This is a genomic window from Streptomyces sp. PA03-6a (assembly GCF_033792765.1).
In the GTDB taxonomy this organism is placed as follows: Bacteria; Actinomycetota; Actinomycetes; order Streptomycetales; family Streptomycetaceae; genus Actinacidiphila.
The window spans coordinates 1-45,173 of record NZ_JARAVK010000051.1 but is presented as its reverse complement, the minus strand read 5'-3'; the positions used below and the strand labels follow the sequence as shown (position 1 = coordinate 45,173).

Genomic DNA, 45,173 nt, shown 5'->3' with positions numbered 1-45,173 from the left:
GTACAGCAGCAGGTAGGCGTCGACGACGTCGAGGATGCGGGGCAGCGCCTCGGGGTCGGTGCAGTGCGCGGCCACGAGCGCGGCGCCGACCTCCGCGGCCGGGCGGGGGTCGAAGGGCTGCGCGCGCAGCGTGGCGTCGAGACGCGCGGCGAGCGGGAGCAGGTACTCCTCGAACTCGCCGCGTGTCATGGAGGTGGCGGTGGCCGGGTAGATCGCCCGGCTCCAGATGATCGCGAAGCGCCGCAGGCTGTCGGCGGGCTCCGGCTCCGGGCCGGACTCCCTGCTCACGGTCACGCCTTGCGGCCGACGCCCGCGAACCCGCTGAAGACGACCGGGTCGAGCTCGTCGTCGTCCGTGCCGTCGGGGCGCCACAACGGCGCGGAGACCAGGCCGGGTTCGACGAGGTCGAAGCCGTCGAAGAAGCGCTCGACCTCGGCCCGCGACCGCATGATCAGCGGCGAGCTCGCGCTGCGGTAGACGTTCTCGACCCGCTCCCCCTCCTCGGGTCTGCGCGGGCCTCCCTCGACCGAGGCGTGGGTGACGACCAGCAGGCTGCCGGGGGCGATGGCGTCGCGCAGTTCGGCCACGGCCTTGGCCGGTTCGTCGGCGTCCTCGAGGAAGTGCAGGACGGCGACGAGCAGCAGCGCGACCGGGCGCTCCAGGTCGATGAGCCCGCGCACCTGCGCGCTGTCCAGGATGTCGCGGGGCGAGCGCAGGTCGGCGGCGACGATGGCGGCGTTCTCGTGGCCCTCCAGCACGGCACGGCTGTGGGCGACGGCGACCGGGTCGTGGTCGACGTAGACGACGTGCGCGCCGGGACTGGCGGCCTGGGCGACCTCGTGGACGTTGCCGAAGGTGGGGATGCCGGAGCCGATGTCGAGGAACTGGGTGATGCCCTGGTCGACGGAGTAACGCACGGCCCTGCGCATGAACGCCCGGTTGGCCTGCATGATCTTCGGCAGCCCCGGGAAGGCCTCGATGGCCCGCCGTCCCGCCTCCCGGTCGACCTCGAAGTTGTGCGAGCCGCCCAGGTAGTAGTCGTAGATGCGGGACACGCTCGGCACGGAAAGATCGATCCCCTGGGGGGCCCAGGCAGGGCGTTCCATCAACGGCTCCAGCTCTTCGGCGATCAGGATGAGTGGTCGTGGACACGACCACGTGCGAGAGAGGCTACTGACCGACCGTTCGAGAGGACACAAGAAATGGAAATATTCGATCCGTTTTCGGTCACAGACCAAAGGCATGTGCCCTGTTCCCTACAAACGGGGAACAGGGCACAGCCTACCGCCGGATGACGGTGGATCAGTTCGATCAGACGTTGACGCCGTGGGCGCGCAGGTACGCCAGCGGGTCCATGTCGGAGCCGAAGTCGGGGGTGGTGCGCACCTCGAAGTGCAGGTGCGGACCGGTCACGTTGCCGGTGGCGCCCGACAGGCCCAGCTGCTGACCGGCGGAGACCGACTGGCCGGCCGAGACCGACAGCGAGGACAGGTGGGCGTACTGCGAGTACCGGCCGTCGGCGTGCTTGACGACGACCTGGTTGCCGTACGAGCCGCCCCAGCCCGCGGAGACCACGGTGCCGCCGGCGATCGACTTCACCTTGGTGCCGGTCGAGGCGATGAAGTCGACACCGGTGTGGTAGCCCTTGGACCACATGGCACCGGCCTGGTGGTAGGCGGTGCCCAGGGTGACGTGGTCGAGCGGGGCGGTGTAGCCGGAGGTGCTGGCGGCCTTGGCGGCGGCCGGCTTGGCGGCCGGAGCGGCCTTCGCGGCCTTGGGCGCGCTCTTGGCGGCGGCCTTCTCGCCCAGGGACAGGACCTGGCCCGGGTAGATCAGGTTCGGGTCGCCGCCGATGACCGACTCGTTGTTCGCGTACAGCTTCTGCCAGCCGCCCTCGACCGACTGGGCGTCGGCGATCTTGGAGAGGGTGTCGCCGCCGGCGACCTTGTAGGCGCCGCCGGTGCTCTTCGGCTTGGCGGTGGCGGCCTTCTTGGCGGGGGCGGCGGGCTTGGCGGCCGGCTTCGCGGCGGTGCCGGAGACGCTCCCCGGGGTGGCCGACGGGTTGGCCATGGCCTTCGTCAGACCGGCCTTGGGACCGCACACGGGCCAGGCCTGCGGACCCTGGGTCGCGAGGACCTTCTCCGCGACGGCGATCTGCTCCGCCTTGGTCGCGAGGTCGGCGCGCGGGGCGTACTTCGTGCCGCCGAAGCCGGCCCAGGTGCTCTGGGTGAACTGCAGCCCGCCGTAGAAGCCGTTACCGGTGTTGATGGACCAGTTGTTGGTGCTCTCGCAGGCCGCGACCTTGTCCCAGACGCTCACGGGAGCGGCGTGGGCACCGGTGGCGCCGACGATCGGGAGCGCCACGGCGGCGCCGGTGGTGCCGGCCAGCGCGCTGATGCGGGTGATGCGGGTGTTCCGCGGACGACGGTGCTTTCCCTTACCGGGCATGCCGAATTCCTCTCCGACGCCTGCGAGGTAAGCTGTCGGGTTCGGGCTGGAGATGCCCGGCCGCAATGGGGCATGCCAAATAAAGGCATGTCGCTGCGACTTCACCCCTAGCCGTCCCGAGACCAACGGGAACGGCAAACTACCTGGGTCCCCCGCTCCTGCCGTGCGGTCTTGTCATCCGGCGTCCGGGCAGCGGCAGGACTAGGCGTTCTACCCGGAAGAATCTCGCAGGAATTTGTCCTGCGAGATCTGGAAGCTAAACGACGGAATCGTCCCGGAGCAAGGACCGGAATCACGCCCCCCGGCGGACCGCAAGTCGATCATCCGGTTCTGTGACTTTACGTGAGAAGTGTCCGCTCTGCGTAGGCGGAAAACTGGCCCACGGTAATTGCGCGATATCGCCCGGTGAAATTCGACGGGAAAATTCGACGTTGCGTCGCCCGCGGCCTCCGCTGCGTGTTCGGCACGTGACACCCATCACGCATCGATTCCCTACGCATGCACTGTGGACGCATATGTCCGGTTAGGCGACTTAATGCCGGATAAGACAGGACGTGTTCCGGTCCAACCCGCCCCGGACCGCGTCGTCCTGAGGTCCCCCCGGAGGAACGCCCCCCGGATCCAACCGCCGAGGAGGGTCCGCGATTCCCGGACGGGCCGCTCCGGTGCGTTCCGCGGTGTGGCGTGCGCCACAACCACCCCTCCGGCGGGGCGAGAACGGGAGGTGCACGACGGCCGCCGTCCGGAGAACGGACGTGACAGCGCCGATTGGGCGACGGTAGCCTCCCAATCCCGCACATTTTCTTACATCGCCCGGGAGCCCTCGCGTGCCCTACCTCGCCGCCGACGACCGCTACGCCTCGATGGAATACCGCAGGACCGGGCGCAGCGGGGTCCTGCTGCCCGTCGTGTCCCTGGGCCTGTGGCACAACTTCGGCGACACCTCGCCGCTGGAGAACCAGCGCGCGGTGCTGCGCCGCGCCGTCGACCGCGGCGTGGTCCACATCGACCTGGCCAACAACTACGGCCCGCCCGCCGGCTCGGCCGAGGCCAACTTCGGCACCCTCTTCGCCCAGGACTTCCGCCCGTACCGCGACGAGCTCTTCATCGCCACCAAGGCCGGGTACGACATGTGGCCGGGACCGTACGGCGAGTGGGGCAGCCGCAAGTACCTGCTCTCGTCGCTGGACCAGTCGCTGGGCCGCATGGGCCTGGACCACGTGGACGTCTTCTACTCGCACCGCTTCGACCCGGACACGCCCCTGGAGGAGACCATGGGCGCCCTGGACTCCGCGGTCCGCCAGGGCAAGGCCCTGTACGCCGGCATCTCCAACTACCCCGCCGAGGCGCACCGCCGGGCGACGGAGATCCTGCGCGAGCTGGGCACCCCGCTGCTGATCCACCAGGCCGCCTACAGCATCCTCCAGCGCGACCCGGAGGCCGGCGTCCTCGACGCCGTCGGCGACACCGGCACCGCGCTCATCGCGTACTCGCCGCTCGCCCAGGGCCAGCTCACCGACCGCTACCTCCAGGGCGTGCCGGCCGACTCGCGGATGGCGCTGGGCCACTTCCTCAAGCGCGACGCCCTGACCGAGCGGAAGCTCACCTTCCTGCACGCCCTCGACAAGCTCGCCGGCGAGCGCGGCCAGACCCTGGCGCAGCTGGCGCTGAGCTGGGTGCTGCGCGACCCGCGGGTCGTGTCCGTCCTCATCGGCGCGAGCAGCGTCGCCCAGCTCGACCAGAACCTCGCCGCCCTCGACGCGGGCCCGCTCACCGCGGAAGAGCTCGCCGAGATCGACCGCCTCTCGGCCGAGGCGGGCGTCCGCATCCCGTAACGACCGCCGCGCGCACAGGACCGTGCCGGCCCCCGCGGGGGCCGGCCCGGTCGCGTCGGTGCCGGGCTCAGGCGAGACGGGTCTCCAGCGCGCCGCGGACGCCGGGCCACTCGCCGGCGAGGATGGAGTAGTACGCGCTGTCGCGGACGGTGCCGTCCACGGCGAGGGTGTGGGCGCGGCGGATGCCCTCGAAGCGGCCGCCGATGCGCTCGATCGCCACGCGGGAGCGCGCGTTGCGCGCGTCCGTCTTCAAAGTGACGCGCAACACGTCCCACACGTCGAACGCGTGGGTGAGCAGCAGCAGCTTCGCCTCGGTGTTGCAGGGGGTGCGCTGGGCGGAGGCGGCGAGCCAGGTGCTGCCGATCTCGGCGACGGTGGGCACCGCGCCGCTGCGCGGCACCGAGCGGCCGGCGGGCCAGGCGGGGGTGGCCGTCCAGTGGTCGAGGTCGAGGAACCGGGTGGAGCCGATCAGGGCGTCACGCTGGACGTCCCGTACGGCGAAGGGGAGCGCGGCCCCGGTCGCCTGGTCCTGGAGAGCCTCCTCGACGTAGCGCGCCATCGCCTCGCGGTCGGCCGGCACCTTTGTGTAGGCGTACGTGTCGCGGGATTCGGCGGCGGCGCGCAGCAGCCCGTCCACGTGGGCGGCGCTCAGCGGCTCCAGGCGGACGTGCTTGCCTTCCAGGGTCACGGGTTCGGGCATGCCCCGGATGCTGGTGTCCGGCCGGGTCACCCGTCAAGCGCGTTTCCGCGGGGCGCGTCGGAGGCCGGGCGTCACGGATGCGAAAATGGGGGCATGAACAGCAACGACGTGTTCTTCGACATCACGATCGACGGCGAGCCCGCCGGACGGATCGTGTTCACCCTGTTCGACGACGTGGTCCCCAAGACCGCGCGGAACTTCCGTGAGCTCGCCACCGGCGAGCACGGCTTCGGTTTCGAGGGTTCGCACTTCCACCGCGTGATCCCCGACTTCATGCTCCAGGGAGGCGACTTCACCGCCGGCAACGGCACCGGTGGCAAGAGCATCTACGGCGAGAAGTTCGCCGACGAGAACTTCCAGCTCAAGCACACCAAGCCCGGCCAGCTCTCCATGGCCAACGCGGGCCCGAACACCAACGGCTCGCAGTTCTTCATCACCACGATCGTCACCGACTGGCTCGACGGCAAGCACGTGGTCTTCGGCGAGGTCGTCGACGGCATGGACGTCGTCAAGAAGATCGAGTCGCTCGGCTCGCGCACCGGCGCGACCAGCGCCCGCGTCGAGATCGCCAAGTCCGGTACGGTCGCCTGACCCGGCTCCGCGAAGCGGCCCGGCACCGGAAAGACCGGTGCCGGGCCGCTCGGCGTACGGGCTCAGCCGAAGGCCTTGACCGCCTGGTAGTAGGTCCAGGCGGTGCTGTTGCAGGCCGTCGCGGTGGCGCCGCTGTAGCCGGCGCAGATGCGCTTGAGGTCCTCGTAGAAGGCGCTGTCGAGGCGGCTCTTGTTGGCGGAGAAGGAGCCCATCGCCTTGTAGTTGCGGTAGCCGAAGTCGTGCCGGGCGCAGGAGTTCTGGAACGGGAAGCCGAAGGGGTTGTCCGGGGAGCTGCTGCAGTAGTCGGTGGACCAGTCGAAGCCGTAGGCGGCCCAGGCGCCCTGGTTGCCGCGGGCGGACCACCAGGCGTTGTAGCTCGAGGCGCTGGTCTGGGTCCAACCGGCGAGCACCTGGGCCTTGTCGGCGGGGGCGGCCTGGGCGGGGACGGTGAAGACGACGGTGGCGACGGCGGCGACCGCGGTGGCGGCGAAACCGGTCGTGATTCGGCGCATGGGGACTCCAGTCACTGACGGGCGCGGTGTGGCGCGCGGGCATGGCGGTGCAACCGGATGCGGAACCGAACAGGTGGTACTGGTGTGCGAAGCCAGAATGGGGCCCCAGGGGTCTATGCGAGTAGATGCCGGACGGCAAAACTTGCATGAACATGACGACGTGCCGCCGACGGCGAACGTCGACGGCACGTCAAGAGGCCGACACCGTTGTCTGGTTCACTGACCCGCTGGGCCCGCGGGCCGCACGTCAGCCCCTACGGGGCGTCAGGCGACGGGGGTGTGCGGCCGGTCCCCGTGCTCCCCGGACCCTCCGTGCTCCCCGGGGTCCCCGGACTCCGTGCGCTCCCACCGCGGATGGTGGCGGCGCGCCCATTCCGGCGTGACGAACCCGGTGCGCATCCCCAGCCGTGCCTGCGGGTCGTTGGCCGCCATCCACAGGTGTCCCGCGACCACCACGGCCACCGCCAGGGCCAGCCAGTCGTGGACGAAGGTCGCGCCGGTACGCCACACCAAGCCGCTCAGGTGCGGGAACATCATCAGCAGCCCGGTGCCGAGCATGACGAGCACCGCGCCCGCGGCGAAGGACGCGTACAGCTTCTGCCCGGCGTTGAACTTCCCCGCCACACGCCGGTGGTGGGGGACGCGACGCAGCGCGTCCCGCAGCCAGTCCCGGTCGTAGGGGGCGAACCGGTTGAGCAGCCGCAGGTCGCGCCGGAAGGCGCGGGAGGCGAGGCCCGCGAGGGCGGGCAGCGGCAGGGCGATGCCGGACCATTCGTGCACGGTGACCACCAGCCGCCTGCGGCCGACGAGTTCGGCGAGCGGGGGCAGGTAGAGGGCCGCCGCCGTGAAGAGGCAGACCAGCATCAGGGCGGCCGTGCTGCGGTGCACCCAGCGCTCGCCGCGGGTGAAGCGGCGCACGGTCTCAGGACGTGGGGTCATCGTGGCGTCCGTTCGAGCGGCCGACCCAGGCGTCGACGTCGTAGCCGTAGTGCTCCCAGTAGCCGGGCCGCACGTCCTGGGTGACCTCGATGCCCGAGAGCCACTTGGCGGACTTGTAGAAGTACATCGGCGCCACGTAGAGCCGCACGGGGCCGCCGTGGGCCGTGGTCACCGGCTTGTCCTGCATCCGCAGGGCGACCAGGACGTCGTCCCTGCGGGCCTGTTCGAGGGTGAGGCTCTCGCTGTAGACCCCGTCGAAGCAGGTGAAGCGCACGGCGCCGGCACCGTCCTGCACGCCCGCGAGGTCGAGGAGGTGGGACAGCCGAACCCCCTCGAAGGGCGTGCCCGGCACGCGCCACCCGGTCACGCACTGCACGTCGCGCACCATCCTGGTCTGCGGCATCGCCCGCAGGTCGGCCAGGGTGTGGGTGGCCTTCCGGTCGACCAGGCCGGAGACGGTGAGGCGGTAGTCGGTCGCGTCCCGGTGGGGAACGGAGTCCGCCACGTTGTAGATGCGGAAGCCGCCGCCCCCGGGGAGCAGTCCGCTGAGCCCGGTGGGGTCCTTCCCCGCCACCTGGGAGAGCGCCGAGTCCAGGCCGTCCTGCGCGCGGCTGCCGAACGCCACCCCCAGCGCGCCCAGCCCGAGCATCCCGAGTACCACGCGCCGGCCGACCGGCGTGCCCTTGCCTTCCATACCCCTCACCGTAAGCCCGCGCGAGGTGGTTGCGGACGGCCGGGGCCGCACGTAAGCAAGGCGTAAGAGGTCCGGTCCCGGGCTAGCCGATCTCCAGGCCCGCGTAGTTCTCGGCGAGTTCGGCCGCCGCGTGCGGGGAGGCGGCGATCCTGTCGAGCTGGGAGATCTGCAGCCGGGTGTCGAAGTCGCTCTGCGCCGGGTCGGTGTGCAGGGTCGTGGTCATGAACCAGGAGAAGTGCTCGGCACGCCACACCCGCCGCAGGCACGTGTCGGAGTAGGCGTCGAGCAGGGCGGTGGAACCGGTCTCCGCCTGGGCGGCGAGGGCACGGGCCAGGACGATGACGTCGGCGGCGGCCAGGTTGAGGCCCTTGGCGCCGGTCGGCGGCACGATGTGCGCGGCGTCGCCGGCGAGCAGCACGCGGCCCCAGCGCATCGGCTCGGTCACGAAGCTGCGCATCGGCAGCACGGCCTTGGAGGTGATGGGGCCGCGCTCCAGCTTCCAGTCCCCGTCGACGGCGAAGCGGGCGTCCAGTTCGTCCCAGATCCGCTCGTCGGGCCAGTCGGCGGGATCGGTGCCGCCCGGCACCTGCAGGTAGAGCCGGCTGACCTGGGGGGAGCGCATGCTGTGCAGCGCGAAACCGCGGGGCGAGTGTGCGTAGATCAACTCCTCGCAGGACGGCGCGACGTCGGCGAGGATCCCCAGCCACGAGAAGGGGTACACCCGCTCGTACGTCCGCCGGGCGTGCTCCGGGACCGCCGCGCGCGTCACGCCGTGGAAGCCGTCGCAGCCGACGACGTAGTCGCAGGTGAGGGTCTTCTCCCGGCCCTCGTGGCGGTAGCGGACCACCGGGCGGTCCGTGTCGGCCCCCTCGACCGCGTGCACATGGGCGCCGAACAGCAGCGGCGCCCCGTCCTGGAGCTGGAGGGCGATCAGGTCCTTGACCACCTCGGTCTGGGCGTAGACCCACACGCGCCGGCCGCCGGTGAGGGCCGGGAAGTCCAGGCGGTGGGAGCGGCGGTCCCAGCGCAGCTCGATGCCGTCGTGGACCAGGCCCTCGCGGTCCAGGCGCGCGCCCGCGCCGGACGAGCGGAGCACGTCGACCGTGCCCTGTTCCAAGATCCCGGCGCGCTGGCGCTGCTCGACGTACTCGCGGTCGCGGCTCTCCAGGACGACGCAGTCGATGCCGGAGCGATGGAGCAGACGGGCCAGCAGGAGGCCCGCGGGACCGGCGCCGACGACGGCGACGGTGGTGTGGTGCTGCATGTGTTCTCCTACTCCTCTTCTTCCTCGAGGATGCGGTTCGCCACGGCGAACGCGGCGTTGGCCGCGGGAACGCCGCAGTAGACGGCGGACTGGAGCAGGACCTCCTGGATCTCCTCCCAGGTCAGGCCGTTGTGCCGCGCGGCGCGCACATGCATCGCCAGCTCGTCGAGGTGGCCGTGGGCCACCAGCGCGGTGAGGGTGATGCAGCTGCGGGTCCTGCGGCTCAGGCCCGGCCGGGTCCAGATCTCGCCCCATGCGTAGCGGGTGATGAAGTCCTGGAAGGGGGCGGTGAAGGCGGTGGTGCGGGCGACCGCCCGGTCGACGTGCGCGTCGCCGAGCACGGCACGGCGGACGGCCATGCCCTCGGTGTGGCGGGCGCCGTCGTCGGCGGCCGGCTCGGTGGCGAAGTGCTGCAGGAGCGCCGCGAGGACGGGGGCCGGACGCTCGACGCCGGCCAGGTGGGCGGCGTGCGCCACCTCGGTGAGGCTCGCGCCGGGGATGCCGTCGGCCAGGACACGGGCGTCCGCGACCGGGGTCGCCGGGTCGCCGCGGCCCGCGACGACGAGGGTGGGCGCGGTGATCCGGGGCAGGTCGGCGCGTACGTCGTAGGCGGCGAGGGCGTCGCAGAGGGTCGCGTACGCCTCCGGGTCGGCGGCGCGCAGGTCGTCCAGGAGGGCGCCGACGGCGGGGTCGCCGGCGAACTCCGGGGTGAACCAGCGGGTGGCCGCGGTGTCGGCGACGGGTCCCGTGCCCTTCGCCCTGACCAGGGCGGCACGTTCCCGCCAGCCCTCCGGGTCGCCGAAGTCGGCGGAGGAGCACACGATCGCGAGCGCGGCGACCCGTTCGGGGTGGTGGATCGCAAGCCAGGTCCCCACGGCCCCGCCGAGGGAGACGCCGGCGTAGGCGAAGCGGTCGGCGCCGAGCGCGTCGGCGAGGGCCAGCACCGAGCGGGCCAGGTCCTCGACCGTGCCGTCCTCCGGGAGCAGCGCGGCGGGGCTGCCACCGTGGCCGGGCAGGTCCCAGCGGATGACGCGGTGGCCGCGGGCGAGGGCGGGGACCTGCGGGTCCCACACGGCGAGCGAGGTGCCCAGGCTCGGCCCGAGGATCAGCGGCGGCAGGCCCGGCGCGCCGTCGACCCGGTGGTGCGGCAGTCGGGGCTCCACGGCCTCGTACGGCGTGCTCATGCGGGCTCCTCGCGGATGGTGCTGACGGGTGCGTACGGCGGTGTCACGGCGCCCTTGCACGGCCCGGCGGCCGGGCGGGCGCCCGCCCGGGTCCGACGTCCCCCGGACATGGCGTACCCCGATCGGCCCGGGTCGCGGAAGGGGGCGGGGGCGGTCACGAGGACGTCCCCGCGGGGCCGGGGCGGCGCAAGGCGCGGTCGACGAGCGCGCCGGCCGCCCCCGTGTAGCGGGTGGGGTCGGTGAGCTCCCGGAGGCGTCCCTCGGGGAGGAGGCCGCCGAGGGCCGGGTCCTGCGCCAGGGCGTCGTCGAGGGCGATCCCCTCCTCGGCGACGCGTCTGGAGGCCCGTGCGAGCGCGGACTTGGCCTCGCCGCGGCCCATGAGAGCGGTCAGGGCCGCGGCGAGACGTTCGGTGACCACCAGACCGCCCGTGGTGCCGAGGGTCTCGCGCATGCGGTGCGGGTGGACGCGCAGGCCCGCGGCGAGTCCGGCGGCGTCCCGGGCGGCGCCGCCGACGAGGCGCAACGCCTCGCGCAGGGGCTGCCATTCGGCGTGCCAGGCGCCGGCCGGGCGTTCGTCCTCCGCGGCCAGGGAGCCGCACAGCACGGCGGCGAGCGCCGGCACCTGGCGGGCCGTGGCGGCGATGAGCGTGGCGCGGACGGGGTTGGCCTTGTGGGGCATGGCCGAGGAACCGCCGCCGGCGCCCTCGGTGACCTCGCCGATCTCGGTGCGCGACAGCACCAGTACGTCGGCGGCGACCTTGCCCAGCGCGCCCGCCGCGAAGGCGAGTGCCCCGGCGAGATCGGCGATGGGCGTCCGCAGGGTGTGCCAGGGGAGAACGGGCTCCGCCAGCCCGGTCTCGGCGGCGTAGGCGGCGAGGAGCCGCGGAGCGGCGGCGGCGCTCGCGCCGGGGGCGGTGCCGTCCGCCTCGGCGAAGGCGCCGAAGGCGGCGAGCGTGCCGGCGGCACCGCCGAGTTGCGCGGGCAGGTCGCCGCGGACGGCGGTCAGCCGGTCGTACGCGTCCAGGACGAGGGAGCGCCAGCCGGCCGCCTTGAGTCCGAAGGTGGTGGGGACGGCGTGCTGCGTCAGCGTGCGTCCCGCCATCGGGGTGTCGCGGTGTTCCGTGGCGAGCCGTCCGAACGCGCCGGCCGCGGCGGCGAGGTCGTCCAGGACGGGGCGCAGCGCGCGGGACGCGACGAGCATCGCCGCGGTGTCCAGGATGTCCTGGCTGGTGGCGCCGCGGTGCACATAGGGGGCGGCGTTCGCGTCCCGCTCCCCCACCGCCTCGGTCAGGTCGGCGACCAGCGGGATCACCGGATTGCCGCCGGCCCGGGCGCGTAGCGCGAGGTCGCGCGGGTCGAACCGGCCTGGCTCCGCAGCGGCCGCGGTCACCGCGGCCGCCGCGGACGCCGGCGCGAGCCCCAGCGCGGCCTGCGCCCGGGTCAGTGCGGCCTCCGCGTCGAGCATGCCCCGGACGAAGGCTGCGTCCCCGGTCGCCTCCTCGGCGGCCGACCCGGCCCGGACCGGGGAGAGCAGGCCGACGTCCGCGGCGGGGTCAGTCGAAGGCAAGGAAGACCGTCTCCTCATGCACTCCGTCGTACTGGAGCCGGACGTCGAAGCGGTGGACGCGCCCGCCCTCCGGAGTGGCGACCAGGGTGGCGCGCCGCTGCGGCTCCAGGGAGCCGAGCAGCGGGTCCCCCTCGGCGTCGCCGAGGTAGACCCGGGTGTGCAGGTGGTGGAGGAGACCGCGGGCGAAGACGATCAGCGAGAGGTACGGGACGCCGCCGGGCGGGAACGTGCGGATCACGTAGTGTCCGTCCGCGTCGGTGGCGATGCGCCCGAAGCCGGTGAAGACCAGTCCGTCGCGCCCCAGGACCGCCCCGGTGACCTGGTCGCGGCGCAGCGAACCGGGGGCGCCGTGCCGGGAGCCGTCGGGGGCGGGCTGCCAGACCTCGATGAGCGCGTCGGGGACGGGCTGCCCGGCGCCGTCGTAGACCCAGCCGTGGACGGTGACGGTGTCCGGGTGCCCGGCGGGGGCGAGGTCGCCGCCCTGGGGGAACGGCAGCGCGTATCCGTAGAAGGGGCCCACGGTCTGCGAGGGCGTGGGGGCGGGTGCCTCGCCGCTCATCGGCCCTCCTCGATCCAGGTGGCGGCCGGGCCGTCCAGGACGATGTCCCAGCGGTAGCCGAGCGACCATTCGGGGGTGGACAGGTCGTGGTCGTACGTCGCGACCAGCCGTTGCCGGGCCGAGTCGTCGGTGACGGACTGCAGGATCGGGTCGTAGGCGAAGAGCGGGTCCCCGGGGAAGTACATCTGGGTGACCAGGCGCTGGGTGAACGCCGGGCCGAAGAGCGAGAAGTGGATGTGGGCCGGGCGCCAGGCATTGATGTGGTTGCGCCAGGGGTAGGCGCCGGGCTTGATGGTGACGAACTCGTAGGTGCCGTCGTCCCCGGTCAGGGTGCGGCCGACGCCCGTGAAGTTGGGGTCCAGCGGGGCGGGATGGTCGTCCCGCTGGTGCGCGTAGCGACCGGAGGCGTTGGCCTGCCAGATCTCGACGAGCTGGCCGCGCACGGGCCGGCCCGCTCGGTCCAGGACGCGCCCGGTGACCTTGATGCGCTCGCCCAGCGGCTCGGCCTGGTGCTGCCGCGTCAGGTCGTGGTCGAGGGCGGTGACGTCGGTGACGCCGAAGACCGGGCCCGAGAGCTCCACGGCCTCGGGGTCGCCGGCCGCCGCCCCCGCCGCCACCAACGGGCGCTCGGGATGCCGCAGGACGCTGCTCCGGTAGGGCGCGTAGCCCCGGTCGGGGTGGTCCTCGGCGGCGCCGCCGTCGGCACGTCGCTTGGCGTAGGCCGCGCGCTCGTCGGCGATCTCTGCGGAGATCTCGCCCTGGGTGGGGGGGCTGCTCATGCGGAGGGCTCCTACCTTTCCAGGACGAGGGCGAGGCCCTGCCCGACGCCGATGCACAGGGCGGCGAGGCCGGTGCCCGAGCCCGCGGCCGCGAGCTGGTGGGCGACGGCGCCGGCGATGCGGGCGCCGGAGGCACCGAGCGGGTGGCCGACGGCGATGGCGCCGCCGCGCGGGTTGACGATCGAGGGGTCGAGCTCGGGCCATCCGGCGAGGCAGCCGAGCACCTGCGAGGCGAAGGCCTCGTTGAGCTCGACGGTGCTGAGGTCGCCGAAGCCCTTGCCGGCCTTGGCCAGCGCTTTGCGGACGGCCTCGACGGGGGCGAGGCCGAAGTAGTCGGGCTCGATGCCGGTGACGGCCGAGGCGCGGATGCGCGCGAGCGGCTCGCGGCCGGTGGCCTTCAGGCCCTCCTCGTCGACGACGAGCAGCGCGGCCGCCCCGTCGTTGAGGGGCGAGGAGTTGCCCGCGGTGACGGTGCCGCCGTCCTTGCGGAAGGCGGGCTTGAGGCGGGCGAGCGCCTCCATGGAGGTGGTGTCGCGGATCGTCTCGTCGCGCGGCAGGTCCACGCCGTCGACCGGGACGACCTCGGCCTCGTACAGGCCGTCCTTCCAGGCGCGGGCCGCCTTCTCGTGGCTGGCGACGGCGAAGGCGTCCTGCTGCTCCCTGGTGATGCCGTGCCGGTCGGCGATCAGCTCCGCGCTCTCGCCGAGCGGGATGGTCCACCGCGGGTCCATCCTCGGGTTGACCATGCGCCAGCCGAGGGTGGTGGAGTACAGCTCCTGATGGCCCGCCGGGAAGGCGCGTTCGGGCTTGGGCAGCACCCAGGGGGCGCGGCTCATGGACTCCACACCGCCGGCGATGGCGACGGAGACGTCGCCGACGGCCACGGCGCGGGCGGCCTGGATCACGGCCTCCATGCCGGAGCCGCAGAGCCGGTTGACCGTGGTGCCGGGCACGGTGACGGGCAGCCCGGCGAGCAGTGCGGCCATCCTGGCGACGTTGCGGTTGTCCTCGCCCGCGGCGTTGGCGTCACCGAAGAAGACGTCGTCGATCCGGGCCGGGTCGAGCTCGGGCGTACGGGCCACCAGCGAGGCCACGACGTGCGCCGCGAGGTCGTCGGGACGCACTCCTGACAGGGCGCCGCCGTACTTGCCGACCGGGGTACGGACGGCGTCGACGACGTACACCTCACGCAGCTGCCCGCTCATCGGGCGCTCCCTTCTGCGGCGACGGCGACGTGCACCGGGGCCGCGGTCTTGTCCAGGATCTCCTGCGTGGTGACGCCCGGGGCGGTCTCCACGAGGACGAGTCCCCCGTCGGTGACGTCGAGGACGCCCAGGTCGGTGATGATCCGGTCCACGCAGGCCCGGCCGGTGAGCGGCAGCGCGCACTCCCGGAGGATCTTGGGGCTGCCGTCCTTGGCGGTGTGGGTCATGGTGACGATGACCCGCCGGGCGCCGTGCACCAGGTCCATCGCGCCGCCGATGCCGGTGACGAGCTTGCCGGGGACGGCCCAGTTCGCCAGGTCGCCGCGGGCGGAGACCTGCATGGCGCCGAGCACGGCGGTGTCGATGTGACCACCGCGGATCATCCCGAAGGACAGCGCGGAGTCGAAGAAGGCCGCGCCGGGCAGGACGGTGACGGTCTCCTTGCCCGCGTTGATCAGGTCGGGGTCGACCTCCTCCTCGTACGGGAAGGGGCCGGTGCCGAGGATGCCGTTCTCGGACTCCAGGACGACCTCGACGCCCTCGGGGAGGTGGTTGGGGATCAGCGTCGGCAGGCCGATGCCGAGGTTGACGTACTCGCCGTCGCGCAGTTCCCGGGCCGCACGGGCGGCCATCTCGTCGCGTGTCCAGGCCATCAGGCCCGCACCTCCCTGGCCGTGACCGTACGGAATTCGATCTTCTTGTCGGCGGCCTGCTCCGGGGTGAGCGCCACCACGCGCTGGACGAAGATGCCGGGCAGGTGCACCTGGTCGGGGTCGATCGCGCCGGGCTCGACGAGCTCCTCGACCTCAGCGACGGTGATCCGGCCGGCCATCGCGGCGAGCGGGTTGAAGTTGCGGGAGGCCTTGTTGAAGACCAGGTTGCCGTGGCGGTCGCCCTTGGCGGCGCGGACGAGCGCGAAGTCGGTGGTGATGCCGCGCTCCAGGACGTACTCGATGCCGTCGAACGCGCGCACCTCCTTCGGCTCGGAGGCCAGTGCCACGCCTCCGTCCCCGTCGTAGCGCCAGGGCAGGCCGCCCTCGGCGACCTGGGTGCCGACGCCGGCCGGGGTGTAGAAGGCGGGGATGCCGCAGCCGCCGGCGCGCAGGCGCTCGGCCAGGGTGCCCTGCGGGATCAGTTCGAGCTCCAGCTCGCCGGCCAGGTACTGACGGGCGAACTCCTTGTTGGCCCCGATGTAGCTGCCGGTGACGCGGGCGATGCGGCGCGCGGCGAGCAGGACCGCGAGGCCCGAGTCGAGGGCTCCGCAGTTGTTGGAGACGACGGCGAGACCGCTGACCCCGGCTTCGTAGAGGGCCTGGACCAGCGTGTTCGGCACGCCGCTCAGGCCGAAGCCGCCGACCGCCAGGGACGCGCCGTCCCGGACGTCCGCTACGGCCTCAGCGGCCGAGGCGACCACCTTGTCCATCCTGCGCCCACCTTCTCGTTCGTCCAGTGAACTTAAGTTCACAATTGCTCGTGCCCGAGTCTGATCCTCGGGCGCCCGCTCTGTCAACGTTCCGGGGCGGTACGGTTTCGACGACGTTCCGCCACGCTGGAGTGCTGATGACACCGCTGACCACCGCGACCGCTCCCCCGCCGCAGGAGGCCGTCGGCCCCCTCGTCCGGGGACTGGCGGTGCTGCGCGAGCTGGCCGCGGCCGACGGCCGGCGCTCGGTCGGCGACCTCGTGCGGGCCACCGGCCTGGCGCGGTCCACGGTGGACCGGGTGGTCAGCACGCTCGTCCGCACCGGGTACCTGCGGGTCGAGGGCCGGGACGCCGTCCTCGCCCCCCGGCTGATGGAACTCGGCAACGCCTACCTCGCCGCCAGCCGCTTCCCCGACCTGCTGGGACCGCTCGCCGACGCCCTCGCCGACGGCCTGGACGAGTCCGTGTCCATCGCCGTGCCGGACGGCGACGGGGTCCGCTTCGTCCACCAGGCGACCCGGCGCCGTGCGATGTCCCTGACCTTCCGCATCGGCGACCAGCTGCCGGCCGAGCGCGGCGCCCCCGGGGCGCTCTTCGCCGGCGACTGGGACGACGCCGGATGGGAGAGGTGGCGCCACCGCCGCGCGGCGGACCCGCAGGACACCGGCTTCCCCGCACTGCCCCGCGGACACGGGGACGCCGCCGCCTCCTTCCCGGAGCGGGTCGCCGCCGCGCGCACCCACGGCTGGTCGGCGGACGACCAGCTGATCGAACCGGGACTGATCGCCGTCGCCGTGCCCGTACGGGACACCGCCGGGCAGCCGGTGTGCGCGGTGAGCGTGGTCAGCCACACCAGCAGGCACAGCGCCGGGTCGCTGCGCGAGGCCATGCTGCCCCGGCTGCGCGAGACGGTCGCGGCCATGGAGGACGCCCTCTCACGGCCCGCCGACGCCCCCGCCCCCTCCCCCACCGACGCGTCACCCTCGCCCGCCGCCTGGACACGGGCCTCCAAGCAGGAGCTCGGGCCGGAGTTCGTGGAGTCCCTGGCCCGCGGGCTCGCCGTGCTCACCGCCTTCGGCGGGGGCCGGGCCGAACTCCCCCTCACCGCCGTCGCCGAGGCCACCGGGCTGGCCCGCGCCACCGCGCGGCGCTCCCTCATCACCCTGGAGCACCTGGGCTACGTCGCCTCCGAGGGCCGCCTCTTCCGGCTCACCCCGCACGTGTTGGAGCTGGGCTGCGCCCACCTGTCGCGGCTGACGCTCCCCGAGATCGCCCGGCCCCATCTGGTCGAACTGGTCGGGGCGGTGCACGACTCCGCGTCGATGGCGGTGCTGTCCGGCGAGCACATCCAGTACGTGGCGCGCGTGCCCACCGTCCGCATCATGAGCGTCAACATCACGGTCGGCACCCGCTTCCCCGCCTACGCCACCGCGATGGGCCGCGTCCTGCTGGCGGGGCTGCCCGCCCGGGAACGCGCGGCACACCTCGCGCGCACCGGCTTCACACGGCTGACCCGGCACACCGTCACGGACGCACCGCGCCTGGCCCGCGTCCTCGACGAGGTCGCCGCCGAGGGGCACGCCCTGGTCAGCGAGGAGCTGGAGGAGGGCCTGCGGTCCATCGCCGTCCCCGTCCGCGACCGCGGCGGCCGGGTGGTGGCCGCGGTCAACGTCTCCATGCACGCCAGCCGCCGCTCCGTGGAGCAGTCGCGCTCCGAACTGCTGCCCCCGCTCCTCGAGGCCGCCGAGCGCATCGGCGACGACCTGTGCGTGGTGGGCCGCTACGCGCGCGTACCGGTCGGCTGAGGGGCCTGTGGACAAGTGGTCCACGCCGTCCGCGAGCGGGCATCATCGAGGGACAAGGGGGACGCGAGGGGGGTGACCGATGAGCGCGGTGTGGGCGTCGTTACGGGCGCTGTTGGCGATCGTGCTGCTGGCGGGTCTGGTCGTGCTGATCGGCGGGCTCGGGCTCGGCGTGCTGGGTCTGCTCGGCCTCTTCCTGCTCGCGGCCCGGGACGGTCACGCCGACCTCGCCATGCGCGGTGTCATCGTCGCGGCCGCCGCCGTCCCGCTGCTGCTGAGCATCGTCCAGGGGCTGGGCGCGATCACCCGGGCGGCGCCGCTGCGGGCGGACGCGGTACCGGTGTCGCGCGAAGAGGCCCCCGCGCTGTGGGAGTTGGCCACCGGCATCGCCTGGCAGGTCGGGGCGCGCCCGCCTGACGTGCTGCTGCTGACCGGGGACGTCAACGCGTCCGTGTCGGAGGACGGGGCGGCGCTCGGCCTGCTGTCCGGGCAGCGCCGGCTCCACCTGGGCCTGCCCCTGCTGGCGAGCCTCACCCACGCGGAGCTGAGGGCCGTGCTGGCCCACGAGTTCGGCCACTTCTCCCACCGTCACACGCGCTTCGGGGCCGTCGCGTACCGGTGCGACGCCGCCCTGGCCACGACCCTCGGCCAGTGGAACACCGGGACGAGGTGGTTCTCCCTCCCGCACCTCGTGGTGCGCGGCTCCGTACGGCTGTACGCGCTGGTCTTCCGGTGGCTCACCTTCGCGGTACGACGCCGCCAGGAGCTGGAGGCGGACCGCACGGCCGCGCGCCTGGCCGGGCGCGAGGTGACGGCGTCGGCGCTGCGCGCGACGCACGGCACCGCGGTGGCGTGGCGGAGGTTCCAGCAGGAGTGGCTCAATCCGGCCGCCCTGGTGGGGATGCACCCCGACAACCCCTACCTGGCGTTCCGTTCGCTCCTCGGCGAGCTGGGCGTCCGGCGTGTACCGGTGGACGACGACCGCGTCCGCTCGCACCGGCGCGACTCGCACCCGCCGCTCGGTCTCAGGCTGCGCCGTCTGCGGGAGCTCGACGCCCCGCCCGGGGAGGACGACGGGAGCGGCGCGCTCCGGCTGCTCCCCGGGGACGTGGGACGTGTGCTCGGGGAACTGCGCGGTCCACTGGCCCACAGCCGGACGACCGTCCCGTGGGAGCGCTGGATCGAGCTCTCCGCCAACCGCGTGGCGGGCACGCGTGCCTGGGACCTCCTGCGTGCCGCGTCGCGCGCGACCGGGGAGCGGCTTCCGGGGCTGGACACCGTGCTGCGCCTGCTCGCCGACGACGGACCGGGCGCGCTGGCCCGGGAGTTCGACGGCACCGGCGAGGAGCTGGCGCAGTCGCTGCACGCGCTGGTGGGCCACACCTTGCTCCGGGAGGGGCGGGCCGCCTGGGTCCCCCTGTGGGGCGGGAGCACCCGTCTGGTCTGCGACGGCCTGGCCGACGACGGGCTGCGCGTGCTCGTCACGGAGGCGCTCTCCGAGCCGCCCCAACTCGACCGGCTGCGGCTCCACCTCACGCTCCTGGACGTGGACCCCGACCGCTCGGGACCGCCCGATCCGGCGCATCCGTGGCTCGCGGAGGAACCGGGCGACGCGAAGGGCCCGTCGTTCCAAGGATGGCGGTTCACGACCGTGGTGGACCCAGACGCGGAGCAGCAGAGGAAGCACCAGACCCGCGTCGGGTTCGTGACGGTCGGCGCCGCCGCCCTCGTCGGGATCGTCGTGGCGGTCGCCGGCGGCGGTGACGACACGACGCCGTCGCCCGGCGGGACGCCCTGCCACGTCGTCAACGGCACTCTGGAGTGCGGCCCGGGCCTGCCCGGCGCGACCGGCTACCAGCCGGCCCAGGACTGGCGGACGGCCTTCCCCTCGTACCGCCCGACCTACCCGGTCTACCCGACCCGCCTGCCGAGCCTGCTGCCCGTCCCGAGCATCAGCTTCTCGCTGCGCCCGCTCGCACCCATACCCTCCGGCGGCTGACCGCGGCCGCAGGAGCCGGCTAGAGCACCCCGATCCGCTGCAGGGCCCGGGCCTGGCGGCCCGAGGGCCGCAGCGGCCAGTAGAGGTAGCAGACGCCGCCCGTGCCGCTGCGCAGCTGCCCGTCGGCGGTGTACCGCTTCGTCCTCAGCCAGATGGTCTCGAACTGCGACCGCTTGTAGACGCGGCGCACCGAGGCGTCGTCGGGGCTCGCGGGGTCGTTGGCGATGACGTCGCCGTCGGCGGTGAAGCCGATGACGCACATCAGGTGCCCGGAGGTCCCGTACCCCGCGCCGTCGAGTTCGGAGGCGAGGAAGGACTGGGACGTTATCACCGGGATGCCGGCCCTGATCAGCAGTTCGATGTCGTTCAGGCCGCGCAGCCGGGTGATGACGGCGACCATGTCGTGGTACGTGGCCGCGTAGGCCGCGTTGAACGGCCAGTTGCCGCAGCCCTCGTACTGGCTGTCGTAGGTGTAGCGGGCGGCGTGGTCGACCTGGGGGTCCACGTAGGAGGGGTCGACCCAGGCCAGGTCGGCGGCGGCCGGCTCGCGGCCCCAGTACTCGATGACCATCTGGGAGCCCGTCGGGCTGCACCAGGCCTCGCCACCGTTGTCGTACTGCGGGTACTGACCCTTGTGGATCTCCTGCGAGTAGCGCGGCACGGGCAGTTCGACCCCCCTTGCCACGCCCGGCACGGACGCCGGCACCGTGAAGCGGTCCGGGACGTCGGAGGCCATGGCGCCGAGCCGCCAGACGGTGGGGGTGACCCGGGAGCCGGGGGTGCGCAGCAGGGTGAGCCGCAGGCGGTACGAGGCGAGCCGCAGGCCCGAGGCGGGGTCGTCGACGGAGAGGGTGTCGGTCCAGACGCTGCTCCTGCCGTCGCTCTGGTCGTCGACGGAGGTGCGCTTGATGTCGGCGTCGCCCGAGGCCCAGCGGCCCATCACGTACCAGGGGGACCGGCTGCCGTCGGTGTACCTGGCGCCCAGCTCGACCTGGATCCAGGTGCCGGGTGGCGTGCGGGCGTTCCAGGAGGCGACGATCTCGGTCGCCGGGTGCCGCGGGGTGTGCTCGGGGGAGGTCCAGGTGGCGGTCTCCCACGTCGCGGTGATCCGGGTGTGCGGGTCGGTGTACTCCATCGTGCCGGTGGGCCGCAGGATCGCCACGCCGGGGCGGGGGCCGGGCACGACGCCGGTGCCGGAGCCCCGTCCGCGGTGCCAGTCGGCCCATCGCGTCCAGGCCCGGTAGTCCACGGCGGCCACGTCGCCGTCGTGGGCGCCCGGCCTGCCCACCACGTCGTCGGCCAGGTCGCAGTCGTCCGCGCCGGACGCGGCGAAGGCTCGCGGGGCGGTCGTCGCCGCGGCTGCCGCCGCGATGGCGGCTGCCAGCACCGTACGACGTGGGGTCGGTCGGGTCATGGCGGGTGTCCCCCTGTCATGGGCATGGACGACAGGTGCACAACTATCGCTCCACGCGGGCTCTTCGACCAGCGCCCCCGAAAGGATCCGGGCATATTCATTGGTCGATACCTCTGACACAGACAAAGACGGGACCCGGTAAACCGTCAAGCATATCCGCCGCCGTTTCGGCCTAATTCCTCATATTGAACTACCGGAAAGGCATCGAACGGAGTGTCATACGGCGACTCGGGCCGACCGGTGAGAATGTGGCGCCGCTGGCCGACCGCACGCCGCCCGGAGGAATCGCCCGATGACACTCGCCGCCGCCAGGGGCAGACGCACGCTGGCCGGCCTCGCCCTGCTGCTCACCGGGGCCGCCGGGTGGCAGGCGTCCGAGGGCGAGGCGGCCACACCACTCCCGGCCGCCTGCACGACGTCGGTGCCCTTCCGGTCCGGGACGCAGGGGTACCACACCTTCCGCATCCCGGCGGTCGTACGCATCGGCGGGACCACCGTCCTCGCCTTCGCCGAGGGGCGCCGCAACTCGGGTGCGGACGACGGTGACATCGACGTCGTGCTCCGGCGCTCCTACGACGGCGGCTGCACCTGGGAGCCGCTCCAGATGATCGCCGACGCCGGAACCGAGACCTTCGGCAACCCCGCCCCGGTGGTGGATCCCCGCACCGGGCGCGTCGTGCTGCTGATCTGCCGCGACACCGGCCCGGAACGGCTCGTCTACGAACTGCACAGCGACTCGGGCGGCCTGACCTGGTCCCCGCCCCGCGACATCACCTCCGAGGTCAAACCCGCCAACTGGCGCTGGTACGCGACAGGTCCGGGGCACGCCATCGCCCTGAGGAGCGGCCCGCACGCCGGACGCCTGCTGGTGCCCGCCAACCACACGTCCGTCCTCGCCGGCGTGACGATGCACGGCGCCCACGCGCTCTACAGCGACAACGGCGGCCAGGACTGGCACATCGGCTTCGTCCAGGCGCTCCCCGGCGACTGGCTGAACCTCAACGAGAGCACGATGGCCGAACTCCCCGGCGGCCGGGTCTACATCAACAGCCGTGACGACCGCGGGTTCTCCGCCCCCACCCGCGCCGACGCCTACAGCTCCGACGGCGGGCTCAGCGTGGACGGCATCTTCCGGCCGCAGGGCGCCCTGGAAGGTCCCGAGGTGCAGGGCAGCGTCCTGCGCACCCGGGACGGGGCGCTGCTGTACTCGGGCCCGGCCGACCCCGCGAAACGCCGCAGGATGACCCTCCGGGTCAGCGGGGACCAGGGCGCCTCGTGGACGTCCGAACCCCCCGTCAGCGAACGTCCCGCGGCCTACTCCGACCTCGTCGAACTCGCCGACGGCACGGTCGGTCTGCTCTACGAGACCGGGATCACCTCCCCCTACGAGTCGTTGACGTTTGCCCGGTTGACGCAAGGCCCGAACGGGTGGATTCCCACATCCGGTGCCATCAGGGGTCGTTGATCAGGGTCCACAGAGCGATCGTCCACAAGGAGAACGAATGATGCGCATCGCGAAGGCCGCGGCCCTGACCGCTGTCGCCGGCGCCACCGTGATGGGCGCCGCAGGCGCCGCCGGCGCGACCGACCACGGTCGCGGCTACGGCCACGGCGGTGCCTCGGCCCAGGCCGCCGCCGTCGGCTCGCCCGGTGTCGCCAGCGGCAACGTCATCCAGATCCCGGTCAGCGTGCCGATCAACCTGTGCGGCAACACCATCAACGCCATCGGGCTGCTCAACCCCGCGCTCGGCAACGTCTGCGTCAATTCGTGATCCGGTGCCCCCACGCGGGACACGGAAAGCACGGAGGGGCGTACGGGAAATCCCGTACGCCCCTCCGGCTTTTCGGATTCAGGCGGAATGGGCGGCCATTTCCTCGGCCAGCGCCGCCGCGAAGGAATCCACGTCCTCCTCGGTCGTGTCGAACGAGCACATCCAGCGGACCTCACCGGTCGACTCGTCCCAGAAGTAGAAGCGGTAGCGCTTCTGCAGCCGTTCGCTGACCTCACGCGGCAGCCGCGCGAAGACCGCGTTGGCCTGGACGGGGCGGACGACGGTGACGCCCTCGACGGCGCGGACGGCCGACTCCAGGCGCCGGGCCATCGCGTTGGCGTGACCGGCGCTGCGCAGCCACAGGTCACCGGCGAGCAGCGCCTCGAACTGCACCGAGACGAAGCGCATCTTGGAGGCGAGCTGCATGGACAGCTTCCGCAGGTGCTTCATCGCCCGCACCCGCTCCGGGTTCAGCACCACGACGCACTCGCCCAGCAGCAGCCCGTTCTTGGTGCCGCCGAAGGAGAGGACGTCCACGCCCGCGTCGGTGGTGAACTCCCGCAGCGGCACCCCGAGGGTGGCCGCGGCGTTGGCGATCCGCGAGCCGTCGAGGTGGACGGCGAGGCCCCGATCGTGGGCGTGGTCGCAGATCGCGCGGATCTCCTCGGGCGTGTAGCAGGTGCCCAGTTCGGTGGACTGCGTGATCGAGACGACCTGCGGCTGCGCGCGGTGCTCGTCGTCGAAGCCCCAGGCCTCCCGGTCGATCAGCTCGGGGGTGAGCTTGCCGTCCGGGGTGGGCACGGTGAGCAGCTTCAGGCCACCCATCCGTTCCGGGGCGCCGCCCTCGTCCACGTGGATGTGGGCGGAGGCGGCGCAGACGACCGCGCCCCAGCGCTCGGTCAGCGCCTGCAGGGCCACGACGTTCGCACCGGTGCCGTTGAAGACCGGGAAGGCCTCGGCCCGCGGGCCGAAGTGGCCGCGGAAGACCTCCTGCAGGTGGGCGGTGTAGTCGTCCTCGCCGTAGGCGACCTGGTGGCCGCCGTTGGCGAGGGCGATCGCCGCCAGCACCTCGGGATGGACGCCCGCGTAGTTGTCGCTGGCGAAGCCCCGGACGCGGGGGTCGTGGTGCCGGACCGCGTCGGTCGGGGGTGCGGTCACGGACGGGGTGTCAGCCACTGGCGGGTTCCGTTCACTTCTTCGGCGGGCCGGTTCCACACGTCCGCGATGGCGTCGGCCAGATCGGTCACATCGGTGAAGCCAGCGAACTTGGCGTTCGGGCGCTCCTTGCGCATCTGCTCGTGCACCAGGGCCTTGATCACCAGCACGGTGGCCGCGGCGGTCGGGGCGTGCTCCCCCGCGAGCTTGCGGAAGGAGTCTCCCATGGCCAGCGTCCACGCCTCGGCCGCGGCCTTGGCGGCGGCGTACGCGGCGTTGCCCGCGGTGGGCTGGGTGGCCCCGGCGGCGCTGATCAGCACGTAGCGTCCGGAGGGGCTGGAGAGCAGCCCGTCGTGGAAGGCGAGCGAGGTGTTCTGGACGGTGCGGATGAGGAGCTTCTCCAGGAAGTCCCAGTCCGCGAGGTCGGTCTCCTGGAAGGATGCCGAGCCGCGCCAGCCGCCGACCAGGTGGACCATGCCGTCGATCCGGCCGTGCTCCTTCTCGATCCGGCCCGCCCACTCGCGGGTGGCGTCCAGGTCGAGGAGGTCGACGATGTCCCCGGTGATCCCGGCGCCGCCCGCGTCGAAGCGGGCCAGGTCGACGGCCTCGGCGAGCCGCTCCGGGTTGGCGTCCGCGGCGATGACCCAGGCACCGGCACGGGCGAGCCGCTGCAGCGTCGCGCGTCCGGCGGGGCCGCCGGCCCCTGCCACCGCGATCACGGCTCCGGCCAGGGGTCCCCTGGCCGCCTCGTTGGCTTCCGTCATCTCCGCCGCCTCCTCGCCTGGATCGGTCACGCGGCCACCTGACCCGTGCCGCGGGCCGTGATGCCCTTGGTCGAGGCGATCACATCACGCAGCTTCTTGGCCAGGGCCTCGTAGAACATGCTGAGCGGAAATTCGTCCGGCAGCACGTCGTCCACGAGCTTCCGCGGCGGCTGGTCGAGGTCCAGGGCCTCCGGGCCCTTGGCCCAGACCGAACCGGGGTGCGGCGAGAGGTAGCCGGCGACGAGGTCGTAGGCGGCGAACCAGTGCACGAGCTTGGGGCGGTCGATGCCGTCCCGGTACAGCTTCTCGATTTCGGCGCACAGCTGGTTGGTCACCTGCGGGGCGCGCTGCCAGTCGATGTGGAGCTTGTTGTCCGTCCAGCGTACGGCGTCGTGCTTGTGCAGGTACGCGAAGAGCAGCTGGCCGCCCAGACCGTCGTAGTTGCGGACGCGGTCTCCGGTCACCGGGAAGCGGAAGAGGCGGTCGAAGAGGATCGCGTACTGGACGTAGCGGCCCATGCCGTGGCCCTCGGCCTCCAGCTTCACGGCCTCCTTGAAGGTCGTGAGGTCGCAGCGCAGCTCCTCCAGGCCGTACATCCAGAACGGCTGCCGCTGCTTGATCATGAAGGGGTCGAAGGGCAGGTCGCCGTGGCTGTGCGTGCGGTCGTGGATCATGTCCCACAGCGTGAAGGTCTGCTGGCTGAGGTCCTGGTCCGCCAGCAGTTCCTCGGCGTCCTCGGGGAGCGAGAGACCGAGGGTGTCCACGGCGGCGCGGCTCACGGCGCGAAAGCGGGCGGCTTCCCGGTCGCAGAAGATGCCGCCCCAGGTGAAGCGCTCGGGCGCCTCGCGGACGGCGACGGTCTCGGGGAAGAGCACCGCGGAGTTCGTGTCGTACCCGGGGGTGAAGTCCTGGAAGGTGATCGGCACGAAGAGGGGGTTGTCGTAGCGGGTGCGCTCCAGCTCGGACAGCCACTGCGGCCAGACGACGCGCAGCGCGACGGCCTCCAGGTTGCGGTCCGGGTTGCCGTTCTGCGTGTACATCGGGAACACCACGAGGTGCTCCAGGCCGTCCTGGCGGTCGGCCGCGGGGTGGAAGGCCAGCAGCGAGTCGAGGAAGTCCGGCACCGCGAAGCCGCCCTCGGCCCAGCGGCGCAGGTCCACGACCAGGGCCTCGTGGTAGGCCTTGTCGTGCGGCACGAGCGGGGAGAGGTCCTCGACGGCGCGGACCACCCGGTCCAGGGCGCTCTCGACGGCGGCGCGCCCGGGCGCACCCTCCGCGGAGAAGTCGACCGAGCCGTCCTTGCTCTGCCAGGGACGGATCTCCTCCACCGCCTGCTTCAGGACCGCCCACGCCGGATGCCGGACAATGCCGCCGCCGGACACACCGGTCTCGCTGGTGGCTGTGCTGTCCATCGATGCCGCTGCCGGCGACAGAATTTCCGTCATGACCCCTCCTTCGCTGAAGAACCTCTTGTCGGCCCACCGTATATACGGCAGCTTCTCCCGTTCAAGTGGAGGCGGAGGAGATTCTTCCGCCGGAAGGGCCCCCGGCCGTGGATCTTCCTGCGGGCGGCCGCGCCGTTCATCCCGCGTTCGGCCCCGTGCCGCAAGGGGCCGCTAGGCTGCGGGCGTCCCGTCGATCACCCGCAGCACCCAGCACGGAAGCGATCCCCCTTGAGTTTTCTCACCGTCGGCCATCGCGGTGTCATGGGCGTCGAGCCCGAGAACACCCTCCGCTCCTTCGTCCGCGCCGAGCGCGAGGACATGGACCAGATCGAGCTCGACCTGCACCTCAGCAAGGACGGCGCCCTGATCGTCATGCACGACGTGAAGGTCGACCGCACCACGGACGGCTCCGGGCCGATCGGCGACCTCACCCTGGACGAGCTGCGCGAGCTGGACGCGGGCGCCGGTGAGCGGATCCCGGTGTTCGAGGAGGTCCTGGACGCGGTCACCAAGCCGATCCAGGCCGAGATCAAGGACGTCGCGGCGGCCCGCGTACTGGCCGAGGTGATGCGCGAGCGCGACCTGGTCGGGCGTGTCGACGTGCTGTCCTTCCACGACGAGGCGCTCGCCGAGATCCGCGAGTGCCTGCCCGACGTGCGCACCGTGCTGGTCGCCCAGGGCCCCATGGGCGCGGAGATCGTCACCCGGGCGCAGGCGGTCGGCGCGAAGCTCGTCAGCCTGAGCCTGCGGCGGATCAGCCTGGCACTGGTGCAGGAGTGCCACCGCGCGGGGATCTCGGTGATCGCCTGGACCGTGAACACCCCCGCCGACCTCGCGCTGGCAAGGGCCCTCGGCCTCGACGGCGTCGTCACCGACATGCCGGCGGTCAAGCGCGCGGTCGAGGGCGGCCTCACCGACTGGTGACCCGCCCGCCCCGCAACACGCCCGACACAACCGTCCGGCATGCGGGATCCGGCCACGATGTCGTGGACATCCGGCGCCCGGCGGTGCCAATGTCCCGCCATGCGTACCGCATTCGCCCTCCGGGTTCCCGCGCGCCTCACCTCCGCCGCGGCGGTCCTCGTCCTCGGCCTCACCGCGGCGGCGTGCGCCCCGCAGGAGGACTCCGCCTCCGACGGCCCCTCGTCGCCCGCAGGCTCCGCCCCGGCCCCGGCCGGGGCGTCCTGCGCACCGGGCAAACTGGACACCCGTACCGCGGACGTCCTGACGATCGGCACCGACAACCCCGCCTACGCCCCCTGGTTCCAGGACAACGAGCCGGCCAACGGCAAGGGGTACGAGTCCGCGGTCGCCTACGCGGTGGCGAAGCGGCTGGGCTACGGCAAGGCCGCCGTCACCTGGCGGACGGTCGCCTTCAACAACGCCTTCGCCCCGGGCGCCAAGTCCTTCGACTTCGACATCAACCAGGTTTCCGTCACGGCGGACCGCCGGAAGGCCGTGGACTTCTCCTCCGGCTACTACGACGTCCGCCAGGCCGTCGTCGCCCTGAAGGACTCCCCGGCCGCGAACGCCACGGACGTCGCCGCGCTCAAGAAGGTCAAGCTGGGCGCCCAGGTCGGCACGACGAGCCTCGACCTCATCAACGACGAGATCGAGCCGGAGCGCACCGCGGCCGTCTACCAGAAGAACGACCTCGCCGTCGCCGCCCTCAAGAACGGCCAGGTGGACGCCATCGTCGTCGACCTGCCCACCGCCTTCTACATCACCTCCGCGGAACTGGACGACGCCAAGGTCGTCGGGCAGTTCGCGACCACCGCCGGCGCACAGGAGCAGTTCGGCCTCGTCCTGGACAAGGGCAGCCCGCTCACCGCCTGCGTCACCGAGGCGGTCGACGCCCTGCGGGCGGACGGCACGCTCGCGGAGCTGGAGCAGCAGTGGCTGTCCGACGCGGTCGGCGCACCGGTCCTCAAGTGACGCTCGGCGAGGAACTGCACAAGGACGCGTACACGCCGTCGCAGCGGCGCCTGGAGCGGGAGCGCCACCGGCGCGCCCGCACGCGCCGCGCGACGGCGATCGCCGCGACGAGCACCCTGGTCACGGCGGGGGTGCTCTGCCTGGGCATCACGGGCTCCCCCGGCTGGCCGCGGGTCCGGGAGACCTTCCTCAGCGGCCACTACGCGCGCCTCGCCCTGCCGAAGGTCCTCGACGGCCTGCTCCTCAACCTGCGGCTGCTGGTCGTCTGCGGCGCGATCGTGCTGGTCCTCGGCCTGCTGCTGGCCGTGGTCCGGACGCTGCGCGGTCCGGTGTTCTTCCCGCTCCGGGCACTGGCGGTCGCGTACGTCGACTTCTTCCGCGGCCTGCCGCTGATCATCTGCCTGCTGGCGGTGATCTACGGGGTCCCGGCGCTGCGCCTGCAAGGGGTGCCCACGAACCCGGTCGTGCTGGGCGGCGCGGGTCTGGTGCTCACCTACTCCGCCTACGTGGCCGAGGTCTTCCGGGCGGGCATCGAGAGCGTCCACCCGAGCCAGCGCGCCGCCGCCCGCTCGCTGGGGCTGAGCGGTGCGCAGACCCTCCGGCACGTGGTCCTGCCGCAGGCCGTGCGGCGTGTCGTGCCACCCCTCCTGAACGACCTGGTGTCCTTGCAGAAGGACACCGGCCTGGTCTCCATCGCCGGGGTGATCGACGCGGTCTACGCGGCGCAGATCATCACCAGCCAGACCTTCAACTACACGCCCTACGTCGTGGCCGGGCTGGTCTTCGTGGCCCTCACCATCCCCATGACCCGGTTCACCGACTGGGTCACCGCGCGCATGAACCGGCGCCAGTCGCAGGGAGGCACCGTATGACCGAGGCACCCGTCCTGCGGCTGGAGTCGGTCCGCAAGGGCTTCGGCGGCTCCCTCGTGCTGCGGGACGTGGATCTGGAGGTCCCGCAGCACACCGTCACCGCCCTGATCGGCGCGTCCGGCTCGGGGAAGTCCACGCTGCTGCGCTGCGCCAACCTCCTGGAGGAGGTCGACGACGGCGCGATCTTCCTGGACGGCGAGGAGATCACCCACCCACGGGCCGACCCGGACGCGGTCCGGCGGCGCATCGGCGTGGTCTTCCAGGCCTACAACCTCTTCCCGCACATGACGGTGCTGGACAACGTCACCCTGGCGCCGCGCCGCGTGCACGGCGCCCCTCGCCGCGACGCCGAGGCGCGGGCCCACGAGCTGCTCGGCCGCCTCGGGCTCGACGGCAAGGCGCGTGAGTACCCGGACCGGCTCAGCGGTGGGCAGCAGCAGCGGGTGGCGATCGTCCGGGCGCTGGCGGTCAGGCCCCGGCTGCTGCTGCTCGACGAGATCACCGCGGCGCTCGACCCCGAACTGGTCGGCGAGGTGCTGGGCGTCGTCCGGGACCTCAAAGAGGACGGCATGACCATGCTCATCGCCACGCACGAGATGGGCTTCGCCCGCGAGGTCGCCGACCAGGTCTGCTTCCTCGACGGCGGCGTGGTGCTCGAACGCGGCACGCCCGCCGACGTCTTCGGCGCGCCCGCGCACGAGCGCACCCGGCGTTTCCTGTCGCGGATCGTCGAGGCCGGGCGGCTCTGAGGCGGCCGTCAGCCGAGCTGCTTGACCAGCAGCTCGAAGGCGAGGTCGTCGCGCGTGGGCAGCCCGAACCGCGCGTCGCCGTACGGGAAGGGGCTGGTGCGGCCGGTCCGCGCGTAGCCCCGGCGCACGTACCAGGCGATCAGGTCCTCGCGCTGCGTGATCACCGTCATGTGCATCTCGTCCGCCGCCCACTCCTCGCGGGCCCGCCGCTCCGCCTCGGCGAGCACCAGCTTGCCCAGACCGCCGCCCTGCAGGGCCGGGCGCACGGCGAACATCCCGAAGTAGGCGTGCCCGTCGCGGTTCTCCAGCTGGCAGCAGGCCACGACGACGCCGTCCGCCTCGACCGCGAGGATCAGGCTGCGCTCGCCGTCGATGACGGCCGCCACGCCCTGGGGATCGGTGCGCTGGCCCTCGAGCAGGTCCGCCTCCGTCGTCCATCCGGTGCGGCTGGCCTCGCCGCGGTACGCCGACTCGATCAGCGCGACCAGGACGGGGACGTCCTCACGGGTGGCGGTGCGGAAGACGGGACGGGCGACGGGCTGCGCGGTCTCCATGGCGGGGGTGTCCTCTCTGCGGCGGCGGCTCGTCCCGAGGCTAGCCGGTCGTGTCCGGAGGCGGCACGAAACCCCTGGCCCGCACGTGCCGCACGAACTCCTCGGGCGGCGCGCACCCGCGCCGGCGCACCCACTGCTCCCAGGCCAGGTCCCACGTCCAGGTGCCGTCGGTGGCCCGCCCGAGGCGGACGTACTCGTACGGCCCCTCGGAGAGCGGATCCGGAGCGGGGCTCCCGGCGATGACGAGGATCCGGCCCCCCGCAAGGTAGTCGGCGAGCGGCTCGCGCAGTTCCCCGGGCAGGCTCCCCGGGACGAGAAGCACCTGACGGCCCCTGCCGCGGCCGACGCGGGCGGGCGCGGCGGTACGGACGGGGTGGCCTTGGGCGGCCGGGTTGGCGGGCCACCGGCGCCCGGGCGCGGTGGGCACGAAGCGCTCCTCGCCCGTGGGCGGTTCCCCGGCCTCCAACGTGACGGCGAACCCGCCCTCCCTCAGACGGGCGGCCAGCAGCGCCGTCTCCGGCTCCGTTCCCCGCTCGCCCTCACCGGCGAGCGCGCGCAACCGGCCGCGGACCTCGGTGAGCGGCACGCCGAACACCTCCCGCACGGTCTTGAGCGCACGCGCGCCCGCGGCGCCGGGGAGCGGTTCGGCACGCAGCACCACCTCGCCGTGTGCGGCGACGAGGGCGGCACTGACGTGCTCGGGGACCTCCCCGCGGCCGCACTCCGCCTCGGCGGACCCGCACGTCTCGCAGGCGCCCCTCCACGCTCCAGTGCGCCACGCCGTCGATGACGCACACGCCGGCGTGGTAGCCGGCTTCGGCGCCGCAGCGGGTGCAGGTCCTGAACAGCGGGGCGATCGCGCCGGGGCCGTGGTCCATGCGGGGCAGCCTCGCGGACGCGGGGGCGCCGTGTCAGCCGGTTTTCCCGGCGGCGCGTGGGTAGCTTCGGGCCGTGACGAACGTACTGAGCAGCAGGATCCTGCTCCGGCCGACCGATCTCGAAAGGTCCCGCGCCTTCTACCGCGACGACCTGGGACTGGCGGTCTACCGCGAGTTCGGGCCGTGGGAGGAGCGCGGCACCGTGTTCTTCCTGGGCGGGGGCTTCCTCGAGGTCTCGGGGCACGCCGACGGGCCGCCCGCCCCCGGGCTCCAGCTGTGGCTCCAGGTCGAGGACGTGGCGGAGTGCCACCGCCGGTTCGCCGGGCGCGGGGTCCGGATCGTGCGGGAGCCCGTGAAGGAGCCCTGGGGGCTGATCGAGATGTGGATCGAGGACCCGGACTCCGTACGGATCTGCGTGGTGGAGGTCCCCGCGGACCACCCCCTGCGCTACCGGGGGTAGGGCTCCGCGGTCACGAGTCGAGCCAGGCCGTGATGGCGTCGGTGTGGTCGCCCAGTCGGGGCGGGCGGCGGTCGTAGCGGGGCGGTGTGCGGGAGAGGCCGATCGGGTTCGCCGTGACGTCCAGGGCGGGTCCGTCGCCGTGGAGCGTGGCGCGCGGGGCGAGCCCGAGCCGTTCGGCGAGGCCGAAGGCCTGGGCCAGGTCGTTGACGGGGCCGCAGGGCACCCCCAGCGGCGTCAGGCGGTCGAACCACTCGGCCGCGGCGCGCCCGCGCAGCGAGCGGCCGAGCCGCTCGGCGAGTTCGCCGGCGTGGGCGACGCGGTCGGCGTTGGAGGCGTAACGGGGGTCGCGGGCGAGCTCCGGTGCGTCCAGGCCCTCGCACAGCGCCGCGAACTGCCGGTCGTTGCCGACGGCGAGGACCAGGGGGCGGTCCGCGGCATGGAAGACCTCGTACGGCGCGATGGAGGGGTGGCGGTTGCCCAGGATGCCCGGCACGACCCCCGCGAGGGTGTAGCCGCCCGCCTGGTTGACCAGGCTGGACAGCAGGCAGGAGAGCAGGTTGACCTCGACGTGCTGTCCCTCGCCGGTGGCGTCCCGGTGGCGCAGTGCGGCCAGCACGCCGATCGCCGCGTGCAGGCCGGTGAGGACGTCGACGAGGGCCACCCCGGCCTTGACCGGCTCCCCGGGGCCGGGCCCGGTGACGCTCATGAGGCCGCCGACGGCCTGGATCAGCAGGTCGTAACCGGGCAGGGCGGCGCCTTCGCCGGTGCCGAAGCCGGTGACGGAGCAGTAGACGACACCGGGGTTGAGGGACCGGGCCGCGTCGTAGCCGAGGCCGTACTTGTCCATGGTGCCGGGGCGGAAGTTCTCGAACAGGACGTCGGCGCGGAGCACCAGTTCCGCTGCCCGGCGGCGGTCCGTGGCGTCGCGCAGGTCGAGCGCGACCGACCGCTTGTTGCGGTTGACGGACAGGAAGTAGGTGGACTCCCCGTGCGCGTGGGGCGGCCCCCAGGCGCGGGTGTCGTCCCCGGTGTCCGGGTGCTCGACCTTGATGACGTCGGCGCCGAGGTCGGCCAGCAGCATCGTGGCGTAGGGCGCAGCCAGGACGCGCCCGAAGTCGGCGATCAGCACGCCGGACAGGGGTGCCGCCGGTGCGGGGAGGTCCTCGCCGGTCATCGGGGCACCCCGTCCGTGGCCACCCCGTCCGTGCCCACCCCGTCGACGCCGCTCTCGGCGCAGGCCGCGGCGAACCGGCGGACGCCCTCGGCGATCTCCTCGGTGCCGCTGGTGTCGGCGAAGCTGAGGCGGACGTACGGGGCCGGGGCCTCGGCGGCGAAGTAGGGGCGGCCGGGAGCGACGGCGGTGCCGGCGCGCAGCGAGGCGGCGGCGAGGGCGGACTCGTCCGTACCGTCCGGGAGCCGCAGCCAGAGCTGGTAGCCGCCGACCGGGACGCGGACGCGGGACACCAGGCCCGGCATTTCGCGGTGGAGGGCGGCGAGCATCGCGTCACGGCGGTCGCGCAGGCCCGCGGAGACGGCACGCAGATGGCGGGGCCAGGCGGGGGCGCCGACGAGTTCGAGGGTGGCCTCCTGCAGGGGGCGCGGCACGAAGAAGCTGTCGACGATCTGGATGGCGCGCAGCCGCTCCATGACCGGGCCGCGGGCGACGAGGGCGCCGACGCGCAGGCTGGGCGAGGTGGGTTTGGTCAGCGAGGTGACGTGGACGACGGTGCCGTAGGGGTCGTCCACGACCAGGGGCGGCGGCGGTTCGGCGCCGTGACCGAGGCGCCGGGCGAAATCGTCCTCGACGAGGAAGGCCCCGGCGGCGTGGGCGATCTCGGTGATCCGCCGGCGGCGGTCGGCGGCGAGGACGGCGCCGGTGGGGTTCTGGAAGAGCGGCTGGCAGAAGAAGACCCGGGCGCCGGTGGCGGCGAAGGCGTCGGCGAGCAGGTCCGGGCGCACGCCGCCGTCGTCCATGGGGACCGGGACGGGACGCAGCCCGGCCGCGCGGGCGACCGCCATGGCGCCGGGGTACGTCGGCGACTCGACCAGCACCGGTGAACCGGGCGGGGCGAGCGCGCGCAGGGCGGTGGTGAGCGCGGCCTGGCCGCCCGCGGTGACCAGGACGTTGGCGGGGCCGAGGCTACCGCCGGGGCCGCCGACCTCGCGCGCGAACCAGGCCCGTAGCGCGGTCAGTCCCTCCAGCGGTGGCATCTGCCAGGCACCGGGGCGGCGGGCGGCGCGGGCGAGCGCGGCCCCCAGCGCCTGCTCGGGCTGGAGCGAGGGATGCAGATAACCGCCGTTGAAGGCGATCACCCCGGGCGGCGGGACGGCGAGGCTGGCGGTCACGCCGGAGGCGTCGACGACCCTGGGGGTGGAATCGCCGTGCTCCTCGACGGTGAGGGCCACCTGCTGCCAGGAGGTGTCGACCGGACGCGGGCCGTCGGCGACACGCTGGGCACGGTAGGCGCCCGCGCCGGGGCGGGTGACGACCAGGCCCTCGGAGGCGAGCGCGGCCAGGGCCCGGGAGACCGTGACCGGGCTGACGCCGAAGCGCTCGACGAGGACACGGCTCGACGGCAGCTTCTCGCCGGGTGAGTAGCGGTGGAGCTCATCTCTCAGGGTGTCCGCAACATTTCCCGAACTGCTACCGTTGGCCATGACAGCACACAATAGCGCTACCGTCGCCCCGCCGATAGCGGTCGGGAGCCGTACAGGTGGCACCGCGCTCGCCGGGCTGGGTGTCGCCGCCTTCTCGCTGACCTTTCCCGCGACACACTGGGCGCTCACCGGGCTCGGCCCCTGGTCCGCCACCACCGTCCGGGGTGTGCTGGCCGCTGCCGTGGCGGGGGCCTGTCTGGCCGCCGCGCGGGTGCCGCTGCCCGACCGCCGGCACTGGGCGGGGCTCGCGGTCGTGGCGCTCGGTGTCGTCCTCGGGTTCCCCCTGCTCACCACCCTGGCGCTGCGCACCACCGACACCTCGCACGCCGCCGTCGTCGTGGGCGCGCTGCCGCTGGTCACCGCCGTGCTGGCCGCCGTACGCGTCGGGACGCGTCCGTCGGTGCCCTTCTGGTCGGCCGCGGTCGCGGGCGGGGCGGTCGTGGTGTGCTTCGCCCTGTGGCAGGGCGGCGGCTCCCTGACCACGGGTGACCTCTTCCTCTTCGCTTCGCTGCTGGTCTGCGCCGCCGGTTACGTAGAGGGCGGACGGCTGGCCTCGGACATGCCGGGCTGGCAGGTCATCGGGTGGGCGCTGGTCGGAGCGCTGCCCCTGACGGTGCCGGCGGCGGGGGTGGCGCTCGCGCTCGAGCCGGTGCACCTCGGCGGCCGGGCGGTGGCCGGGCTGCTCTGGGTCTCGGTGGTGTCCCAGTTCCTCGGGCTGATGGTCTGGTACCGGGGCATGGCGGCCATCGGCGTCGCGCGCGCCAGCCAGTTGCAACTGGCCCAGCCGTTGCTGACGCTGGTCTGGGCGGCCGCGCTGCTCGGCGAGGACCTGGGCGCGCTGACCGCGCCCGCGGCGCTGGCGGTCCTCGTCTGCGTGGCGGTCACCCAGCGGGCCCGCAGCTGAGGCCGGGGGCCCGGCCGCGCTCCCCCGGTACGCCCGTGCGCTGGAGTGTGCGCCGCCGGGTCCGGGCATCCTCCGGGGAGGAGCCGAAGGAGGGCCGCTCATGCACGGACCGCCGCTGGTGGCCTGGCTGCTCGTGGTGCTGGGCGCCGCCACGGGGGCGTACTGCCTGTTCCGCACCCGGCGCGGCTGCCCCGGCACCGGTCCCGACCAGCGTCGGGTGGCGCGTGCGGAGGCGCTGATGGGGATGGGCATGGCCGTGATGGCGGTGCCGGTGTCCGTCCTCGATCCGCCGCAGTGGGTCGCCGCGGCCTTCGGTCTGGTCTTCGGTGCGGCGGCGGTGCGCGCCCTGCTGCTGGCCCGGCACGACGCGCACCATCTGCACCATGCCGTCGGCGCGGGGGCGATGGTCTACATGGCGGTGGCCATGGCCGAGGCGGGCACCGCGGGTGCCGCCGGCGGCGCGGCCCACGCCGGTCACGCGCCCGCGGGCACGCCCGCGACGACCGGACTGCTGCTGGCGTACTTCGCGATATACGTCCTGGCGGCGGGCGTCCGACTGCTCGCGGTCCCCGTCACCGTCACGGCGGCCGGTGGGGCTCCGGCGGGTGGGGTCGTGCCGGTGGCGCACGCGCCCGAACTGGCCTCGGCGTGCCGCGTGTCCATGGCGATAGGGATGTTCGCCATGCTCCTGACGCTCTGACGGCAGTGAGGCGCGTCACTTTCCCCTCGAAGAACGTACCCGTGTGCGGTGACGCCCTCATAGTGTGGCGGCATGACCGTCCCGCTCGCGCTGCTCCTGCTCGGTGCGGTGGCGGCCGCCATGGCCCCACGGCTGCTCACCCGCGCCACCTGGCCCGAGCGGGAACCGGTGCTGGCCCTGTGGGTGTGGCAGTGCGTGATCGGCGCGGTCCTGCTGTGCCTGTTCCTGGCCATGGCCCTCAGCGCCTCCGCCACGTGGACCTGGCTGCGCGAGGGACTGTTCGCCTTCGCCCCCCATGACGTCGTCGACGCCTACGAGCTGCCCGGTTACGGGCCGTGGGCGGGTTATCTGGCGGTCCTGCTGGCCTGCGGCGGCATCTGGACGGCGGCCATGCTCGCCCGGGAGATCCGCAGGGCCGGCGCCCGGCAGCGGGCGCGCCGCTCCGAACTGCGGGCCCGCTCTCCGCGGCTGCCCGGTGAGGCCGCCGCCTCCGACGAGCGGCTGGTCGTCCTGGAGAGCGACCGCCCGGACGCCTGGTGGCTGACCGGCCCGCGGCCGCAACTGGTCATCACCACGGCTGCCCTGCGCCGCCTGAAGGGCCGTCAGCTGGACTCCGTCCTCGCCCACGAGCAGGGCCACGCGCGGGCCCGGCACGACGTCCTCCTGCACAGCGCCGGCGCGCTGGCCTCGGGCTTCCCGCAGGTGCCGGTCTTCGCCGCGTTCCGCGACCAGGTGCACCGGCTCGTCGAACTCGCCGCCGACGACATCGCCTCACGCCGCTTCGGGCGGCTCACCACCGCCCTGGCCCTGGTCGAACTCAACGAGGACCGCGGCGTTTTCGGCCCCTGCCCGGCACCGGACGCGCAGGTCCCGGTCCGCGTCAACCGGCTGCTGGACCCCGCGCCGCGGCTCACCCGCCTCGGCCGCGCCCGCGCGTCCGCGTGCGCGCTGCTGATCCCGGTCGTGCCGTTGCTCGTGGCCTTCGGCCCCGGAATCGGGGCGCTCACGTAGCCTCGGCTGCATGCACGCCCCTCCCGCACCGTCCGACGTCCGGGACCCCGACCGCGCCCTGCGCACCGCGTGCCTGAGCCAGTGCGCGGCGGCCTGCGCCGCCTTCCTGCTGCTGCTCGGGCTCGTCGTGGCGCGCTGGGGGCCGCTGCTGGCCGCCGACCGCGGCATCGCCGTGGAGCTGCACGCCGTGGCGGTGCGGCACTCCGGTTGGACCCGGCTCAACCGCGTCCTCACCGACTGGGTCTGGGATCCGCTGACGATGCGTCTGCTGCTGCTCGCGGCCGTGGTGTGGCTGCTCGTACGGCGCGAGAACCGCCAGGCCCTGTGGCTGGTGCTGGCCGGCACCCTGGGCTGGGTCCTCCAGCAGTCCGCCAAGGCCCTCGTCGGCCGGGAGCGCCCGCGCTGGCCGGACCCCGTCGACTCGGCGGCTTACGCGGCGTTCCCCTCCGGCCACGCGATGACCGCCGCGCTCGTCTGCGGCGCCCTGCTGTGGCTGCTGCTGCTCCGCCTGCCGGCCCGCTCCCCGTGGCGCGTGGCCGCCTGCGCCGTCGCCTTCGTGTCCGTCGCCGGTGTCGGCTTCACCCGCGTCTACCTCGGCGTCCACTGGCCCTCCGACGTCCTGGGCGGCTGGCTGCTCGCGGCGGCCGTCCTCACCGGTACGGCAGCGCTCTGCGAACCGTGGCGGACGGGCGCCGCGGAGCAGGAGCGCACGTCCTCGTGACCCCGCCGGTCGGGGCCGGGAGTTGTGCGGGTCCAGGGGAGATCGAGGCACCCGGGCGGCTGCCCTGCCAGGCTGTCGCTACCAGCTGGTATCCATGTGCGGCATGGACACCGAACACGCCTCCCCCGAGGACCTCGCCGCGCTCCGCGCGGCCTTCGACGTCGACGACGGCGGCGCGTCGGCGCTCGGCTGGGAGGCCGTCCACGCCTTCGAGGCGCGGCACGGGGTGGTACTGCCCGAGCCTTACCGGACGTTCGTCGCCGAGATCACCGACGGCTCCTTCCAGGGGCCTCCGGACTTCGGGCTCGTGGGCCTGGAGGAGTTGCCGGACGACTGGGGCGACGACCCGGCCGGACGCGACCTCGGCCGCCCCTTCCCCCTGACGTCGGCATGGATCTGGGAGGACGACGACCGGCCCGAGGAGGAACTCGCGCCGCTGCGCGCCCAGGTGTTCGACCACGGCTCGATCGTGCTCGGCACGGACGGCTGCGGCATGAACTGGCACCTCGTCGTCACCGGTCCGCAGCGCGGCCGGGTGTGGCACGTCACCGGCGAGGGCGCCTGCCCGTTCGATGCGGGGTTCGCCGGGTGGGTCGGGCACTGGGCCGCCGGGAAGCCCTGGTTCGGCGCCTCCTGACCGGGACGCGGCCCGCACCGGGCTCCGGGGTGTTGCCCGCGAAGCCGGGGCGGGGAGGATGGCAGTCATGACCATCAAGGGATGCATGTTCGACTTCTCCGGGACCCTGCTGCGGGCCGAACCCGCCCGGCGCTGGCTGGGCGCGGTGCTGGAGCGGCTGGGGATCACCCTCGGCGAGACCGAGCTGGCGGCGTACGCGGAGCGCCTGGAGCGGGCCGGCGGGCTCCCGGGCGGAGCGGCGCCGGAGCGGGTGCCGCCACGGCTGGAGCGGCTGTGGCAGGAGCGGGACCTGTCGGCGGAGCACCACCGCGCGGCGTTCACCGCGCTGGCGCGGGAGGTGGAGCTGCCGTGGGAGGAGGCCTACGGGGCCCTGTACGACCGGCACATGGAGCCCGCCGCCTGGTCACCGTACCCGGACGCGAGGGAGGTGCTCGAGGAGTTGCGGCGCCGGGGCGTGCCGGTGGCGGTGGTGAGCAACATCGGGTGGGACCTGCGGCCGGTGTTCCGCGCGCACGGTCTGGAAGGGCTGGTGGACGTCTTCGTCCTGAGCTTCGAGCACGGCGTCCAGAAACCGGACCCACGGCTGTTCGGCATCGCGTGCGAGGGGCTGGGGCTGCCGCCGGAGCGCGTCGCGATGGTCGGGGACGACCGGCGGGCGGACGGCGGGGCGGCGGCGCTGGGCTGCACGGTGCACCTGGTGGACCACCTGCCGGTGGAGCAGCGGCCGTCGGGGCTGCTGCCGGTGCTGGACCTGACCGCGTGACGGGGATGTGAGGGCGCCGGGCCGGGCGGCGCGGAAGTGCGGTACCCGGCGGTCCCCCGCGCCGCCGGGTACGTGCACCTCACCCCCGTGACCCGCATGAGCATGCCACTCACGCACGGTCAGCCCTGAGTATATTGGCTCCGAGCCAGTCAACGCAGGAGTAAAGCATGTCCCCTCGGCGACCGTCGGTCAATGAAGCGATGCGCCGGCGTTCACGGGAACGTCTGCTGCAGGCGACGGTCGAACTGGTGGAGGAACGCGGGTTCGAGGCCACGACGCTCGGGGACATCGCCGACCGCGCGGGTTCGGCGCGCGGTCTGGTGTCGTACTACTTCCCCGGCAAGCGGCTGCTGCTGCAGGCGGCGGCCCACCGGCTGATGCACACCGAGCTGGCCGCGGCGCTGGAGCGGGAACCCGGGCCCGCCGACGGCCGCGAGGTGCTGGCCCGGGCGATCGACGCCGTCCTGGCGCTGCCCGTGCGGCATCCCGTCGTCATGCGGGCGCACATGGCCGGCATCCTCCAGGCGTCCGGGTTCAGCGAGTGCGAGGAGCGGCAGCGCCTGGCCGAGTTGCTGCTGGGCGCCGTCCGGGCGTGGGGCTCGGCGGACCCCGAGCAGGACTACCGGATGCTGCGGGCCCTGCTCATGGGCGGGGTGTTCGCGCAGTTGATCCCGGGCGCGGCGATGCCGCTGCCGCGGCTGCGGGCCGACATGTTCCAGCGCTACGGCCTGCCCTGGGAACTCGGCGTTCCGCCGGGCGACCTGCCGCCCGGCGGAACGCCGTTGCCCGGGACCGCTCAGCGGTAGTCGGGCTGGGTCTGGACGTTGAGCTCGGCGAGCCGGATGCCCCGGGCGCTGTCGGTGCGCTTGTCGGAGATCTTCAGGACGTCGAAGCCCTTGGCGATGTCGTTCGAGTAGATGTAGCCGTTGTAGTAGTAGGCGCTCCAGGAGCCGCCGAGGGTCAGGGTGTCGGTCGAGATGGGCCCGCGCTCGAAGTAGCCGATCTCCTTGGGGCGCGCGGAGTCGGTGAAGTCCCACACGGAGACGCCGCCCTGGTACCAGGCCTGGACCATGATGTCGCGGCCCTTGGCGGGGATGAGCGAGCCGTTGTGGGCGACGCAGTTCTCGGTGTCGGCCTGGTGACGCGGGATCTTGTAGTAGTTCCGGAAGACCAGCTTGGACTTGCCGTGCTTGCGGACGATGTCGTAGATGCCGTCGGCACCGCGCTGCGGACCGATCGCGGTGTTGCACTCGGCGCCGCCGCCACCGCCCAGCTCGTCGGTGAAGACGACCTTGGTGCCGCGCTCGTTGAAGGTCGCCGAGTGCCAGAACGAGAAGTTGACGTTGTCCTGGACGCGGTCGAGGACCTTCGGGCGCTCGGGGTCGGAGATGTCCATCAGGATGCCGTCGCCCATGCAGGCGCCGGCCGCGAGCCCCAGCTTCGGGAACGCGGTGATGTCGTGGCAGCCGGTGGTCTCACTGACCCGGGCCTGGGTGTCGGTGGGCGGGACGCCCGGGTTGCCGCCGTCCGGGAAGAGGACCGGGAAGGCCGTCACGGCCGCCTTCTCCGGGTGGCTGCGCGGGATCTTCACCACGGAGATGCCGTCGTGCGGCGGCTGGCAGTCCGGGAAGGTGGCGCTGGGCGAGTAGGAGGACACGTAGACGAACAGGTCACGCTTGGCCGGTACGAGGGTGTGGGTGTGGGAACCGCAGGCGGTCTCCACGGCCGCGACGTAGCGCGGGTTGGCCTTGTCGCTGATGTCGAAGACCTTGACGCCCTCCCACGAGGACTTCTCGGCCGCGGGCTGGCTCGTGCTCGCGCAGGAGCTGTCCGAGCGCGAGGAGTCGGTGGACAGGACCAGCAGGTTCCCGGAGACCGATATGTCGTTCTGGGATCCGGGGCACAGGACCTGGCTGACCATCTTGGGGCTGGTGGGACGGCTGATGTCCCAGATGACGAAGCCGTCGTAGTTGCCCGCGAAGGCGTATCTGCCCTGGAACGCCAGGTCGGTGTTGAATCCCCCGAGGGATTGCTTGGGTATGTTGACCAGGTGCTGAACGTTGGCGCTCGTGACGACCTCGTCGACACCCGGGATGCTCCCGTCGGCCGTGGCGGGGGCCGGAACCGCCAGTCCGAGCAGCGTGACGGCCGCGGCCGCCAGGGCCGCCAGTCGTCCGGGGCGAGCGAGGGCTGTACGTAAGCGCTTCACCGCGTCCTCCTAGTTTCCGTTCGCGGTTGAACTTCATGCGGACCCCGGCAGTATGGCCCTTCTCATGTGCGCGTCAAAAGATGACAATGCACTGGTGTTTTCTTCGTATCGTGTTGCGACGCTGTCCGCGCTGGCCCTCACCGCCTCCTTAGTCCTCGCCCTGACCAGCTGCGACGGGGGTTCCGGAAGCGGTTCCGCGTCCGCCGCGCCCTCGGTCATCGCGCCGGGAGCGCCGGGCGAGAAGGCCACCACCCTCTCCCCGGAGGAGGCGGCGAAGGCCCTGCCCGACGACTCTCCGAACCCGGCGGACCTCACCTATGTGACGAACATGATCGCCCACCACCAGCAGGCGCTTGTCATGACCGCCCTCGCGGGCACCCGCGCCTCGGACGAGAAGGTCCGCGGACTCGCCGCGCGCATCGACGCCGCGCAGGGCCCGGAGATCGACACCATGCAGGCCTGGCTCAAGACCAACGGCGGCTCCCACGCCACCGCTCACGACCATGACCACGCCGCGATGCCCGGGATGGCCACCGCGGCCCAGCTGGCGGCGCTGCGCGAGGCGCGCGGCGCGGAGTTCGACCGGCAGTTCCTCCGCCTGATGACCGCCCACCACCGCGGCGCGGTGACGATGGCCACCGACGTGCTCACGCACGGCCGCAACGTCCTGGTCGCCGAGTGGGCGAACGAGGTGATCGCCCAGCAGAGCGCCGAGATCGCCCGGATGCGCGCCATGGGCTGACATCCCGGACCGCGACACGCTCCGGCGCCCTCCCCCCGGTGGTCACTCGGTGCGATGCTGGACGTGGCCGCCCGTCCCGCCCGTTCCGGGCGGCACACGGGCCGCCGAGGTGAACCCAACCCTCGCCGAAGGGGAGGCGCCCGTGCTGCGTGTGGCAGTTGTCGGATCAGGTCCCAGCGGGGTGTACACGGCCGAGGCGCTGACCCGCCAGGAGTCGGTGCCGGACGTCGCCGTCGACGTGCTCGACCGGCTCCCCTGCCCGTACGGCCTGGTCCGGTACGGGGTGGCCCCCGACCACGAGAAGATCAAGTCCCTGCAGGGCACGCTGCGGCGCGTCCTGGAGGACCCCCGGATCCGCTTCCTGGGCAATGTGACCGTCGGCGGTCCGGGGCTGTCCCCGCAAGCGCTGCTGGAGCTGTACCACGCAGTGGTGTACTGCGTCGGCGCCGCGACCGACCGCCGCCTCGGGGTGCCCGGGGAGGACCTGCCGGGCAGTTGCGCGGCCACCCACTTCGTCTCCTGGTACAGCGCCCATCCCGACGAGGCTCCCGACGGCTTCCCGCTGCACGCCCGCTCCGCGGTCGTCATCGGGGTCGGCAACGTGGCCGTCGACGTGGCGCGCATCCTGGCCCGCGGAGCCGAGGAGCTGCGGCACACCGATGTGCCCGAGGGGGTGCTGCGGGCCCTGGCGGACAGCCACGTCACGGACGTGCACATGGTGGGGCGGCGCGGGCCCTCGCAGGCGAAGTTCACCACCAAGGAGCTGCGCGAGCTCGGCGACCTGCCCGACGCGGACGTGCTCGTACGTCCCGGGGAGCTGGCGCTCGACCCGGCGTACGCCGATCCGCAGGGGCTCGTGCCGGTCGCCCGGCGCAATGTGGAGGTGCTGCGCGGCTGGGCCTCCCGGCCCGCGGCGGGCCGGAGCCGCCGCATCCATCTGCGGTTCTTCCTGCGGCCGGTGGCGGTGCTCGGCGAGGACGGGGTGACCGGGGTGCGGTTCGAGCGGACCGTGCCGGACGGGCAGGGCGGGGTGCGCGGCACGGGCGTCCTCGAGGACATCGACGCCGGACTGGTGCTGCGGTCGGTCGGTTACCGCGGCGTGCCCCTGGACGGGCTGCCGTTCGACGACCGGCTCGGCATCGTGCCCAACGCGGAGGGCCGGGTGCTGCGCGGCGGCGCCCCCTCGCCCGGCGAGTACGTCGCCGGCTGGATCAAGCGCGGGCCGACCGGCGTGATCGGCACCAACCGGCCCTGCGCCAAGCAGACGGCGGCGGCCCTGGTCACCGACGCGCGGGAGCTGCTGGCCCGGCGCACCGCGGACGCCGATCCGCTCGACGGCCTGCGGGCACTGGGGCAGGACCCCGTGGAGTGGACCGGGTGGGAGGCCATCGAGGCCGCCGAGGCGGCGCTGGGGCGGTCGCTCGACCGCGCGACCGTGAAGATTGCCGACTGGGAGGGGCTGTTGGCGGCCGCGCGCCCCACGGGGTGAGATCCGCGGGAAACACCTCCGCAATCAACAAACTGTTTACGCTCACTGGTGTCCCGGGCAACTACTTCGTCGTTCCACCGCTCACCCGCGCCGCGTTCGAGGAGCTGCCCATGGCGACGCCGCCGCACCGTCCCGCCGTCCATCCCGTCGACGAGGTCCTGCCCGCGGTCCAGCTCGGGGCGTTCGGGCTCCAGCACGTGCTGGCGATGTACGCGGGCGCGGTCGCCGTGCCGCTCATCGTCGGCGGCGCGCTGAAGCTGCCACCCGCCGACCTCGCCTACCTGATCACGGCGGACCTGCTGGTGTGCGGCATCGCCACGCTGCTGCAGTGCGTGGGCTGGTGGCGGTTCGGCGTGCGGCTGCCCATCATGCAGGGCTGCACCTTCGCGGCGGTCGCGCCCATGGTGCTGATCGGCCAGGACGGCGGACTGCCCGCGATCTACGGTGCCGTCATCGCCTCGGGAGTGGCGATGGTCCTGCTGGCGCCGGTCTTCGGGCGGCTGCTGCGGTTCTTCCCGCCCCTGGTCACCGGCACCGTGATCCTGGTCATCGGGCTCAGCCTGCTGCCGGTGGCCGGCAACTGGGCGGCGGGCGGGGTCGGTTCGCCCGACTTCGGGGCGCCGCGGAACATCGGCCTCGCGGCCGCCGTGCTCCTGGCCGTCCTGCTGGTCCAGCGCTTCGCGCCCCCTGCCCTCGCGCGCGTCGCGGTCCTGGCGGGCATCGTGCTGGGCACCCTGGCGTCCGTTCCGCTGGGCTTCACCGACTTCGGCGCGGTCGGCGGCGCCGACTGGGTGGGGATCAGCACGCCGTTCCACTTCGGCACGCCCGACTTCCAGGGCGCGGCGATCGCCTCCATGCTCGTCGTGGCCCTCGTGACGATGACCGAGACGACCGGCGACATCATCGCCGTGGGCGAGCTGACCGGCCGTCACGTGGAACCACGGCGGCTCGCGGACGGGCTGCGCGCCGACGGGGTGTCCACCGTGCTCGGTGGGGTCTTCAACACCTTCCCGTACACCGCCTACGCGCAGAACGTCGGCCTCGTGGGGATGACCCGGGTGCGCAGCCGCTGGGTGGTGGCGACCGCGGGCGGCATCCTCGTTCTGCTGGGGTTGCTGCCCAAGCTGGGGGCGGTGGTCGCGGCGATCCCGGCGCCGGTGCTGGGCGGGGCGGGCCTGGTGATGTTCGGGACGGTGGCGGCGAGCGGGGTGCGGACCCTGTCCACCGTCGACTTCCACGGCAACGGCAATCTGACCGTGGTGGCGGTGTCGGTCGCGGTCGGACTGCTGCCGGTCGGCGTCCCGACGGTCTACGACGCCTTCCCCGACTGGTTCCAGACGGTGATGGACAGCGGGATCAGCGCGGGGTGCATCACCGCGATCGCGCTGAACCTGCTCTTCAACCACCTGCCCGGCGGCTCCGGTTCAGGCGCGGACGACCCCGGCGGTCCCGCCGAGCCGCCCGTCCTGCCGGTCGGCGGCGGCGAGGACGGTGTCCAGAAGCCCGGGGAATAGCGCCTCTAGGTCCGCGCGGCGCAGCGCGTTCATCTTGGAGGTGCCCCGGTAGGTCTGGCTGATCACCCCGGCCTCGCGCAGCACCCGGAAGTGATGGGTGCAGGTGGACTTGCTGACCGGCAACTCGACCTCGGAGCACGCCGCCTCCGTTCCCCGCGCCGCCAGCGTCCGCACCACGCGCAGGCGCATGGGGTCGGAGATCGCGTGCAGGACGGCCTCCAGGCGGATGTCCGCGCGGTCCGGGTGCTCGCACATCCTCCCGTCGGGGACGGGGGCGGCGTGCTCCGAGGTCGAGTTGCCGGTCAGCAAGTCCACCTGCACCCATC

Annotated in this window: 45 protein-coding genes, 1 pseudogene and 1 riboswitch; of the genes and pseudogenes, 21 read left to right on the top strand and 25 right to left on the bottom strand. The window is 73.2% G+C overall.

Translation table 11 applies throughout. The features are described 5' to 3' along the window. The 3 genes and pseudogenes from PV350_RS15175 to PV350_RS15165 all read right to left on the bottom strand — a co-directional run. Positions 1–294 (bottom strand): annotated as a pseudogene (locus tag PV350_RS15175) (GGDEF domain-containing protein); the annotation flags it as partial. After that, a complete protein-coding gene (locus PV350_RS15170) occupies positions 291–1,106 on the bottom strand; it encodes an SAM-dependent methyltransferase (RefSeq protein ID WP_499515537.1) in 816 nt (271 codons plus the stop codon). The gene PV350_RS15170 and the pseudogene PV350_RS15175, both read right to left, overlap by 4 nt. A 205-nt stretch (positions 1,107–1,311) precedes the next feature. Then, positions 1,312–2,448 carry a transglycosylase family protein gene (locus PV350_RS15165; RefSeq protein ID WP_499515536.1) on the bottom strand — a complete coding sequence of 379 codons (1,137 nt, stop codon included), beginning with the start codon at positions 2,446–2,448 and terminating at the stop codon, positions 1,312–1,314. Between the two features lie 2 nt (positions 2,449–2,450). Beyond that, positions 2,451–2,642: riboswitch (cyclic di-AMP (ydaO/yuaA leader) on the bottom strand. Positions 2,643–3,275: 633 nt separating this feature from the next. On the opposite strand from PV350_RS15165, the gene PV350_RS15160 reads away from it, so the two are divergent. After that, positions 3,276–4,283 (top strand): aldo/keto reductase, encoded by a 1,008-nt coding sequence (locus tag PV350_RS15160; protein ID WP_499515535.1) that lies wholly within the window; start codon positions 3,276–3,278, stop codon positions 4,281–4,283. 67 nt (positions 4,284–4,350) lie between these two features. Here the strand turns inward: PV350_RS15160 and PV350_RS15155 are convergent, their stop codons facing one another. Next, positions 4,351–4,983, bottom strand: a complete 633-nt coding sequence (locus PV350_RS15155) for a GNAT family N-acetyltransferase (RefSeq protein ID WP_500334274.1) — start codon at positions 4,981–4,983, stop codon at positions 4,351–4,353. A gap of 93 nt (positions 4,984–5,076) precedes the next feature. Between PV350_RS15155 and PV350_RS15150 the strand changes: the two genes are divergently transcribed. Then, positions 5,077–5,574 (top strand): peptidylprolyl isomerase, encoded by a 498-nt coding sequence (locus tag PV350_RS15150; protein WP_499515533.1) that lies wholly within the window; start codon positions 5,077–5,079, stop codon positions 5,572–5,574. Between the two features lie 62 nt (positions 5,575–5,636). Here PV350_RS15150 and PV350_RS15145 read toward each other — a convergent pair whose 3' ends face one another. The 11 genes from PV350_RS15145 to PV350_RS15095 all read right to left on the bottom strand — a co-directional run bounded on the left by PV350_RS15145 (position 5,637) and on the right by PV350_RS15095 (position 15,700). Further along, positions 5,637–6,086, bottom strand: a complete 450-nt coding sequence (locus tag PV350_RS15145) for a phospholipase (protein ID WP_500323349.1) — start codon at positions 6,084–6,086, stop codon at positions 5,637–5,639. Positions 6,087–6,350: 264 nt separating this feature from the next. Beyond that, entirely contained in the window at positions 6,351–7,025 is a 675-nt protein-coding gene (locus PV350_RS15140; protein ID WP_500334272.1) for a cytochrome b/b6 domain-containing protein, read from the bottom strand. Continuing rightward, positions 7,009–7,719: a molybdopterin-dependent oxidoreductase gene (locus PV350_RS15135; protein ID WP_500334271.1), complete on the bottom strand. Its 711-nt coding sequence runs from the start codon at positions 7,717–7,719 to the stop codon at positions 7,009–7,011. Before PV350_RS15135 ends, PV350_RS15140 begins: the two co-directional genes overlap by 17 nt. A gap of 82 nt (positions 7,720–7,801) precedes the next feature. Beyond that, positions 7,802–8,983, bottom strand: coding sequence for a 4-hydroxybenzoate 3-monooxygenase (locus PV350_RS15130; RefSeq protein ID WP_500334270.1), 1,182 nt, complete (start codon positions 8,981–8,983; stop codon positions 7,802–7,804). An 8-nt stretch (positions 8,984–8,991) separates the two neighbouring features. Beyond that, on the bottom strand, positions 8,992–10,167 hold the full coding sequence (gene pcaDC / locus PV350_RS15125) for a bifunctional 3-oxoadipate enol-lactonase/4-carboxymuconolactone decarboxylase PcaDC (RefSeq protein ID WP_500334268.1): 1,176 nt from the start codon (positions 10,165–10,167) through the stop codon (positions 8,992–8,994). A 154-nt stretch (positions 10,168–10,321) separates the two neighbouring features. After that, the gene (gene pcaB, locus PV350_RS15120) at positions 10,322–11,752 is read right to left on the bottom strand and encodes a 3-carboxy-cis,cis-muconate cycloisomerase (RefSeq protein ID WP_500334266.1); all 1,431 of its coding nucleotides are present in this window, start codon (positions 11,750–11,752) and stop codon (positions 10,322–10,324) included. Further along, complete coding sequence (pcaG, locus tag PV350_RS15115) at positions 11,721–12,293, bottom strand: protocatechuate 3,4-dioxygenase subunit alpha (RefSeq protein ID WP_499515527.1); 573 nt, start codon at positions 12,291–12,293, stop codon at positions 11,721–11,723. Before pcaG ends, pcaB begins: the two co-directional genes overlap by 32 nt. Continuing rightward, entirely contained in the window at positions 12,290–13,072 is a 783-nt protein-coding gene (gene pcaH / locus PV350_RS15110; protein WP_499515526.1) for a protocatechuate 3,4-dioxygenase subunit beta, read from the bottom strand. Before pcaH ends, pcaG begins: the two co-directional genes overlap by 4 nt. A gap of 11 nt (positions 13,073–13,083) precedes the next feature. After that, on the bottom strand, positions 13,084–14,277 hold the full coding sequence (locus PV350_RS15105; protein ID WP_500323335.1) for a thiolase family protein: 1,194 nt from the start codon (positions 14,275–14,277) through the stop codon (positions 13,084–13,086). Next, on the bottom strand, positions 14,274–14,930 hold the full coding sequence (locus PV350_RS15100; RefSeq protein WP_499515524.1) for a CoA transferase subunit B: 657 nt from the start codon (positions 14,928–14,930) through the stop codon (positions 14,274–14,276). The genes PV350_RS15105 and PV350_RS15100 overlap by 4 nt, the downstream gene beginning before the upstream one ends. Then, positions 14,930–15,700, bottom strand: coding sequence for a CoA transferase subunit A (locus tag PV350_RS15095; protein WP_500334264.1), 771 nt, complete (start codon positions 15,698–15,700; stop codon positions 14,930–14,932). The genes PV350_RS15100 and PV350_RS15095 overlap by 1 nt, the downstream gene beginning before the upstream one ends. Before the next feature lie 137 nt (positions 15,701–15,837). On the opposite strand from PV350_RS15095, the gene PV350_RS15090 reads away from it, so the two are divergent. Then, positions 15,838–17,505, top strand: a complete 1,668-nt coding sequence (locus PV350_RS15090; protein WP_500334262.1) for an IclR family transcriptional regulator domain-containing protein — start codon at positions 15,838–15,840, stop codon at positions 17,503–17,505. A gap of 79 nt (positions 17,506–17,584) precedes the next feature. Then, positions 17,585–19,501: a M48 family metallopeptidase gene (locus PV350_RS15085; protein ID WP_500334260.1), complete on the top strand. Its 1,917-nt coding sequence runs from the start codon at positions 17,585–17,587 to the stop codon at positions 19,499–19,501. Positions 19,502–19,520: 19 nt separating this feature from the next. On the opposite strand, the gene PV350_RS15080 is transcribed toward PV350_RS15085, so the two are convergent. Next, the gene (locus tag PV350_RS15080; protein ID WP_499515520.1) at positions 19,521–20,915 is read right to left on the bottom strand and encodes a C39 family peptidase; all 1,395 of its coding nucleotides are present in this window, start codon (positions 20,913–20,915) and stop codon (positions 19,521–19,523) included. A gap of 292 nt (positions 20,916–21,207) precedes the next feature. Between PV350_RS15080 and PV350_RS15075 the strand changes: the two genes are divergently transcribed. Both PV350_RS15075 and PV350_RS15070 read left to right on the top strand, forming a co-directional pair. Beyond that, entirely contained in the window at positions 21,208–22,380 is a 1,173-nt protein-coding gene (locus PV350_RS15075) for a sialidase family protein (RefSeq protein WP_500334258.1), read from the top strand. 37 nt (positions 22,381–22,417) lie between these two features. Continuing rightward, positions 22,418–22,687, top strand: coding sequence for a chaplin (locus PV350_RS15070; protein WP_499515518.1), 270 nt, complete (start codon positions 22,418–22,420; stop codon positions 22,685–22,687). A gap of 78 nt (positions 22,688–22,765) precedes the next feature. Here PV350_RS15070 and PV350_RS15065 read toward each other — a convergent pair whose 3' ends face one another. From PV350_RS15065 to PV350_RS15055, 3 genes are read right to left on the bottom strand one after another with little or no spacing between them, the layout of a single operon-like run. Next, the gene (locus PV350_RS15065; protein WP_499515517.1) at positions 22,766–23,845 is read right to left on the bottom strand and encodes a threonine aldolase family protein; all 1,080 of its coding nucleotides are present in this window, start codon (positions 23,843–23,845) and stop codon (positions 22,766–22,768) included. Beyond that, complete coding sequence (locus PV350_RS15060; protein ID WP_499517009.1) at positions 23,842–24,606, bottom strand: SDR family oxidoreductase; 765 nt, start codon at positions 24,604–24,606, stop codon at positions 23,842–23,844. Before PV350_RS15060 ends, PV350_RS15065 begins: the two co-directional genes overlap by 4 nt. A gap of 26 nt (positions 24,607–24,632) precedes the next feature. Next, the gene (locus PV350_RS15055; protein WP_500334256.1) at positions 24,633–26,051 is read right to left on the bottom strand and encodes a DUF6421 family protein; all 1,419 of its coding nucleotides are present in this window, start codon (positions 26,049–26,051) and stop codon (positions 24,633–24,635) included. Positions 26,052–26,279: 228 nt separating this feature from the next. On the opposite strand from PV350_RS15055, the gene PV350_RS15050 reads away from it, so the two are divergent. From PV350_RS15050 to PV350_RS15035, 4 genes are all read left to right on the top strand, one after another. Further along, positions 26,280–26,975, top strand: a complete 696-nt coding sequence (locus PV350_RS15050; RefSeq protein ID WP_500334254.1) for a glycerophosphodiester phosphodiesterase — start codon at positions 26,280–26,282, stop codon at positions 26,973–26,975. A gap of 99 nt (positions 26,976–27,074) precedes the next feature. Beyond that, complete coding sequence (locus PV350_RS15045) at positions 27,075–27,986, top strand: ABC transporter substrate-binding protein (RefSeq protein ID WP_499515514.1); 912 nt, start codon at positions 27,075–27,077, stop codon at positions 27,984–27,986. Next, positions 27,983–28,858, top strand: a complete 876-nt coding sequence (locus tag PV350_RS15040) for an amino acid ABC transporter permease (RefSeq protein ID WP_499515513.1) — start codon at positions 27,983–27,985, stop codon at positions 28,856–28,858. The genes PV350_RS15045 and PV350_RS15040 overlap by 4 nt, the downstream gene beginning before the upstream one ends. Next, positions 28,855–29,607, top strand: a complete 753-nt coding sequence (locus PV350_RS15035) for an amino acid ABC transporter ATP-binding protein (protein ID WP_499515512.1) — start codon at positions 28,855–28,857, stop codon at positions 29,605–29,607. Before PV350_RS15040 ends, PV350_RS15035 begins: the two co-directional genes overlap by 4 nt. Positions 29,608–29,615: 8 nt before the next feature. On the opposite strand, the gene PV350_RS15030 is transcribed toward PV350_RS15035, so the two are convergent. Together PV350_RS15030 and PV350_RS15025 are read right to left on the bottom strand one after the other, a co-directional pair. After that, on the bottom strand, positions 29,616–30,161 hold the full coding sequence (locus tag PV350_RS15030) for a GNAT family N-acetyltransferase (protein WP_500334252.1): 546 nt from the start codon (positions 30,159–30,161) through the stop codon (positions 29,616–29,618). A 40-nt stretch (positions 30,162–30,201) separates the two neighbouring features. Continuing rightward, on the bottom strand, positions 30,202–30,819 hold the full coding sequence (locus PV350_RS15025; RefSeq protein WP_500334251.1) for a hypothetical protein: 618 nt from the start codon (positions 30,817–30,819) through the stop codon (positions 30,202–30,204). Positions 30,820–31,112: 293 nt separating this feature from the next. Between PV350_RS15025 and PV350_RS15020 the strand changes: the two genes are divergently transcribed. After that, positions 31,113–31,499, top strand: a complete 387-nt coding sequence (locus tag PV350_RS15020) for a VOC family protein (protein ID WP_499515509.1) — start codon at positions 31,113–31,115, stop codon at positions 31,497–31,499. A 10-nt stretch (positions 31,500–31,509) separates the two neighbouring features. On the opposite strand, the gene PV350_RS15015 is transcribed toward PV350_RS15020, so the two are convergent. Both PV350_RS15015 and PV350_RS15010 read right to left on the bottom strand, forming a co-directional pair. Next, a complete protein-coding gene (locus PV350_RS15015; RefSeq protein WP_500334250.1) occupies positions 31,510–32,673 on the bottom strand; it encodes a CaiB/BaiF CoA transferase family protein in 1,164 nt (387 codons plus the stop codon). Continuing rightward, on the bottom strand, positions 32,670–34,157 hold the full coding sequence (locus tag PV350_RS15010; protein WP_500334248.1) for an aminotransferase-like domain-containing protein: 1,488 nt from the start codon (positions 34,155–34,157) through the stop codon (positions 32,670–32,672). Before PV350_RS15010 ends, PV350_RS15015 begins: the two co-directional genes overlap by 4 nt. On the opposite strand from PV350_RS15010, the gene PV350_RS15005 reads away from it, so the two are divergent. The 7 genes from PV350_RS15005 (at position 34,156) to PV350_RS14975 (ending at position 39,699) form a co-directional block, all read left to right on the top strand. Further along, positions 34,156–35,061: a DMT family transporter gene (locus PV350_RS15005; RefSeq protein WP_500334246.1), complete on the top strand. Its 906-nt coding sequence runs from the start codon at positions 34,156–34,158 to the stop codon at positions 35,059–35,061. The two genes, PV350_RS15010 and PV350_RS15005, sit on opposite strands and share 2 nt — an antisense overlap. A gap of 100 nt (positions 35,062–35,161) precedes the next feature. Then, entirely contained in the window at positions 35,162–35,761 is a 600-nt protein-coding gene (locus PV350_RS15000; protein ID WP_499515506.1) for a DUF5134 domain-containing protein, read from the top strand. A 72-nt stretch (positions 35,762–35,833) separates the two neighbouring features. Then, on the top strand, positions 35,834–36,772 hold the full coding sequence (locus tag PV350_RS14995) for a M56 family metallopeptidase (RefSeq protein ID WP_500334244.1): 939 nt from the start codon (positions 35,834–35,836) through the stop codon (positions 36,770–36,772). A 10-nt stretch (positions 36,773–36,782) separates the two neighbouring features. Continuing rightward, entirely contained in the window at positions 36,783–37,493 is a 711-nt protein-coding gene (locus PV350_RS14990; RefSeq protein WP_499515504.1) for a phosphatase PAP2 family protein, read from the top strand. 103 nt (positions 37,494–37,596) lie between these two features. Next, the gene (locus tag PV350_RS14985) at positions 37,597–38,130 is read left to right on the top strand and encodes an SMI1/KNR4 family protein (RefSeq protein ID WP_499515503.1); all 534 of its coding nucleotides are present in this window, start codon (positions 37,597–37,599) and stop codon (positions 38,128–38,130) included. Positions 38,131–38,197: 67 nt separating this feature from the next. Next, positions 38,198–38,893, top strand: a complete 696-nt coding sequence (locus PV350_RS14980; protein WP_499515502.1) for an HAD family hydrolase — start codon at positions 38,198–38,200, stop codon at positions 38,891–38,893. A gap of 167 nt (positions 38,894–39,060) precedes the next feature. Next, a complete protein-coding gene (locus PV350_RS14975) occupies positions 39,061–39,699 on the top strand; it encodes a TetR/AcrR family transcriptional regulator (RefSeq protein WP_499515501.1) in 639 nt (212 codons plus the stop codon). Here the strand turns inward: PV350_RS14975 and PV350_RS14970 are convergent. Continuing rightward, a complete protein-coding gene (locus tag PV350_RS14970) occupies positions 39,690–41,054 on the bottom strand; it encodes an LVIVD repeat-containing protein (protein ID WP_500334281.1) in 1,365 nt (454 codons plus the stop codon). The two genes, PV350_RS14975 and PV350_RS14970, sit on opposite strands and share 10 nt — an antisense overlap. 112 nt (positions 41,055–41,166) lie before the next feature. On the opposite strand from PV350_RS14970, the gene PV350_RS14965 reads away from it, so the two are divergent. The 3 genes from PV350_RS14965 to PV350_RS14955 all read left to right on the top strand — a co-directional run bounded on the left by PV350_RS14965 (position 41,167) and on the right by PV350_RS14955 (position 44,847). Then, positions 41,167–41,844 carry a DUF305 domain-containing protein gene (locus PV350_RS14965; protein ID WP_500334279.1) on the top strand — a complete coding sequence of 226 codons (678 nt, stop codon included), beginning with the start codon at positions 41,167–41,169 and terminating at the stop codon, positions 41,842–41,844. 142 nt (positions 41,845–41,986) lie between these two features. Further along, on the top strand, positions 41,987–43,333 hold the full coding sequence (locus PV350_RS14960) for an FAD-dependent oxidoreductase (protein ID WP_500334241.1): 1,347 nt from the start codon (positions 41,987–41,989) through the stop codon (positions 43,331–43,333). Positions 43,334–43,443: 110 nt separating this feature from the next. Then, positions 43,444–44,847 carry a nucleobase:cation symporter-2 family protein gene (locus PV350_RS14955; RefSeq protein WP_500334239.1) on the top strand — a complete coding sequence of 468 codons (1,404 nt, stop codon included), beginning with the start codon at positions 43,444–43,446 and terminating at the stop codon, positions 44,845–44,847. Here the strand turns inward: PV350_RS14955 and PV350_RS14950 are convergent. Beyond that, entirely contained in the window at positions 44,758–45,102 is a 345-nt protein-coding gene (locus tag PV350_RS14950) for an ArsR/SmtB family transcription factor (protein ID WP_500334277.1), read from the bottom strand. The genes PV350_RS14955 and PV350_RS14950 overlap by 90 nt on opposite strands. Positions 45,103–45,173 lie beyond the last annotated feature (71 nt).

Excerpts from the sequence above, each read along its gene's own strand:
- PV350_RS15085 (WP_500334260.1), top strand. The coding sequence starts at position 17,585 with ATGAGCGCGGTGTGGGCGTCGTTACGGGCGCTGTTGGCGATCGTGCTG.
- PV350_RS15135 (WP_500334271.1), bottom strand. The coding sequence starts at position 7,719 with ATGGAAGGCAAGGGCACGCCGGTCGGCCGGCGCGTGGTACTCGGGATG.
- PV350_RS14985 (WP_499515503.1), top strand. The coding sequence starts at position 37,597 with ATGGACACCGAACACGCCTCCCCCGAGGACCTCGCCGCGCTCCGCGCG.
- PV350_RS15155 (WP_500334274.1), bottom strand. The coding sequence starts at position 4,983 with ATGCCCGAACCCGTGACCCTGGAAGGCAAGCACGTCCGCCTGGAGCCG.
- PV350_RS15165 (WP_499515536.1), bottom strand. The coding sequence starts at position 2,448 with ATGCCCGGTAAGGGAAAGCACCGTCGTCCGCGGAACACCCGCATCACC.
- PV350_RS14965 (WP_500334279.1), top strand. The coding sequence starts at position 41,167 with ATGTGCGCGTCAAAAGATGACAATGCACTGGTGTTTTCTTCGTATCGT.
- PV350_RS15015 (WP_500334250.1), bottom strand. The coding sequence starts at position 32,673 with ATGACCGGCGAGGACCTCCCCGCACCGGCGGCACCCCTGTCCGGCGTG.
- pcaDC (WP_500334268.1), bottom strand. The coding sequence starts at position 10,167 with ATGAGCACGCCGTACGAGGCCGTGGAGCCCCGACTGCCGCACCACCGG.
- pcaH (WP_499515526.1), bottom strand. The coding sequence starts at position 13,072 with ATGAGCAGCCCCCCCACCCAGGGCGAGATCTCCGCAGAGATCGCCGAC.
- pcaB (WP_500334266.1), bottom strand. The coding sequence starts at position 11,752 with ATGAGGAGACGGTCTTCCTTGCCTTCGACTGACCCCGCCGCGGACGTC.
- PV350_RS14990 (WP_499515504.1), top strand. The coding sequence starts at position 36,783 with ATGCACGCCCCTCCCGCACCGTCCGACGTCCGGGACCCCGACCGCGCC.
- PV350_RS14950 (WP_500334277.1), bottom strand. The coding sequence starts at position 45,102 with ATGTGCGAGCACCCGGACCGCGCGGACATCCGCCTGGAGGCCGTCCTG.
- PV350_RS15075 (WP_500334258.1), top strand. The coding sequence starts at position 21,208 with ATGACACTCGCCGCCGCCAGGGGCAGACGCACGCTGGCCGGCCTCGCC.
- pcaG (WP_499515527.1), bottom strand. The coding sequence starts at position 12,293 with ATGAGCGGCGAGGCACCCGCCCCCACGCCCTCGCAGACCGTGGGCCCC.
- PV350_RS14980 (WP_499515502.1), top strand. The coding sequence starts at position 38,198 with ATGACCATCAAGGGATGCATGTTCGACTTCTCCGGGACCCTGCTGCGG.
- PV350_RS15000 (WP_499515506.1), top strand. The coding sequence starts at position 35,162 with ATGCACGGACCGCCGCTGGTGGCCTGGCTGCTCGTGGTGCTGGGCGCC.
- PV350_RS15060 (WP_499517009.1), bottom strand. The coding sequence starts at position 24,606 with ATGACGGAAGCCAACGAGGCGGCCAGGGGACCCCTGGCCGGAGCCGTG.
- PV350_RS15140 (WP_500334272.1), bottom strand. The coding sequence starts at position 7,025 with ATGACCCCACGTCCTGAGACCGTGCGCCGCTTCACCCGCGGCGAGCGC.
- PV350_RS15010 (WP_500334248.1), bottom strand. The coding sequence starts at position 34,157 with ATGGCCAACGGTAGCAGTTCGGGAAATGTTGCGGACACCCTGAGAGAT.
- PV350_RS15005 (WP_500334246.1), top strand. The coding sequence starts at position 34,156 with ATGACAGCACACAATAGCGCTACCGTCGCCCCGCCGATAGCGGTCGGG.
- PV350_RS15045 (WP_499515514.1), top strand. The coding sequence starts at position 27,075 with ATGCGTACCGCATTCGCCCTCCGGGTTCCCGCGCGCCTCACCTCCGCC.
- PV350_RS14995 (WP_500334244.1), top strand. The coding sequence starts at position 35,834 with ATGACCGTCCCGCTCGCGCTGCTCCTGCTCGGTGCGGTGGCGGCCGCC.
- PV350_RS15150 (WP_499515533.1), top strand. The coding sequence starts at position 5,077 with ATGAACAGCAACGACGTGTTCTTCGACATCACGATCGACGGCGAGCCC.
- PV350_RS15035 (WP_499515512.1), top strand. The coding sequence starts at position 28,855 with ATGACCGAGGCACCCGTCCTGCGGCTGGAGTCGGTCCGCAAGGGCTTC.
- PV350_RS15055 (WP_500334256.1), bottom strand. The coding sequence starts at position 26,051 with ATGACGGAAATTCTGTCGCCGGCAGCGGCATCGATGGACAGCACAGCC.
- PV350_RS15170 (WP_499515537.1), bottom strand. The coding sequence starts at position 1,106 with ATGGAACGCCCTGCCTGGGCCCCCCAGGGGATCGATCTTTCCGTGCCG.
- PV350_RS15100 (WP_499515524.1), bottom strand. The coding sequence starts at position 14,930 with ATGGCCTGGACACGCGACGAGATGGCCGCCCGTGCGGCCCGGGAACTG.
- PV350_RS15145 (WP_500323349.1), bottom strand. The coding sequence starts at position 6,086 with ATGCGCCGAATCACGACCGGTTTCGCCGCCACCGCGGTCGCCGCCGTC.
- PV350_RS15095 (WP_500334264.1), bottom strand. The coding sequence starts at position 15,700 with ATGGACAAGGTGGTCGCCTCGGCCGCTGAGGCCGTAGCGGACGTCCGG.
- PV350_RS14975 (WP_499515501.1), top strand. The coding sequence starts at position 39,061 with ATGTCCCCTCGGCGACCGTCGGTCAATGAAGCGATGCGCCGGCGTTCA.
- PV350_RS14955 (WP_500334239.1), top strand. The coding sequence starts at position 43,444 with ATGGCGACGCCGCCGCACCGTCCCGCCGTCCATCCCGTCGACGAGGTC.
- PV350_RS15030 (WP_500334252.1), bottom strand. The coding sequence starts at position 30,161 with ATGGAGACCGCGCAGCCCGTCGCCCGTCCCGTCTTCCGCACCGCCACC.
- PV350_RS15130 (WP_500334270.1), bottom strand. The coding sequence starts at position 8,983 with ATGCAGCACCACACCACCGTCGCCGTCGTCGGCGCCGGTCCCGCGGGC.
- PV350_RS15105 (WP_500323335.1), bottom strand. The coding sequence starts at position 14,277 with ATGAGCGGGCAGCTGCGTGAGGTGTACGTCGTCGACGCCGTCCGTACC.
- PV350_RS15080 (WP_499515520.1), bottom strand. The coding sequence starts at position 20,915 with ATGACCCGACCGACCCCACGTCGTACGGTGCTGGCAGCCGCCATCGCG.
- PV350_RS15090 (WP_500334262.1), top strand. The coding sequence starts at position 15,838 with ATGACACCGCTGACCACCGCGACCGCTCCCCCGCCGCAGGAGGCCGTC.
- PV350_RS15070 (WP_499515518.1), top strand. The coding sequence starts at position 22,418 with ATGATGCGCATCGCGAAGGCCGCGGCCCTGACCGCTGTCGCCGGCGCC.